Origin of the sequence: Streptomyces sp. ISL-43, from assembly GCF_018614195.1 — a bacterium.
In the GTDB taxonomy this organism is placed as follows: domain Bacteria; phylum Actinomycetota; class Actinomycetes; order Streptomycetales; family Streptomycetaceae; genus Streptomyces.
In genome coordinates, this window is record NZ_JAGGOT010000064.1 from 1 (window position 1) to 56,466 (window position 56,466).

General features: G+C 73.1%; 53 protein-coding genes and 1 riboswitch (1 of these 54 only partly in view). Of the genes, 31 read left to right on the plus strand and 22 right to left on the minus strand.

Features of this window, described 5'->3' with window-relative positions:
* Positions 1-129: 129 nt before the first annotated feature.
* Positions 130-1,659, minus strand: coding sequence for an aldehyde dehydrogenase family protein (locus tag J7F03_RS32555; protein ID WP_214955909.1), 1,530 nt, complete (start codon positions 1,657-1,659; stop codon positions 130-132).
* Positions 1,660-1,805: 146 nt separating this feature from the next.
* Here J7F03_RS32555 and J7F03_RS32560 point away from each other — a divergent pair, with 146 nt between their 5' ends.
* The 8 genes from J7F03_RS32560 (at position 1,806) to J7F03_RS32595 (ending at position 9,819) form a co-directional block, all read left to right on the plus strand.
* A complete protein-coding gene (locus J7F03_RS32560; RefSeq protein ID WP_214955911.1) occupies positions 1,806-2,588 on the plus strand; it encodes an IclR family transcriptional regulator in 783 nt (260 codons plus the stop codon).
* A gap of 250 nt (positions 2,589-2,838) precedes the next feature.
* Positions 2,839-3,732 carry a hypothetical protein gene (locus tag J7F03_RS32565; protein WP_374104422.1) on the plus strand — a complete coding sequence of 298 codons (894 nt, stop codon included), beginning with the start codon at positions 2,839-2,841 and terminating at the stop codon, positions 3,730-3,732.
* Positions 3,733-3,907: 175 nt separating this feature from the next.
* On the plus strand, positions 3,908-5,125 hold the full coding sequence (locus tag J7F03_RS32570; protein WP_214956047.1) for a sensor histidine kinase: 1,218 nt from the start codon (positions 3,908-3,910) through the stop codon (positions 5,123-5,125).
* Positions 5,122-5,799, plus strand: a complete 678-nt coding sequence (locus J7F03_RS32575; protein ID WP_214955915.1) for a response regulator transcription factor — start codon at positions 5,122-5,124, stop codon at positions 5,797-5,799. The genes J7F03_RS32570 and J7F03_RS32575 overlap by 4 nt, the downstream gene beginning before the upstream one ends.
* Before the next feature lie 62 nt (positions 5,800-5,861).
* Positions 5,862-7,316, plus strand: a complete 1,455-nt coding sequence (locus tag J7F03_RS32580; protein WP_214955917.1) for a penicillin-binding transpeptidase domain-containing protein — start codon at positions 5,862-5,864, stop codon at positions 7,314-7,316.
* 100 nt (positions 7,317-7,416) lie between these two features.
* Positions 7,417-7,908: a GNAT family N-acetyltransferase gene (locus J7F03_RS32585; protein WP_214955919.1), complete on the plus strand. Its 492-nt coding sequence runs from the start codon at positions 7,417-7,419 to the stop codon at positions 7,906-7,908.
* A gap of 58 nt (positions 7,909-7,966) precedes the next feature.
* Positions 7,967-8,677, plus strand: coding sequence for a DsbA family oxidoreductase (locus tag J7F03_RS32590; protein WP_214955921.1), 711 nt, complete (start codon positions 7,967-7,969; stop codon positions 8,675-8,677).
* A gap of 83 nt (positions 8,678-8,760) precedes the next feature.
* Complete coding sequence (locus J7F03_RS32595; RefSeq protein WP_214955923.1) at positions 8,761-9,819, plus strand: aminotransferase class V-fold PLP-dependent enzyme; 1,059 nt, start codon at positions 8,761-8,763, stop codon at positions 9,817-9,819.
* An 87-nt stretch (positions 9,820-9,906) separates the two neighbouring features.
* Here J7F03_RS32595 and J7F03_RS32600 read toward each other — a convergent pair whose 3' ends face one another.
* Positions 9,907-10,992: an aminotransferase class V-fold PLP-dependent enzyme gene (locus J7F03_RS32600; RefSeq protein WP_214955925.1), complete on the minus strand. Its 1,086-nt coding sequence runs from the start codon at positions 10,990-10,992 to the stop codon at positions 9,907-9,909.
* Positions 10,993-11,077: 85 nt separating this feature from the next.
* On the opposite strand from J7F03_RS32600, the gene J7F03_RS32605 reads away from it, so the two are divergent.
* Both J7F03_RS32605 and J7F03_RS32610 read left to right on the plus strand, forming a co-directional pair.
* A complete protein-coding gene (locus tag J7F03_RS32605; RefSeq protein ID WP_214955928.1) occupies positions 11,078-12,172 on the plus strand; it encodes an amidohydrolase family protein in 1,095 nt (364 codons plus the stop codon).
* A gap of 283 nt (positions 12,173-12,455) precedes the next feature.
* On the plus strand, positions 12,456-13,373 hold the full coding sequence (locus J7F03_RS32610; RefSeq protein WP_214955929.1) for an SCO1860 family LAETG-anchored protein: 918 nt from the start codon (positions 12,456-12,458) through the stop codon (positions 13,371-13,373).
* A gap of 96 nt (positions 13,374-13,469) precedes the next feature.
* On the opposite strand, the gene J7F03_RS32615 is transcribed toward J7F03_RS32610, so the two are convergent.
* Positions 13,470-14,699 carry a CapA family protein gene (locus tag J7F03_RS32615; protein ID WP_251072839.1) on the minus strand — a complete coding sequence of 410 codons (1,230 nt, stop codon included), beginning with the start codon at positions 14,697-14,699 and terminating at the stop codon, positions 13,470-13,472.
* A 229-nt stretch (positions 14,700-14,928) separates the two neighbouring features.
* Positions 14,929-16,344 carry an Rv2231c family pyridoxal phosphate-dependent protein CobC gene (gene cobC / locus J7F03_RS32620; RefSeq protein WP_308380050.1) on the minus strand — a complete coding sequence of 472 codons (1,416 nt, stop codon included), beginning with the start codon at positions 16,342-16,344 and terminating at the stop codon, positions 14,929-14,931.
* A 153-nt stretch (positions 16,345-16,497) separates the two neighbouring features.
* Here cobC and J7F03_RS32625 point away from each other — a divergent pair, with 153 nt between their 5' ends.
* Complete coding sequence (locus tag J7F03_RS32625) at positions 16,498-17,277, plus strand: ZIP family metal transporter (protein ID WP_214955930.1); 780 nt, start codon at positions 16,498-16,500, stop codon at positions 17,275-17,277.
* 110 nt (positions 17,278-17,387) lie between these two features.
* Here J7F03_RS32625 and J7F03_RS32630 read toward each other — a convergent pair whose 3' ends face one another.
* The 7 genes from J7F03_RS32630 to J7F03_RS32660 form a co-directional block, all read right to left on the minus strand.
* Positions 17,388-18,821, minus strand: a complete 1,434-nt coding sequence (locus J7F03_RS32630) for a cobyrinate a,c-diamide synthase (RefSeq protein WP_214955931.1) — start codon at positions 18,819-18,821, stop codon at positions 17,388-17,390.
* A complete protein-coding gene (gene cobO, locus J7F03_RS32635; protein WP_053678569.1) occupies positions 18,815-19,414 on the minus strand; it encodes a cob(I)yrinic acid a,c-diamide adenosyltransferase in 600 nt (199 codons plus the stop codon). The genes J7F03_RS32630 and cobO overlap by 7 nt, the downstream gene beginning before the upstream one ends.
* Positions 19,414-21,540, minus strand: a complete 2,127-nt coding sequence (locus J7F03_RS32640; protein WP_214955932.1) for a putative cobaltochelatase — start codon at positions 21,538-21,540, stop codon at positions 19,414-19,416. Before J7F03_RS32640 ends, cobO begins: the two co-directional genes overlap by 1 nt.
* A 115-nt stretch (positions 21,541-21,655) precedes the next feature.
* A complete protein-coding gene (locus tag J7F03_RS32645; RefSeq protein WP_214955933.1) occupies positions 21,656-23,191 on the minus strand; it encodes a cobyric acid synthase in 1,536 nt (511 codons plus the stop codon).
* A complete protein-coding gene (locus J7F03_RS32650; RefSeq protein WP_214955934.1) occupies positions 23,188-24,144 on the minus strand; it encodes a cobalamin biosynthesis protein in 957 nt (318 codons plus the stop codon). Before J7F03_RS32650 ends, J7F03_RS32645 begins: the two co-directional genes overlap by 4 nt.
* Positions 24,145-24,181: 37 nt before the next feature.
* Positions 24,182-24,325: riboswitch (cobalamin riboswitch) on the minus strand.
* Between the two features lie 122 nt (positions 24,326-24,447).
* A complete protein-coding gene (locus J7F03_RS32655; RefSeq protein WP_214955936.1) occupies positions 24,448-24,669 on the minus strand; it encodes a hypothetical protein in 222 nt (73 codons plus the stop codon).
* A 28-nt stretch (positions 24,670-24,697) separates the two neighbouring features.
* Entirely contained in the window at positions 24,698-25,966 is a 1,269-nt protein-coding gene (locus tag J7F03_RS32660) for an inorganic phosphate transporter (protein WP_214955938.1), read from the minus strand.
* Between the two features lie 388 nt (positions 25,967-26,354).
* Between J7F03_RS32660 and J7F03_RS32665 the strand changes: the two genes are divergently transcribed.
* Both J7F03_RS32665 and J7F03_RS32670 read left to right on the plus strand, forming a co-directional pair.
* Entirely contained in the window at positions 26,355-27,497 is a 1,143-nt protein-coding gene (locus J7F03_RS32665) for a S9 family peptidase (RefSeq protein WP_214955940.1), read from the plus strand.
* A gap of 299 nt (positions 27,498-27,796) precedes the next feature.
* Complete coding sequence (locus J7F03_RS32670; protein ID WP_214955942.1) at positions 27,797-29,134, plus strand: hypothetical protein; 1,338 nt, start codon at positions 27,797-27,799, stop codon at positions 29,132-29,134.
* A gap of 37 nt (positions 29,135-29,171) precedes the next feature.
* On the opposite strand, the gene J7F03_RS32675 is transcribed toward J7F03_RS32670, so the two are convergent.
* Both J7F03_RS32675 and J7F03_RS32680 read right to left on the minus strand, forming a co-directional pair.
* Entirely contained in the window at positions 29,172-29,567 is a 396-nt protein-coding gene (locus tag J7F03_RS32675) for a VOC family protein (protein WP_214955945.1), read from the minus strand.
* Positions 29,568-29,644: 77 nt separating this feature from the next.
* Entirely contained in the window at positions 29,645-30,535 is an 891-nt protein-coding gene (locus tag J7F03_RS32680) for a neutral zinc metallopeptidase (RefSeq protein WP_214955947.1), read from the minus strand.
* Between the two features lie 298 nt (positions 30,536-30,833).
* Between J7F03_RS32680 and J7F03_RS32685 the strand changes: the two genes are divergently transcribed.
* From J7F03_RS32685 to J7F03_RS32720, 8 genes are all read left to right on the plus strand, one after another.
* Positions 30,834-32,432, plus strand: coding sequence for an ABC-F family ATP-binding cassette domain-containing protein (locus J7F03_RS32685; protein WP_214955949.1), 1,599 nt, complete (start codon positions 30,834-30,836; stop codon positions 32,430-32,432).
* Between the two features lie 373 nt (positions 32,433-32,805).
* A complete protein-coding gene (locus J7F03_RS32690) occupies positions 32,806-33,027 on the plus strand; it encodes a helix-turn-helix domain-containing protein (RefSeq protein ID WP_018518904.1) in 222 nt (73 codons plus the stop codon).
* A gap of 170 nt (positions 33,028-33,197) precedes the next feature.
* Positions 33,198-33,977, plus strand: coding sequence for an enoyl-CoA hydratase/isomerase family protein (locus J7F03_RS32695; protein ID WP_214955951.1), 780 nt, complete (start codon positions 33,198-33,200; stop codon positions 33,975-33,977).
* A gap of 199 nt (positions 33,978-34,176) precedes the next feature.
* On the plus strand, positions 34,177-34,611 hold the full coding sequence (locus tag J7F03_RS32700) for an Asp23/Gls24 family envelope stress response protein (RefSeq protein WP_214955953.1): 435 nt from the start codon (positions 34,177-34,179) through the stop codon (positions 34,609-34,611).
* 10 nt (positions 34,612-34,621) lie between these two features.
* Positions 34,622-34,849, plus strand: coding sequence for a hypothetical protein (locus J7F03_RS32705; protein ID WP_214955955.1), 228 nt, complete (start codon positions 34,622-34,624; stop codon positions 34,847-34,849).
* Positions 34,846-35,208 (plus strand): hypothetical protein, encoded by a 363-nt coding sequence (locus tag J7F03_RS32710; RefSeq protein ID WP_214955957.1) that lies wholly within the window; start codon positions 34,846-34,848, stop codon positions 35,206-35,208. The genes J7F03_RS32705 and J7F03_RS32710 overlap by 4 nt, the downstream gene beginning before the upstream one ends.
* The gene (locus J7F03_RS32715) at positions 35,205-35,735 is read left to right on the plus strand and encodes a DUF6286 domain-containing protein (RefSeq protein WP_214955959.1); all 531 of its coding nucleotides are present in this window, start codon (positions 35,205-35,207) and stop codon (positions 35,733-35,735) included. Before J7F03_RS32710 ends, J7F03_RS32715 begins: the two co-directional genes overlap by 4 nt.
* A gap of 11 nt (positions 35,736-35,746) precedes the next feature.
* Complete coding sequence (locus tag J7F03_RS32720; protein WP_308380052.1) at positions 35,747-36,277, plus strand: alkaline shock response membrane anchor protein AmaP; 531 nt, start codon at positions 35,747-35,749, stop codon at positions 36,275-36,277.
* A gap of 35 nt (positions 36,278-36,312) precedes the next feature.
* Here the strand turns inward: J7F03_RS32720 and J7F03_RS32725 are convergent, their stop codons facing one another.
* The 6 genes from J7F03_RS32725 to J7F03_RS32750 form a co-directional block, all read right to left on the minus strand.
* On the minus strand, positions 36,313-37,068 hold the full coding sequence (locus J7F03_RS32725; protein ID WP_214955962.1) for an SDR family oxidoreductase: 756 nt from the start codon (positions 37,066-37,068) through the stop codon (positions 36,313-36,315).
* Between the two features lie 10 nt (positions 37,069-37,078).
* Positions 37,079-37,876: an SURF1 family protein gene (locus J7F03_RS32730; protein ID WP_214955964.1), complete on the minus strand. Its 798-nt coding sequence runs from the start codon at positions 37,874-37,876 to the stop codon at positions 37,079-37,081.
* 129 nt (positions 37,877-38,005) lie between these two features.
* Positions 38,006-38,239, minus strand: coding sequence for a hypothetical protein (locus J7F03_RS32735; protein WP_214955966.1), 234 nt, complete (start codon positions 38,237-38,239; stop codon positions 38,006-38,008).
* A 64-nt stretch (positions 38,240-38,303) separates the two neighbouring features.
* On the minus strand, positions 38,304-39,284 hold the full coding sequence (locus J7F03_RS32740) for a DEDDh family exonuclease (protein WP_214955968.1): 981 nt from the start codon (positions 39,282-39,284) through the stop codon (positions 38,304-38,306).
* Positions 39,285-39,327: 43 nt separating this feature from the next.
* Positions 39,328-39,627 (minus strand): hypothetical protein, encoded by a 300-nt coding sequence (locus J7F03_RS32745; protein WP_214955970.1) that lies wholly within the window; start codon positions 39,625-39,627, stop codon positions 39,328-39,330.
* Between the two features lie 453 nt (positions 39,628-40,080).
* Positions 40,081-40,704 (minus strand): TetR/AcrR family transcriptional regulator, encoded by a 624-nt coding sequence (locus J7F03_RS32750; protein WP_214955972.1) that lies wholly within the window; start codon positions 40,702-40,704, stop codon positions 40,081-40,083.
* Positions 40,705-40,844: 140 nt separating this feature from the next.
* Between J7F03_RS32750 and J7F03_RS32755 the strand changes: the two genes are divergently transcribed.
* Genes J7F03_RS32755 through J7F03_RS32770 form a run of 4 tightly spaced genes read left to right on the plus strand, consistent with a single transcriptional unit; the run spans position 40,845 to position 45,054 of the window.
* The gene (locus tag J7F03_RS32755; RefSeq protein WP_214955973.1) at positions 40,845-41,642 is read left to right on the plus strand and encodes an acetoacetate decarboxylase family protein; all 798 of its coding nucleotides are present in this window, start codon (positions 40,845-40,847) and stop codon (positions 41,640-41,642) included.
* A 1-nt stretch (position 41,643) separates the two neighbouring features.
* The gene (locus tag J7F03_RS32760; RefSeq protein ID WP_214955974.1) at positions 41,644-42,528 is read left to right on the plus strand and encodes an SDR family NAD(P)-dependent oxidoreductase; all 885 of its coding nucleotides are present in this window, start codon (positions 41,644-41,646) and stop codon (positions 42,526-42,528) included.
* A gap of 10 nt (positions 42,529-42,538) precedes the next feature.
* The gene (locus J7F03_RS32765; RefSeq protein ID WP_214955975.1) at positions 42,539-43,834 is read left to right on the plus strand and encodes an amidohydrolase family protein; all 1,296 of its coding nucleotides are present in this window, start codon (positions 42,539-42,541) and stop codon (positions 43,832-43,834) included.
* Positions 43,831-45,054: an amidohydrolase family protein gene (locus J7F03_RS32770; RefSeq protein ID WP_214955976.1), complete on the plus strand. Its 1,224-nt coding sequence runs from the start codon at positions 43,831-43,833 to the stop codon at positions 45,052-45,054. The genes J7F03_RS32765 and J7F03_RS32770 overlap by 4 nt, the downstream gene beginning before the upstream one ends.
* A 23-nt stretch (positions 45,055-45,077) precedes the next feature.
* On the opposite strand, the gene J7F03_RS32775 is transcribed toward J7F03_RS32770, so the two are convergent.
* Complete coding sequence (locus tag J7F03_RS32775) at positions 45,078-48,287, minus strand: NACHT domain-containing NTPase (protein ID WP_214955977.1); 3,210 nt, start codon at positions 48,285-48,287, stop codon at positions 45,078-45,080.
* A gap of 121 nt (positions 48,288-48,408) precedes the next feature.
* Here J7F03_RS32775 and J7F03_RS32780 point away from each other — a divergent pair, with 121 nt between their 5' ends.
* The 3 genes from J7F03_RS32780 to J7F03_RS32790 are packed head-to-tail and all read left to right on the plus strand — an operon-like array spanning position 48,409 to position 51,101.
* Complete coding sequence (locus J7F03_RS32780) at positions 48,409-49,299, plus strand: sterol desaturase family protein (protein ID WP_214955979.1); 891 nt, start codon at positions 48,409-48,411, stop codon at positions 49,297-49,299.
* Positions 49,296-50,039 (plus strand): lysoplasmalogenase, encoded by a 744-nt coding sequence (locus J7F03_RS32785; protein WP_214955980.1) that lies wholly within the window; start codon positions 49,296-49,298, stop codon positions 50,037-50,039. The genes J7F03_RS32780 and J7F03_RS32785 overlap by 4 nt, the downstream gene beginning before the upstream one ends.
* A gap of 18 nt (positions 50,040-50,057) precedes the next feature.
* On the plus strand, positions 50,058-51,101 hold the full coding sequence (locus tag J7F03_RS32790) for a zinc-dependent alcohol dehydrogenase family protein (RefSeq protein WP_214955982.1): 1,044 nt from the start codon (positions 50,058-50,060) through the stop codon (positions 51,099-51,101).
* A 58-nt stretch (positions 51,102-51,159) separates the two neighbouring features.
* Here J7F03_RS32790 and J7F03_RS32795 read toward each other — a convergent pair whose 3' ends face one another.
* A complete protein-coding gene (locus J7F03_RS32795; RefSeq protein ID WP_214955984.1) occupies positions 51,160-52,707 on the minus strand; it encodes a S8 family serine peptidase in 1,548 nt (515 codons plus the stop codon).
* A 256-nt stretch (positions 52,708-52,963) separates the two neighbouring features.
* On the opposite strand from J7F03_RS32795, the gene J7F03_RS32800 reads away from it, so the two are divergent.
* The 3 genes from J7F03_RS32800 (at position 52,964) to moaA (ending at position 56,166) form a co-directional block, all read left to right on the plus strand.
* Positions 52,964-53,329 (plus strand): DUF485 domain-containing protein, encoded by a 366-nt coding sequence (locus tag J7F03_RS32800; RefSeq protein WP_214955987.1) that lies wholly within the window; start codon positions 52,964-52,966, stop codon positions 53,327-53,329.
* Positions 53,326-54,981, plus strand: a complete 1,656-nt coding sequence (locus tag J7F03_RS32805; protein ID WP_251072843.1) for a cation acetate symporter — start codon at positions 53,326-53,328, stop codon at positions 54,979-54,981. Before J7F03_RS32800 ends, J7F03_RS32805 begins: the two co-directional genes overlap by 4 nt.
* Before the next feature lie 195 nt (positions 54,982-55,176).
* A complete protein-coding gene (moaA, locus tag J7F03_RS32810) occupies positions 55,177-56,166 on the plus strand; it encodes a GTP 3',8-cyclase MoaA (RefSeq protein WP_214955989.1) in 990 nt (329 codons plus the stop codon).
* Between the two features lie 39 nt (positions 56,167-56,205).
* Here the strand turns inward: moaA and J7F03_RS32815 are convergent, their stop codons facing one another.
* A protein-coding gene (locus tag J7F03_RS32815) for a hypothetical protein (protein WP_214955991.1) crosses the window boundary here: on the minus strand, positions 56,206-56,466 show its 3' portion. The gene runs 12 nt beyond the window's last position; the window shows 261 of its 273 coding nt (coding positions 13-273); its start codon lies beyond the right edge, outside the window; its stop codon occupies positions 56,206-56,208.

The window sequence follows — 56,466 nt, forward strand, 5'->3', positions numbered from 1 at the left end:
CGGCCTAAATCACCAGCATTGAGCCTAGGCCTGCGCCGTCCCGCTCGCGCGACGGGCGAGCGCGACGGGCGAGCGGGACGGGCGAGCGGGCAGGCGGGCGGGCGGGGCTACCGGGGCGGGCGGCCCGGACTAGGCCCTGTCACCCGTGACCCGGCGCGGGAGTCCCAGCGGGTTGGCCTCCCGCAGCTCCGGCGGGAGCAGGGCGTCCGGTACCGACTGGTAGGCCACCGGCCGCAGCCAGCGCTCGATCGCGGTCCCGCCGACCGAGGTGGAGTGGGAGGTCGCCGCCGGGTAGGGGCCGCCGTGGTGCTGGGCCGGGGCCACGGCCACGCCGGTCGGCCAGCTGTTCACCACGACCCGCCCGGCCAGCGTCGTGACCTGGGAGATCAGCTCCGCCGCGGGCCCCGGGCCGCCGTCGGCCTCGGCGGCCGACAGCTGGAGGGTCGCGGTGAGGTTCCCGGGGAGCCGGCCGAGGACGGCGGCGGCCTCGCCCTGGCCGGCGTACCGCGCGAGCACGGTGACGGGGCCGAAGCACTCCTCGAGGAGCAGCTCGTAGGGGCCGCCCTCGATCAGGGTCCGCGCCGGGACGCTCAGGTAGCCCGCGCCGACGGTGTGTTCGCCGCCGGAGCCGGGCGTGACGGGCGCGTCGACCCCGGGCAGCGCGGCGCGCTCGCGGACGCCGGCGACGAAGTTCTCCCGCATCCGGTGGTCGAGCAGCACCCCCGGACCGGTCTCCCCGAGCGCCTTGGCCAGCGCCCCGGCGAGCCGGTCGCCGGCCGCGCCCTCTGGTACGAGGACCAGGCCCGGCTTGACGCAGAACTGGCCGACGCCGAGCGTGACCGAGCCCGCCAGTCCGCCGCCGATCTCCTCGGCGCGCTCGGCGGCGGCCGCCTCGGTGACCACGACCGGGTTCAGGGAGCCCAGTTCCCCGTGGAAGGGGATCGGCACGGGCCGGGTGGAGGCGGCGTCGAACAGCGCCCGCCCGCCCCGGATGGAACCGGTGAACCCGGCGGCGGTGACCAGCGGGTGCCGGATCAGTTCCAGGCCGGAGTCGAACCCGTGCACCACCGAGACCACCTCGGCCGGCAGCCCCGTGGCCACGGCCGCGCGGCGCAGCAGCGCCGCGCACAGCTCGGAGGTGGCCGGGTGGTCGGGGTGCGCCTTGACCACGACGGGGCAGCCGGCGGCCAGCGCGCTGGCGGTGTCGCCGCCGGGTACGGAGAAGGCGAGCGGGAAGTTGGAGGCGGCGTAGACCGCGACCACGCCGAGCGGCACCTTGTAGCGGCGCAGTTCGGGGCGGGGCGGGGCGGTGGCGGGGTCGGCGCGGTCGATGCGGATGTCGAGGTAGGAGCCCTCGTCCACGGCGTCGGCGAAGGAGCGCAGCTGGCCGGTGGTGCGGGCGAGCTCGCCGGTGAGCCGGCCGGGGCCCAGCGCCGTCTCGGCGTCGGCGGCCTCCACGACCTGGGCGGCGGCCTCGTCGAGCAGGTCGGCGGCGGTACGCAGGAAGGCCGCGCGGGCCCCGGCGTCGGCGAGCGCGCCACGGGCCGCGTGGGCCGCGCGCACGGCTTCGTCCACCTCCTGGGGTGTGGCCTCCACCGCAACCTGCTCGCGCGGCTTCCCGGTGCGGGGGTCCACACTCCAGACTGGTCCTGCTGCCATGGCGAATTGCCTCCTGGATCTACGCTGACCCGCGCGGTTGCGTTCAGTATTGTGAACGCCGTTCCGGTGGATGAATGATCACATTCATCGTGGACTCTATTTCCGCGTCTTACGGGTTGACAAGAGACAAAGGGGCACGAAGGCGAATGACGACAGCTGAGTCGGGGGGCTCGGGCGCGCCGGGGGCCGTCAAGTCGGCGGTACGCACGGTCCAACTGCTGGAACACTTCGCGTCGCGGCCGGGGCTGCACAGCCTGGCCGACATCCAGAACGACCTCTCCCTGCCCAAGTCCAGCCTCTACATGCTGCTGCGCACTCTGGTGAACCTGGGCTGGGTGGAGACGGACGCGGCGGGTACGCGGTACGGCATCGGAGTGCGGGCGCTGCTCGTCGGCAGCTCGTACATCGACGGGGACGAGGTCGTCGCGGCGGCGCGGCCGACGCTGGACCGGCTCTCCGACGACACGACGGAGACGATCCACCTGGCCCGGATGGACGGGACGAGCGTCGTCTACCTGGCGACCCGGCAGTCCCAGCACTACCTGCGGCCCTTCACCCGCGTCGGGCGCCGGCTGCCCGTGCACTCGACGGCCCTCGGCAAGGCGCTGCTGGCCACGCACACGGACGAGGAGGTACGGGGACTGCTGCCGCGGCGGCTGGAAGCCGTCACCGAACACACCATCACCGACCGGGACCGGCTCATCGACGAGCTGGCGCTGGTGCGCGAGCAGGGGTACGCGGTCGACCGCGAGGAGAACACGCTCGGACTGCGGTGCTTCGGCGTGGCGGTGCCCTACCGGACGCCGGCGCGGGACGCGGTGAGCTGCTCGGTGCCGGTGGCGCGGCTGACGCCGGGGCACGAGCGCGCCATCAAGGCGGCGCTGTTCGAGGCGCGGGACCGGCTGTCGGTGGTGACACGGCGGATGTGACGCAGCGGGCGCGGGTCGCCCGGCGCGGGTCGTCCGGCGCAGGTGGTGCGGCGGAGGCCCTGCTTCCTCCCCCGGGCGGGGGAGGCGGTTCCCCATCAAGGGGGAGGTGGCGGGGGCGCGGAACCGGGACCGTTGAGTCATGACCACACGAGCCGTTCACACGACGCGATCACCGCGACCGACGCACGAGGAAACACAGCCGCGGACCCCCCGGGCGGGAGCCGGACGCACCACCCTGGCCGTGGTGGCCATGGCCGCCACCCTCCCGTATCTGACCCTGAAGACCGCCTGGCTGGCCGGGAGCCGCATCGGGATACCGGACGGCAGCGTGCTGCTGGAGCCCGGGCTCTTCATCACCGCGGCCAATGCCGTCACGGTGCTCATGGACGCCGCCGTGATCGTGCTCGCGCTGGTGCTCACCAGGCCCTGGGGCATGAGGGCGCCTTCCTGGCTGCTGACGGTCCCGGTCTTCGTCGCCACCGGCCTTCTCACGCCCATCGTGCTCGGGTTCCCCGGCCAACTCCTCCTGAGGGCGCTGGGGGCGGGGCCGGACGCGGTCGAGCAGGCGACCAGGACGCCCTTCCTCGATCCCTGGGTCTTCCACGTCGTCTACACGGGCTTCATCGTCCAGGCGATAGCCCTGGCCGGTCTGTTCGTGCCCTATGCGCGGGAGCGCTGGGGCCGGCGCTGGCAAGGCGTCCTCGGCGAAGGGCTCCCGTCGCCCACGGGGGTGGTGGCGGGGTCCGCGGCGGCGCTGTCCGTGGTGGTCGCGTTGACGCACTTCTACTGGGCCTTCGGCGGCACGGCCGGACACAACGCGTCGCAGATCGCGCAGTACTCCTCGGACACCGCCGTGGGCTCCGCCGTCCACGGGATATGCGCGCTGACCGCCGGGGCGGGGGCGGTGCTGCTCGCCAAGGGCGGGGCCCGGCGGGCGTGGTGGCCGCTGGCCGTCGCGTGGACCGGTTCGGCGGCGACCCTGTGCTGGGGGATGTGGCTGATGGTCGCCGCGACGGGCGGTGGCACCGGCCCGGACGAACGGACCACCACGGCGACCTACCTGATCTACGCTGGCCAGATGATCACCGCGCTCCTCGCCGCCTCCGTCATGGGACGTTTCCTCGCCGGCCGGCGCCCGGTCTGACGGGGCGGGCGTGGAGCGGAGACCGAAGGCGCGCGTCCGGCTGAGCCCGGGCCGGGAGGGTCTGGCCCCGGTGGGGCCGGGTCGGGGCCGGCTCGGGCGGGGCCGTCCCGGGCGGGAGTGGCGCAGCCGGGTCCGCCTCGGCTGGGTCCATCTCATACTCGGCGGGGCCCTGCTGATGCCGTACTTCCTGCTCGCGCAGGTGGCGGTCGGTGTGGTCGCCGGCGGCGGGTCCCCCGTGCTCGACTCCCTGCCGCTCAGCCTCGCCGCCTACGCCGTCAGCCTGCCGCTGGTCGCCGTGAGCGGGCTGTTCGGACTGGTCCGGCCGATGTCGGTGGCCGCGGTGCGGGCCATGTGCGCGGTGCCGGGGGAGCGGCTGGCCGAGGGGCGGGCCCGGAGCTGGGCGGCCCGGGGGCGGACCGCGGCCTGGTGGACCCTGCACCTGGGGGTCGGCGCGCTGGTCAGCGGGATGACCCTGGCGGTCCCGCCCATGGCGGTGGTGCTGATCGCCCTGCCGTTCGTGAGCGCGCTGCGCGAGATCCCGCTCGGGTTCGGCTGCCTGAGCACCCGGACCGAGTCGTATGTGGCCCCCCTGCTGGGGATCGGACTGCTGGCGGGACTCGTCCTGTGCGCCGCCGGGGCCACGGCGCTGCTGGCCCGGCTGGCGCCCGTGCTGCTCGGGCCGACGGCGGCGGACCGGCTGGCCGCGGCCGAGGAGCGGGCCGCCGACCTGGCGCTACGAGGCCGCCTGGCGCGGGAGCTGCACGACGCCGTAGGGCACGCGTTGAGCGCGGTCACCCTCCAGGCGAGCGCCGCCCGGCGGGTGCTCGACAGCGACCCCGGCTTCGTACGGGAGGCGCTGGCCGCGATCGAGGACACCACCCGGCGCACGGTGGGGGAGCTGGACGCGGTCCTCGGCCTGCTACGAGAGGGGGACGGCACGGAGGCCGGCCGAGCCGGGCCCGCGCCGACGCTCGCCGCCGACTTGGAGGGGCTGCTGGCCCGCAGCCGGGCCGCGGGGACCCCGATCAGCACGCACCAGGACCCGGGGCCGGCCGGGGACTGGGCGCGGCTCCCGGCACTCGCCTCGCGGGAGGCGTACCGCATCGTGCAGGAAGGGCTGAGCAACGCCCTGCGGCACGGGGCGGCCCCGGTCGACCTGCGGATCCTCGTAAGGGAACGGAACGGACACAGTGAAATGGAGATCACCATGACCAACGGACCGGCCGCCTCCCCCGAAGTGGGGGAGGCCCGGGAAGCGCGTACCACCGGGGGCCGGGGGCTGCGGGGCGCCGCCGAGCGGGCCGCGCTGCTCGGCGGGCACGTCGAAGCCGGGCGGCACGAGGGCGGATGGCGGCTGCGGGCCGTCCTGCCCCTCGGCGGAGCAGCCCGATGAGCACGGCGCCCCGGCCGCCGCTGCGCGTCGTACTGGCCGATGACGAGCGGATGGTCCGCACCGCCCTGCGGGTCATCCTCGAGGCCGAGCCCGACATGACGGTCGTCGGGGAGGCGGCCACCGGTACCGAGGCCGTGTCCGTGGTCCGCGCGCTCGCCCCGGACGTCGTGCTGATGGACGTCCGGATGCCCGAGATCGACGGCATCCGCGCCACCGAGCGGATCCTGGCCACCATGGCCGAGCCGCCCCGGATCGTGGTGGTCACCACCTTCGAGAACGACTCGTACGTCTACGACGCGCTGCGCGCGGGGGCCTCCGGGTTCCTCCTCAAGCGGGCCGACCCCGACGAGCTGACCGGCGCGGTCCGGCTGGTGGCGCTGGGCGACTCGCTGCTCTTCCCGGCGGCCGTCCGCTCCCTGGCCGCCACCCACACCCCGCCCGGAGGCGGAGCGGCCGCCGCGCCCTGGGTGGCCCGGCTCACCGACCGGGAGGCCGACGTACTGCGGCTGATGGCCACCGGGCTGTCCAACCACGAGGTGAGCGAGCGCCTGGGCGTCGGCCCGCAGACGGTCAAGACGCATGTCGCCTCGGTCCTGGCCAAGACCGGCTCCCGGGACCGCACGCAGGCGGTCATCGCGGCGTACGAGGGGGGCTTCCTCATGAGGAAGGGCTGAGAACTCCGCCACAATCGGGGCAGAGCGGAACGGCTGGGACGGCTGGGGCGTCCTTCTGGGGGATGAACAAGACGATCAGGCGTGCGTCGGTCTTCTGTCTGCTTCTGGTGCTGGCCCTTTTGGTGCGGGTCACCTGGGTGCAGGCGTATCAAGGCCAGGCCCTCGCAGACGACAAGAACAACAAGCGGAACCTCATCGGGCAGTACGAGAACCCGTTGGGGAACATCATCGTGGGCGGGGAGGCGATCACCGGCTCCACGAAGACGGACGGCAAGACCTACTCGTACAAGCGGACGTACACCGACGGAGCGCTGTACGCGCCGATCACCGGCTACAGCTCCCAGGCCTTCGGGGCGAGCATGCTGGAGGGCGTCTACAGGAACGTCCTCAACGGCTCCGACAACCGGCTCAAGACGATCATGGACACGCTCACCAACAAGCGCGCGGCCCCCGGCAACGTGCTGACCACGATCGACAGGGACGTCCAGAAGGCGGGCTGGGACGCGCTGCAGGACAAGCAGGGCTCCGCCGTGGCGATCGATCCGGCGACGGGCGAGGTCCTGGCCGTCGTGAACAATCCGACCTTCGACCCGGGCACCATCGCCGGCGCCACCGACGCGGACCAGAAGGCCTGGGACGCGCTCAACGCCGACAAGGGCAAGGCGATGGAGAACACGGCCCTGCGCAAGCCGCAGGCGCCCGGTTCCACCTTCAAGCTGGTCACGCTGGCGGCGGCCATCGAGAACGGCCTGGTCACGAACATCGACACGCCCACCGGGGTCCCCGGTGACTACACGATTCCCGGCACGAGGACCAAGCTGCCCAGCGAGGCGGGCGACGCGGCCTGCAACAACGTGTCCCCGCGGACCGCGCTGAAGCTGTCCTGCAACAACGTCTTCGCGGACCTGGCCCACAAGCTCGGCCAGGACAAGATGCGCGCGATGGCGGAGAAGCTCGGCTTCAACGTCGTGCAGAAGATCCCCGTCTGGACCAGCCCGGCCAGCAAGTACCCGACGAAGAAGATGTCGGTCGACCAGGTCGCGCAGACGGGTATCGGCCAGTTCGACGTCCAGGCCACCCCGCTCCAGATGGCGATGGTGACGGCCGCGATCGAGAACGGCGGCAAGCTGGTCTCCCCGCACGAGGTCTCCGAGGTCACCGACTCCAACGGCAACGTGCTGGAGAGCTTCAAGGACCCGAAGACCCAGCAGGTGATGAGCGAGAAGACCGCCTCGATGATCCGGGAGGCGATGCTCACGGTCGCCACCGAAGGCGGCGGCAAGAACGCCCTCGTCCAGGGCGCCGAGGTGGGGGCCAAGACAGGTACCGCCCAGCGCGGCGTGAACAACAGCCTGTCACCGCTCGCCTGGTTCACCTCGTACGGGAAGCTGAACGGCAAGCAGATCGTGGTCGCCGTGGTGATCGAGCGGTCGGACACCGACCGTTCCGAGATCGGCGGCGGCAAGCTGGCCGCCCCCGTCGCGCAGAAGATGATGGAGGCGTGGCTGAAGAAGTAGCCGCGCCGGCCGGCCCGTACGCGTGGCCGGATCGGGTGTGCGCCGGACGCGAAGGACGCGCGCCGGGAACCGGCAGGGTTCCCGGCGCGTTTCCTTTTCCATGATCCGCAGCGCGCAGCCCGCCGACCTCGACGCCATCGCCGCCCTCCACACCCGGGCCCGTGCCACCTACTACCGGGGCCGGATACCGCAGGAGGTCTACGGCGGCGCGGCCGAGCTGGCGCGCACCCGCGAGGGCTGGTCGCTGGCGGTGGCCCGCGCCGGAGCCGAGGGCGGGGTGCTCTGCGCCGAGCGCGACGGCGAGCTCACCGGGGTCGCCGCCTTCCGCACCGCCGACGGCGAGACCACCCTCACCCAGCTGCACGTGGACCCCGGGCACTGGCGCCGGGGGACCGGGGCCGCCCTGCACGCCGCCTGCCTGGACGCCTGGCGCCGGGCGGGCGTCCGCAGGGTCCGGCTGGAGGTCTACGAGCACAACCTGCGCGCCCAGGCGTTCTACGCCACCCACGGCTGGCTCCCGGACCCCGACGGAGCCCAGGCCGGCTCCCACCGCACGCTCTGGCTCGCGGTGGGGGAGCCGTCCGGGGAATGAGACCGGAGGGCGATTGGTTGAAGCCGGAACAGTTGATTCCGTGGAGAGAAGAAGGAAAATGCGCGTCGAGATCTGGAGCGACATCGCTTGCCCGTGGTGCTACATCGGCAAGGCCCGGTTCACTCGGGGACTGGCCGACTTCGCCCACCGTGACGAGGTCGAGGTCGTCTTCCGCTCCTTCGAGCTCGACCCGAACGGCGCCAAGGGGCAGGTGGCGCCCGTCGTGGAGATGCTGGCCAAGAAGTACGGCCGCACCCTCGAGGAGGCGCGCGGCATGGAGGAGCACGTCGCCGCGAGCGCCCGCGCCGAGGGGCTGACGTACCGCACCGAGGGCCGCGACCACGGCAACACCTTCGACATCCACCGCCTGCTGCACCTGGCCGCCGCCCGCGGCCGCCAGGAGGAGCTGCTCGACCTCGCCTACCGCGCCAACTTCGGCGAGGAGCGCTCCGTCTTCGACCCCGAGGTGCTGGTCGCGCTCGCCGTCGAGGCCGGGCTGGAGGAGGCCGAGACCCGCGCCGTGCTGGCCGACGAGTCCGCCTACGCCGCCGAGGTCCGGGCCGACGAGCGCGAGGCGGCCGAACTGGGCGCCAACGCTGTGCCGTTCTTCGTGCTCGACCGCCGTTACGGGATTTCGGGCGGCCAGCCCGCCGAGGTGTTCACGCGGGCGCTGGAGCAGGCGTGGGCCGGGCGCGAGGTGTCGGCGCCCGCCGCGCCCGAGGGTGAGGCGTGCGAGCCCGACGGCGCGTGCGCGGTGCCGCAGCCGTAAGTCGGATTCATAAGTAAATCTTTGGGGTAATGCGCAAAACCCGCCAATGGACTTTGGGTTCCTCCTGGCGCAGAGTGGGTGGTATGGACCTTCTTCCGCCCGAAGCCGTCCGCGGCGAGTTCGCGCACTCCACCACCTATCTCAACACCGCCACCTGCGGCGTCCTCCCGCGCGGAGCCGTCACCGAGGTGCGGCGGCTGGCCGAGGCGGCCGGGGCCGGAATCCCGGCCGGCTTCGGCGACTTCGACCGCGTGAACCGGGTCCGGGAGGCCTTCGCCCGCCTCGTGGCGGTCGCCCCGGAGCGGGTGGCCGTCGGCTCGGCCGTCGCCACCCACGTCGGCCTGATCTCCGCCTCGCTCCCCGCCGGAGCGGAAGTCCTGTGCCCCGAGGGCGACTTCGCCTCCGTCATCAACCCCTTCGTGGTGCGCGACGACCTCAAGGTCCGCTTCGCCCCGCTGGAATCCCTCGCCGAGGCCGTCGGCCCCGGCACCGCGCTGGTCGCGCTGAGCGCCGTACAGTCCGCCGACGGGCGTACGGCGGACCTGGCGGCGATCCGCGCCGCGACCGCCGCGCACGGGGCGCGGATGCTGGTCGACGCCACGCAGGCGGCGGGCTGGCTGCCCTTCGACGCGGCCCCGTACGAGTACACGGTCACCGCCGGCTACAAGTGGCTGCTGGCCTCGCGCGGGGTCTCCTACCTCACCGTCTCGGAGGAGGCCCAGCACAGCCTGACCCCGCTGCACGCCGGCTGGGTGGCGGCCGAGTCGATGTGGGACGCCACCTACGGCCCGATGCCGCAACTGGCCCATGGGGCCCGGCGCTTCGACGAGTCCCCGGCCTTCCTCGGCTACCACGCCGCCGAGCCCTCGCTCGCCCTGCTCGAACGGATCGGCGTCGCCGCCGTCCACGCCCACGACTCCGCCCTGGCCGCCCGCTACCGCGCAGGCCTCGCCCGGCTCGGGCACGAGCCCGTCCCCGGTGCGTCCCCGATCGTCTCGGTCCCGGGCCTGGCCGACCGTCAGAGCGGGCTGCTCGCCGCGGGAATCGTCACCGCCGCCCGCGCCGGCAACCTGCGGGCCTCCTTCCACCTCTACAACACCGAGGCGGACGTGGACCGGCTGTTGAACGCCCTGGAAGGCTGACCCGACGCGGGCCCGGCCGGACACCGCACCCCACGCCTCACCGACACCCGGCCCGGCGCCCCGGCCGGGCCGCGGGAGCCGTCGCCGTCAGGCGGTCGGGGCCGCCGACCAGGCCGAGGCCGCCGCCGCGAGGGCCCCGGCCGCGGGCAGGGAGAGGGCCGACGCGAGGGCCGTCAGACAGGAGCCGACCGTCTCCAGGGAGGCCGCCGTTCCGTAGTGGTTGACCCGGACCATCTGATGGGCCAGTGCGCCGCCGCCCGCCGCGAGGGGCGCCGCCGGATCGGCCGCCAGGGCCTTCGCCACCACCAGCGAGGCCTCCGGCACCCGGAGCGTGGTCGCCACCGGAGCGGCCGCCGCGTCCCGGCCGACGTACGGGGCGATGCCCAGCGCCACCGCGCCGGCGCGGGTCGCCGCGGCCGCGGCCGCGTGGCGGGCCGTCACCGCGGGCAGGCCCTCGGCCGCGATCCGGTCCAGGCACGCCTCCAGCGCCAGCATCTCCAGCTGCGCCGGCGCGTGCGGCAGCGCCTTGCGCCCGCCGTCGATCCAGCGCTCCTTCCAGTCGAGGAGCGAGAGGTACGAGCGGCGGGGCGCCGATCCGTTCGCGGCGAAGCGGGCCCACGCCCGGTCGGACACCGACACGGCCGAGACGCCCGCCGGGCCGCCCATCGCCTTCTGCGCGCCGATCACGCACAGGTCCACGCCCCACTCGTCCGGCAGCAGCGGCTCCGCGCCGACCGAGGCCACGGCGTCCAGCATGAACAGCGCCCCGTGGGCCCGTACGGCCTCGCCGATCTCCGCGACCGGGTTGGTGTTCCCGGTGGCCGCCTCCGCGTGGACCAGCGAGACGAAGTCGATCTCAGGGTGCGCGTCCAGGGCGGCGGCGACCTGCGCGCCGGTGACGGCGGTGTCGAAGGGGACCTCCAGGTCCACCACGCTCGCCCCGCAGTCGCGCAGCCAGTTGCCGAAGGTGGTCCCGTAGGGGCCGGTGACGACATTCAGCGCCGTGGAGCCGGGGCGCGCACCCGACCGGATACAGCCCTCCAGCGGCAGCAGCGCCTCGCCCTGTGTGATCACCACGTCGGCCCGCGTCCCGAGCAGCTCCGCTACGCCCCGCTCGATCGACCCGAACCGCGCGGCGGTGAGGGGCCGAAGGTCCAGGAGGGGGTGGTTCACGGGGGGTGCTCTCTTCGTCCGGGGTCGTCCGGGATCGTCCGGAGTGACCTGGAGAGCCTACCGAGCGCCGCCGTACAGTGCCGATATGAGCGACGACAGCGGTGTGCTGCATGTGAAGGGGCGGGTGCTGGTCGGGCCCGAGGAAGTGCGTGACGAACTCTGGGTGGTCGGCGGCCGCGTCTCGTACGAGCGCCCGCGCGGGGCCCGTGAGGTCACCGAGGTCACGGGCTGGGTCCTGCCCGGGCTGGTCGACGCGCACTGTCACGTGGGACTCGACGCCCACGGCCCCGTCGACGCGGACACCGCCGAACGCCAGGCGCTGACCGACCGCGACGCCGGCACCCTCCTCATCCGCGACGCCGGATCCCCGTCCGACACCCGCTGGATCGACGACCGCGAAGACCTGCCGAAGATCATCCGGGCCGGCCGGCACATCGCCCGTACCCGCCGCTACATCCGCAACTTCGCCCACGAGATCGAGCCCGCCGACCTCGTCGAGTACGTGGCGCGGGAGGCGCGCCGCGGGGACGGCTGGGTCAAGCTGGTCGGCGACTGGATCGACCGTGAGGCCGGCGACCTGACCGCCTGCTGGCCGCGCGCCGAGGTCGAGGCCGCCATCGCCGAAGCACACCGCCTCGGCGCCCGCGTCACCGCGCACTGCTTCGCCGAGGACTCCCTGCGCGACCTGGTCGAGGCGGGCATCGACTGCGTCGAGCACGCCACCGGACTCACCGAGGACACCATCCCGCTGTTCGCGGAGCGCGGCGTCGCGATCGTCCCCACCCTCGTGAACATCGCGACCTTCCCGAAGATGGCGGCCGGCGGCGAGGCCAAGTTCCCCGCTTGGTCGGCGCACATGCGCAGACTGCACGAGGGGCGCTACGACACCGTCCGGGCCGCCTACGACGCGGGCATCGGGGTCTACGTGGGCACGGACGCGGGCGGTTCCCTGCCGCACGGCCTGGTCGCCGCCGAGGTCGGCGAGCTCGTCAAAGCCGGCATCCCGCCGCTGGAGGCCCTGTCGGCGACCGCGTGGGCGGCGCGCGAATGGCTCGGCAGGCCGGGCCTGACCGAGGGTGCGCCGGCCGACCTGGTGGTCTACGCGACCGATCCGCGGGCCGACGTACGGGCGCTCGCGCGGCCGGCGCGGGTGGTGGTGAACGGCAACGTCGTGGCCTGAGCGCCGGGTTGACGGCGCGTGACGTCGGCAGCCGCGCGGTCGTTGTGTACGCCTTCGCGCGGGAGAGGTGTCCGCAATGTCTGAGGTCGGAGGGAACTCCCGTTCTGCAAGGGGCCGATTAATTCGAACCTATGCGTGGAAACCATCCTTTGGGGTGAACTCACGCCGGGTTGGCACCCGTTCACTCTCAGTGCGTAAAGATTCCGGAGTCGAGGCCGTCGGCGCGCGCAATGTCCCCCATTGGCGGCGCGACGGCTCCCATCTCCCTGGGGGTTCCACCAACTTGAACAGCAACACCTTCCGCATGCCCGTGGCCGCGCTGTTCGCCACGGGAGCGGTTGCCCTGCTCGCCGCTCCGCCCGCCTCCGCCACCGGTTCCCACCCGGGCGAAGGGAAGGCCGGCGCCGTCGTCCTGCGCACCGGACTGGACGTGGGCCTGCTCAGCAAGACCGTGCACATCCCGCTGAAGGCGACCCTCAACGAGGTCAGCGCCCCGGCGGACGCGGCGAAGACGGCGCTGACCGTCACTCTCGACGGGGTCGACAACGGGCAGCCGGTGAGCGTCCTGCGTGCCGACGTCGCCACCTCCAAGGCCACCGCCGACAAGAACCGCGCCGAGGCGGAGGCGAACCTCGTCAAGGCCCGGGTGCACGTACCGGGCCTGCCCGGGCTCTCCCTGATCGAGGTGGAGAAGGTCACCTCCAAGGCCGTCTGCGCGGCGGGCGAGAAGCCGGTCGCCACCTCGAACGTCCTCGGCACGGTGACCGTCCTCGGCAAGAAGGTCACCCTGTCGGCCGGCGGACCCACCAAGGTCGAGGTGCCGGGGGTCGGGCTGGTCAGCCTGGAGCTCTCCGCCACCGAGACCACCTCCACCACGGCCGCGGCGGCCGCGCTGCGGCTCAGGGTGTCGCTGAACCCGCTCAATTTGAACGTCGCGCAGGTGGAGGGCGAGGTCGTGCTCGCCGAGGCCCGCTGCGAGTCCCCGGCCGGGCCCGCCCCCAGCCCGTCGGCGAAGCCCGACATCAAGCCCCAGACGGTGGGCACGGGCACGGGTACGGGTACGGGCACCTCGGGGACCGAGGCCGGCCTCGCCGAGACCGGCGGCGGTTCGCTCACCCCGTACGTGACGGGCGGCGCGCTGATCCTGCTCGGCTTCGGCGCGGCGGCGCTGGTCGTGACCCGGCGCGGCAGGGCCTCGTAGCCGGTCCGCGAGGCCGCGAGGCCATGAGGCCATGAGTCCGCGAGGCCATGAGCCGGTGAGCTGTCGCCGGCGCCGCGCGGGGCGGTGCGCCGCGGGCTACCGCGTGGCGCGCGTCAGCCCCTGCTCCCCGGCGCCGCGCGACATCACGGCCTTCGTGACCTCGCGGTCGACGGCGGCGTACATGCTGTCGGAGGAGTCGCACGAGGCGCAGACGACGCGGAACGGCGGCCGCATGTCCGAGTACTGCGTGAGGTATTCGGCCTTCACCACCTCCCAGCGGCCCGGATGGGCGGCCGCCGGGGCGAAGGTGAAGCGCGGGATCGAGGACATGTTGCCTCGGGCCTTGTCGGCCTCGTAGAAGCTGGCCACCTGGTCGCCCATGCCGTACACCACCCAGGTGCCGTTGACCTTCTCGTAGGGCTGCGGCACGTGGTTGTGCGTGCCGAGGATCAGGTCGATGTCGGGGAGGCCGTCCGCCCCGCGCGAGGCGGTCAGCGCCCCGGCCAGGTCCAGCTGTTGCCGGTCGGGCGCCGTCTGCCACTCGGAGCCCCAGTGGACGCTGAGGACGACGACGTTCGCGCCGGCCGCGCGCGCGGCGCGGGCGTCGGCGACGATCCGGTCCTGGTCGATCAGGTTCACGGCCCAGGGCTTGCCGGAGGGGAGCGGGATGCCGTTCGTCCCGTACGTGTAGTCCAGCTGGGCGACCTTGGCGCCGCCGGCTTCGAGCAGCGCCGGGGCCTTCGCCTCCTCGGAGCTGCGGGCCGACCCCACGTGCTTGATCCCGACGCGGTCGAGGTTGTCGAGGACGCGGACGAGGCCGTCGTAGCCGTCGTCCAGGGTGTGGTTCGAGGCGGTGGAGCAGCTGTCGTACCCGGTGTCCTTGAGGCCGTCGGCCAGTTGGTGCGGGGCTTTGAAGAGGGGATATCCGGTGTAGGGGCCGCCGGGCCGGCCGTACGGTATCTCGTGGTGGCACACGGCCAGGTCAGCGGCGGAGACGATCGGCTCGACCCCGGCGAGGATCTTCCGGAAGTCGTGGCCGCCCTGCTCCGCGGAGTCGGCGGCGGCCCGCTGGACGATGGACGGGTACGGGATGATGTCGCCGGTCCCGACGAGCGTGAACGGCTTCCCGGGGGCGGGGGCGGGGGCGGTGCCGGTGGCCGGCGGCGTGGTGGTGGCGGCGTCGCTCGGGCGCGGTACGGGTCCCGGTTTCGCCCGCAGACGCTGCTCGGTGGCCGCGCCGCCCGCGTCGCCGGTGAGGTGCGGTATGCCGTACGCCGCTCCCCCGACGACCGCCAGGCCGGCCGCGGCCGCGGCTATCTTGCCCATAGTGCCGAGCTTCTTCATCCCCGTACCCCCGGTGTCGCATGGTGGCCGATGCCTGTGGTGATCCTCGCGCAGCGCCGCGGACACCGCCATGCTCACCCGTGCGGAGTAGGGCCGTTCGGGTGAGGCCCGCGGCGTGGCACCGGGCAGCGGGCTCGGCCGGGGGCCGGGGGCCGGGGGCCGGGGCGGGGGCCGAGGGCCAGGGCCCAGGGTCCGGGCTTCGGGCTTCGGGTCAGCGGGCGGCGAGGGCCAGGTCGAGTGCCTGGAGGAGGCGGCCCGTGGTCGCGCGGTCGCGGACGGCCAGGCGCAGCCAGGAACGGTCCAGGCCCGGGAAGGTGTCGCCGCGCCGGACGGCGAAGCCCAGCGCGCGCAGGCGGGTGCGGATCTGCGCCGCGCCCTCGATCCGGATCAGCACGAACGGCCCGGCCGCCGTGCCCGCCACCGAGATCTCCTCGAACTCCGCGAGCCCGGCGAGGAGGTGCTCCCGGTCCACCGCGATCTGCCGGGCCGCGGCCTCCGCCTCCGCCAGCGCGGCCGGGGCCACGCACGCCTCGGCCGCCACCAGCGCCGGCGTGGACACCGGCCACAGCGGCTGCGCGGCCGACAGCTTCGCGATCACCTGCGGCTCGGCCAGCACGTAGCCGATGCGCAGCCCGGCCAGCCCCCACGTCTTGGTCAGGCTCCGCAGCACCACCAGGCCGGGTATGTCCGTCCGCCCGGCCAGCGCCTCGCGTTCGCCCGGGACCGCGTCCATGAACGCCTCGTCGACGACCAGGATCCGCCCGGGCCGTGCCAGCGCGGCCAGCGTGGCCGCCGGGTGCAGGACCGAGGTCGGGTTGGTCGGGTTGCCGACCACCACGAGGTCGGCGTCCTGCGGCACGGCCGCCGGGTCCAGGCGGAAGCCGTCCGCCGCGCGCAGCACCACCCGTTCCACCCGGTGGCCCGCGTCGCGCAGGGCCGCCTCCGGCTCGGTGAACTGCGGATGCACCACGACGGGTCTCGTGGCGCCCAGCGCCCGCGCGATCAGTACGAACGCCTCCGCGGCCCCCGCCGTCAGCAGGACCCGCTCGACCGGCAGCCCGTGGCGCAGGGCCACCGCGGCGCGGGCCGACCGGCCGTCGGGATACGCGGACAGGACGTCGAGCGAAGCCGCGATCCGGTCCTTCAGCCACTGCGGCGGCGTGTGCGCCCGTACGTTCACCGCGAGATCGACCAGCGCCGCGCCGGTGTCCGCCACCTCCGCGTCCCCGTGGTGGCGCAGGTCGTGCGTGTGGGCCGTCGCGACCGCGCAGGTCGCCGCCACCGACCGCCGTTTGGGTACGAGGAGTTCCCCGCCCCCGGCGAGCGCGGCGGCCTCCGCCACCGACGGGGTGCCCGCGGCGTCGCGCGCCGCGTCCGAGGGGTGGGGGACCGGGATCGCGGCCAGCCGGTCGGCGGGGTAGCTCAGCAGCGGCACGCCGAAACGTTCCGCCGCGCCCGCGATCCCCGCCTCCACCGCCTTCGTCTCCACCGTGGCCAGGGCCGTCACCGCCCCTGCCGATAGCCCGGCACCGTGCAGGGTCTCCTCCACCAGAGCGCAGACCTCCGCCACGGACACCCCCGCGCGGCCACCGACCCCGACCACCAGCTGCGTCGCGTACTCGCCCACCAGGTTCACCTGTTCTCAGTCGTTCTCGGCCGTCGTGGTCGTGGTCGTGGTGCTCGTCGTGTTCGTCGTGTTCGCCGTGTTCGTCAACCGTCCGTGTTCCGCTACCCGTGCGCGGAAGTGCGTGGACGGCCGACAGTCGGTATGCAAGGGCACATGGCCGTGATCGTGGCGTTGGGCGCGTTCCTGATGACCCTGGCGGGCGGATGGACGGCGCAGCGCGTCACCGACCGCCGCCACCTCGTGCTGGGCCTGGCCGGCGGGCTGATGCTCGGCGTCGTGGGCCTCGACCTGCTCCCGGAGGCCATGCACGCGGCCGGCGATGAGGTCTTCGGCGTCCCACTGGCCCTGCTGCTCTTCGTCGGCGGGTTCCTCGTCGCGCACTGCGTGGAACGCCTGCTGGCGGTCCGCCAGGCATCCCACGGGGGTCGCAACGGGGACGGGGGCGACAGCCACGGGTACGTTCACGGGGGCGCGCCCGACGATCACGGAGGCAGGGTCCCCCAGGTCGGCCTGACGGCGGCCGCCGCCATGGTCGGCCACAGCCTCGCCGACGGAGTGGCCCTCGGCGCCGCGTTCCAGGTCGGCGGCGGGATGGGCGTGGCCGTCGCGCTGGCCGTGATCACCCACGACTTCGCCGACGGGTTCAACACGTACACCCTGACCCGGCTGTACGGGAACGCCCGCCGCAAGGCGCTGATGATGCTCTTCGCGGACGCCGTGGCCCCCGTGGTGGGCGCCGCGTCCACTCTGCTGTTCACCCTTCCGGAGGAACCGCTCGGGGCGTACCTGGGCTTCTTCGGAGGCGTCCTGCTGTACCTGGCCGCCGCCGAGATCCTGCCCGAGGCGCACCACAAGCACCCCGCGCTGTCCACGCTGATGTGCACGGTGGGCGGCGTGGCCGGGATCTGGCTGGTGGTGGGCCTCGCGGACTGACCCGTCCGGCCGGCCCGGCCCGACCGACAGGCCGGACCGGGCCGACGGGACCGGCCGGACGGCCCGGCCCGGCCGTACCGTCCGGTCCTGCCGGTCCGAGTGCCCGAGGTTCACCGATGCGCCGCCGCGGCCTCGGCGAACCGCACGGCCACGGACGGCTCCGCCGCCCAGTGCGTGTGCAGGTAGCTGGCGTGCACCCCGCGCTCCACGAAGCCCTCGACCCGGCGCTCCGGACGCGTGAACCCCCACGCGGGCGCGGCGCCCGCGCCGGGCTCGATCACCGTCCTGTGGAACTCGTGCCCGCGCAGCCGGGTTCCGGCCGGCGCGAGGACGCTGTCCGACACGGCGACCGCCTCGCGGTAGCCGAGTGTGAGCCGCTCCGACATCCGCGCGTCGGCGTCGAGCACCCCGCACATGGGCTTCCCGTCCAGCGAACGGGCCAGGTACAGCAGCCCCGCGCACTCGGCGGCCACCGGGCCGCCGGCCGCGGCGAAGCCGGCGACGGCCTTGCGGAGCGGCTCGTTGGCGGACAGCTCGGGGGCGTAGACCTCGGGGAACCCGCCGCCTATCACCAGGCCGGCGGTCCCCTCGGGCAGCGCCTCGTCGCGCAGCGGGTCGAAGGTGACGACCTCCGCGCCGGCCGCGCGCAGCAGCTCCGCGTGCTCGGCGTAGGAGAACGTGAACGCGGCCCCGCCCGCGACGGCGACCACCGGTCGTTGCGGCCCCGCCGGCCTTCGAGGCGCGGGGTTCCGGGCGAAGCCCGCGGTGCCCGCGAAGCCCGCAGTGCCCGCGGTGCCCGCCAGGGCGTCCTCCGGCGACCACGCGACGCAGTCCAGCGGCGGGGCCGTCCGAGCCAGGGCCATCAGGGCCTCCAGGTCGCAGCCGGCCCGGACCTGGTCGGCCAGCGCGGCGACGGAGGACACCGCGTCCGCGCGCCGCTCGGCCACCGGCACCAGTCCCAAGTGCCGTGAGGGCGCGGCCACCTGGGGCGCCCGCCGCAGCACTCCGAGCACCGGCATCCCGGCCTCTTCCAGCGCGTCGCGCAGCATCTCCTCGTGCCGGTCGGAGCCGACCTTGTTCAGGATCACGCCGCCGAGGCGCACCTGCGGGTCGAACGAGGCGAAGCCGTGCACGAGTGCCGCCACCGACCGGGACTGCGAGGACGCGTCGACGACGAGCACCACCGGCGCCCGCAGCAGCTTCGCGACCTGGGCCGTCGAGGCCAGCTCGCCGCGCCCCGCGGCTCCGTCGTAGAGACCCATCACGCCTTCGACGACGGCCAGGTCGCATCCGGCGGCCCCGTGCGCGAACAGCGGAGCCACCAGCTCCGGCCCGCACATGAAGGCGTCCAGGTTGCGCCCGGGCCGGCCCGTGGCCAGCGCGTGGTACCCGGGATCGATGTAGTCGGGCCCGGCCTTGTGCGGGGACACGGCGAGGCCGCGCTCCGAGAAGGCCGCCATCAGGCCCGTCGCGACGGTGGTCTTGCCGCTGCCGGACGACGGCGCGGCGATGACCAGCCGCGGAACGTTGAGCGAGGTCACCACTCGATGCCCTTCTGGCCCTTCTGGCCGGCGTCCATCGGGTGCTTGACCTTGGTCATCTCGGTGACGAGGTCCGCGAACTCCACCAGCTTCTCCGGCGCGTTGCGCCCGGTGATCACCACGTGCTGCGTACCGGGACGGTTCCGCAGCACCTCGATGACCTCGTCCACGTCGATCCAGCCCCAGTGCATGGGGTACGCGAACTCGTCCAGCACGTACAGCCTGTGCGTCTCGGCGGCCAGGTCGCGCTTGACCTGCTCCCAGCCCTCCTTGGCGGCCTGCTCGTTGTCGAGCTGCGCGTCGCGCTGGACCCAGGACCAGCCCTCGCCCATCTTGTGCCAGACGACGGAGCCGCCCTCGCCCGAGGCGCCGAGCACCTTCAGCGCGTTCTCCTCGCCGACCTTCCACTTCGCCGACTTGACGAACTGGAACACCCCGATCGGCCAGCCCTGGTTCCAGGCGCGCAGCGCCAGCCCGAAGGCAGCCGTCGACTTGCCCTTGCCGGGGCCGGTGTGGACGAAGACGAGCGGGCGGTTGCGGCGCTGACGCGTCGTGAGTCCGTCGTCCGGAACGACGGACGGCTGTCCCTGCGGCATTACGCGGCCCTCCTGAGGGTCGGGGATGGGGTACGTACGTTCTTCACGAGCCCGGCCAGCGAGTCGGCCCGCAGCCCGTCGAGGGTGACGGCCGGGCCGCCCAGGTCGGCGGCCAGCACTCCGGCCAGCCCCAGCCGGACCGGTCCCGACTCGCAGTCCACGACCACGGAGGCGACCCCTCCGGCCGCCAGCAGCCGGGCGCTGCGCCCGGCGAGCTCCCGCGGCGTGCCGTCCGGCCGGCCGCCGGCGGCGGTGCCGGCCGAGGTGGCCCGCCCGTCGGTGACGACCACGAGGAGCGGCCGCCGGCTCGGGTCCCGCAGCCGTTCGATCCGCAGCACCTCGTGGGCCTTGAGCAGCCCGGCGGCGAGCGGGGTGCGCCCACCCGTCGGCAGTTTCTCCAGCCGGGCCGCGGCGGCGTCGACGGAGGAGGTGGGAGGCAGGGCCAGTTCGGCCGTGGCGCCGCGGAAGGTGATGAGGCCGACCTTGTCCCGGCGCTGGTAGGCGTCGAGGAGCAGGGACAGCACCGCTCCCTTGACCGCGCTCATGCGCTGCCGGGCGGCCATGGAGCCGGAGGCGTCGACGACGAACAGCACGAGGTTGCCCTCGCGGCCCTCGCGCGTCGCCTGCCGCAGGTCGTCCTTGCGGATCACCAGGCCGCGCCCGGTGCGCCCGCGCGCCTTCTGGTGCGGTGCGGCCGCGTGGACGGTCGCGGCCAGGTGCAGCTTCGTCAGCTGGCCGCGGGGGCGCTGCGCGCCGGTGGTGCGGCCGTGGGCCGTGCGGGCGCGCGAACGCCGCCCGGAGGCCCCCTCGCCGAGTCCCGGGACGCTCAGCATCTTGGTGCGGAACGGCTCGGCGGCCCGCACGGCGGCCTGCTCGGCCGCGTCGGCGCCCTGGGCGGAGGGCTGCGGCTCGGATACCTCCGGGGCCTCGGGCTCCGGCTGCTGCTCGGCCTGCGCCTCGGGGGTGTCGGGGCCGGGCCCCTGCGGGGGTACGCCGCCTCCGCCGTCACCGTCGCCGCCGCCGTCGGGACCGGCGTCGTCCGGGCCGCCGTCGTCCGGGCCGCCGTCCGGACCCTGCGGATCCGGCTCGGGCTCGGGCTCGTGTTCCGGCTCGTCGTCGGGGAACTCGTCCAGGATCCGGTCGAGCTTCTCCTCGTCCAGGCCCGGCGCGTCGAAGGGGTTGCGGCGGCGCCGGTGGGGGAGAGCGAGCAGGGCGGCCTGGCGCACGTCCTCCTTGCGCACCTCGGTCCGCCCGGCCCAGGCGGCCAGCGCGGTCGCGGTCCGGGCCATCACGATGTCGGCGCGCATTCCGTCGACCTCGAAGGCGGCGCAGGTCGCGGCGATCTGCAGCAGCGCGGTGTCGCCGAGGCCGACCTTCGGGAGCAGGGCCCGGGCGGCCACCACACGGGCGCGCACGTCGTGTTCGTCGGCGGCCCAGCGGCCGGCGAAGGCGGCGGGGTCGTCCTCGTAGGCGAGCCGGCGGCGGACGACCTCGACCCGCTGGACGGGCTCGCGGGAGGCGGCGACCTCGACGGTCAGCCCGAACCGGTCGAGGAGCTGCGGGCGGAGCTCGCCCTCCTCGGGGTTCATCGTGCCGACGAGGAGGAAGCGCGCCGCGTGCCGCACGGAGACGCCCTCGCGCTCCACGTAGGAGGCGCCCATCGCGGCGGCGTCGAGGAGGAGGTCGATGAGGTGGTCGTGGAGGAGGTTGACCTCGTCGACGTAGAGGATGCCCCGGTGCGCGTCGGCCAGCAGGCCCGGCTCGAAGGCCTTCACACCGTCGGCGAGGGCGCGTTCGATGTCGAGGGCGCCGACGAGGCGGTCCTCGGAGGCGCCGACGGGCAGCTCCACCATGCGGGCGGGTCGCGCGGAGCCCGCACCGGGCTCGTGCGGGCCGTCGGGGCAGCCGGGGTCCGGGGCGGCGGGCGCGCAGCTGAACCGGCAGCCGGGCACGACGTCCACCTGCGGCAGCAGGGCGGACAGGGCGCGGACGGCGGTGGACTTGGCCGTCCCCTTCTCGCCGCGCACGAGTACGCCGCCGACCGCGGGGCTGACCGCGTTGAGCAGCAGCGCGAGGCGCAGGTCGGTCTGGCCGACCAGTGCGGTGAACGGGTAGGGCGTACTCATGCGGTGGCCCCTCCTTCTATGCGTGTACGGATGCGCGTGCTCGGGCGGTTGCGGGCGGCGGGGCCGTGCTGCGGGCAAGGGCGGGTAGGGGACGGTCCTCGCAGGGCCGCGGCCCTCACGGCGCGCCCGGCGGCAGGAAGGGGAGGCCCGACGGGGCTCCGCCGTCGATGAGCCGCAGCAGGGCATCGGTATCCGCGTGCTCCTCGATCAGGTCGCCGAGCAGGTCGAGCTGTTCCTCCCGCAGGGAGGAGAACGACGTGTCCGGGGCCGGCACGAACCGGCGGCCGGCCGCAGCCGCGACCTCGCGCAGGAACGCCCGGCGGAAGCCGTCGGACTCCAGCGAGCCGTGCCAGTGAGTGCCCCACACCGACCCGACGCGGCATCCGTCCAGGAAGGGGGTCCCGCCCAGGACTTCGGCCACCCCGTGGTGGATCTCGTAGCCCTCGACGGGCTCGCCCAGCGCCGAGCCCACGGGCCGCGCGAGGGTCTTCTCCCGCTCGAAGCGCACCCGTACCGGCAGCAGGCCGAGCCCCGGCACGGAGCCGGCCTTCGACTCGACCTCGTCCTCGATGTGTGCGCCCAGGACCTGGAAGCCGCCGCAGATCCCCAGGACCGGCCGCCCCTCGGCGGCCCGCCGTGCCAGCGCGTCCGCGAGCCCGCGCTCGCGCAGCCAGGCGAGGGCCTTCACCGTGCCGCGGGTGCCCGGTACGACGACCAGGTCCGCGTCGGCCAGCTCCTCGGCCCGGTCCACGAACCGCACGACCACCCCCGGCTCCGCCGCGAGCGCGTCGACGTCCGTGAAGTTCGACATCAGCGGCACCGCGCAGACCGCGACCCGCAGCACGTCCTCGCCGACGGGCGGGGCGACCACGGATTCCCGTACCGCGCCCCGCAGGGCTGTGTTTTTGAAGAGGGGCCGCAGGCCGTCCTCCTCGTCGATGCCCAGCCCGTGCTGGAAGGGGAGCACGCCGTACGTCGCCCGCCCGGTCAGGCCGCGCAGCATCTCCATGCCCGGTTCGAGCAGGGTGACGTCGCCGCGGAACTTGTTGACCAGGTAGCCCGCGATCAGCGACTGGTCCTCGGGGGACAGCAGCGCCGTCGTACCGAAGAACGACGCGAAGACCCCGCCGCGGTCGATGTCGCCGACCACGACCACCGGGAACCGCGCGGCGCGCGCGATGCCCATGTTCACGATGTCGGTCCGGCGCAGGTTGATCTCGGCCGGGCTGCCCGCCCCCTCGCAGATCACGGCGTCATACGTGCCCCGCAACTGCTCCAGGCAGTCCGTGACGATGCCGAGCAACTGCTCCTGCCTGCCCCCGTGGTAGCCCCGCGCGCTCATCTCGCCCACCGGCTTGCCCAGCAGCACCACCTGGCTGCTCCGGTCGCTGCCGGGCTTGAGCAGCACCGGGTTCATGAGCGCGGTCGGCTCCACCCGGGCCGCCTGGGCCTGCATGGCCTGCGCACGCCCGATCTCGGCGCCCTCGCGGGTCACGAAGGAGTTCAGCGACATGTTCTGCGCCTTGAACGGGGCCACCTTCACGCCGCTGCGGGCCAGCCAGCGGCAGATGCCCGCCGTGACCACGCTCTTGCCCGCGTCCGATGTCGTACCGGCGACGAGGAGTCCCCCGCCGCGCTTCGCGCCGCTCATGCGCGTCCCTTCCTCATCCGGGAGACCAGCGTCCGGGCAGCCACACAGGCCCCCAGCGCCACCCACGTCACTTGCCGCGACAGCCGTACCGCCCGCTCGATGTCCGCGACCTCCACGGGCCGCCCCGACTCCCCGTTCAGCACGGCCCGGTGCTCGACCCGCCCCCCGTACGCCAGGGTCCCGCCCAGCCGTACGCCGAGCGCCCCGGCGAACGAGGACTCCACCGGCCCGGCGTTCGGGCTCGGGTGCTTGGCGGCATCCGCGCGCCAGGCCCGTACGGCTCCCCGCCGGTCGGGGCCGGCCAGTACGGCGGCCAGTGCGGTCAGCCGCGCGCCCGGCCAGCCCGCGACGTCGTCGAGCCGGGCCGAGGCCCAGCCGTAGCGCAGGTGTCGGGGGGATCTGTGGCCGACCATCGCGTCCAGGGTGTTGACGGCGCGGAAGGCGAGCAGCCCGGGGACGCCGGCGACGGCGCCCCACACCAGGGCGCCGACCACCGCGTCGGAGGTGTTCTCGGCGACCGACTCCACCACCGCGCGGGCCATCTGCTGTTCGTCCAGGGCCTGAGGATCGCGTCCGCACAGGTGCGGGAGCCGCTCGCGGGCCACCTCGGCGTCCCCGGCGGCGAGCGCTCCGCCGATGGCTCGGGCCTCGCGGCCCAGCGAGGTGCCGCCCACGACGGCCCAGGTGGCCGCGGCGGTCAGGGCGATGCGGGCGGCGGCGGGGCGGGAGCGCACGGCGCGGGCGCCCAGGACGCCGATCGCGGCCGCGCCCCCGGCGCACACCAGGGTGTGCACGGCGCCCCGCGCGCGGTCGTCGCGCCACAGGGCGCGTTCGACGGCGGCGGCGGCTCGTCCGAAGGCGGCCACGGGATGCCCTCGGCGCGGATCCCCGAGGATCCGGTCGCCGATCAGGCCGGCCGTGGCGCCGTACGCGAAGACGCGGTCGGCACGCATGGTGGCAGGTATGTCCTCACTCAGGGTCCGCGCCCTGGGTCGACGTGTCCGGTGGCGAGAGTTCCTGGCTCCCGGTCGCACTCGGCCCGAGTGCTCCGGTGACAGTGGCGGGACCGCGCCGGATTCGCACCGGACTTCCTCTCCATGCCGCCGTATTGGCTCGCGCAGTCCACCACGCACCGCGAATGCCCGTCAACTCGCCGTTGACCTGCGGTGGGGTGGCGTGCGGGGGCGGCCCCGGGCACACGAAAGCTCCCCCCGGGACAAACCCGGAGGGAGCCTTCACGGATGGTGCCCGGCGCCCTAGGAAACGATCAGGTAGATGCCGTAGGCCACGGCCGCGGCGCAGAGCGCGAAGCAGGCGTACGCACCGCTGCGGGCCAGGGTGGCGGCGCCGCCCTGCTCGGTGGCGGCCTCGTGCTTGGACAGGCCCACCAGGCCCAGGGTGAACAGGGCCACGAGGGCGACGGTGGCGGAGAGGCTGACCCCGAAGACGGAGCCGAGTGCTTCCCAGTCGATCTTCATACCGCTGATTCCTCTGTCGTTCTCGGGGTCAGACCGCGGCGGCCGGAGCCGCGGGGGTCGCCGTCGCGGCCAGGATGGTGGCCTTGAGTTCCTCGTCCGTCACCGCGGCGGTGCTGCCGGCGGCGGCGACGGTCGGCGGGACGGTGACGGCCGCGATCGCCGTGGTGACGACACCCGGCTCCTCGGCGTCGGCCGGCGGCACCTCGTTGACGTTGTGGTGATCGACGACCTGGCGGCGGGAGATGAGCCAGATGGCGACGCAGGAGGCGACCAGGAAGACCGCGACGGCGGCGACGCCGATGTCACCGGTGCGCATGACCAGCTCGGCGCCGGCGGCGACCAGGGCGGCGGCCGGCAGGGTCAGGCCCCACGCGATGAACATGCGGGAGGCGGTGGACCAGCGGACCACGCCGCCCTTGCGTCCCAGACCCGAACCCATGACCGCGCCGGAGCACGCGTGGGTGGTGGAGAGGGAGAAGCCGAGGGAGGAGGAGGCCAGGATGACGCTGGCGGCCGAGGTCTGGGCGGCGAAGCCCTGCTGCGGCTGCAGGTCGGTCAGGCCCTTGCCCATGGTGCGGATGATGCGCCAGCCGCCCAGGTAGGTGCCCATCGCGATGGCCATGCCGGCGGAGACGATGACCCAGACCGGCGGGTTGGAGCCGGGGGCGAGCGCACCGCCGGCGACCAGCGCCAGGGTGATGATGCCCATCGTCTTCTGCGCGTCGTTGGTGCCGTGCGCGAGAGAGACGAGACCGGCGGAAGCGATCTGGCCGGTGCGGTAGCCCTTGGCCGAGGTCTTCTCGCCCATGCCGCGACCGACCTTGTACGTGACCTTCGTGGCCAGGTACGCGGCGATGCCGGCGACCAGCGGCGCGGCGATCGCGGGGATCAGCACCTTGGTGACGACGACGCTGCCGTTGACCGCGCCCATGCCCGCGGAGGCCACTGCGGCGCCGATCAGGCCGCCCATCAGGGCGTGGGAGGAACTGGAGGGCAGTCCGACCAGCCAGGTGACGAGGTTCCAGAGGATCGCGCCGACCAGAGCGGCGAAGATGACCTCCGGCTGGATGCCTTCCTCGTTGACCAGGCCCTTGGAGATCGTCTTGGCGACCTCCACGGACATGAAAGCGCCGACGAGGTTGAGCACGGCGGACATGGCCACCGCGGTCTTGGGCTTGAGGGCGCCGGTCGAGATGGTGGTGGCCATCGCGTTGGCCGTGTCGTGAAAACCGTTCGTGAAATCGAACACGAGAGCGGTGATGATCACGATCCCGAGGAGAAGCGTTATGTGCTCCATTTACCCAGGCTTCTGTTTGATGTCAGTGGTTCGTGGACCGTAGGCAATCTGGATGAACGGAAGGTGAACTGGCAGGGGCGGCGCGGTGTCTCATCCCGGCGCCGGATGGGGACCTCTGCCCCGATATCGGTATGGATCTATCGATCAATGCACGTCAAGGCGGCGTGTCCGCACCCCCGCGGGCGGGACTTCCGGTACGCCGCCCCGCGCGGCCGTGGCTCCGAAGAGACCCAGATCACCCTCCCGGACAGCCCTCCGGGCCACCGGCCGGTCCGGTTCCGGAAGGTCGTGTACGGACCGCGGGGGAGCGGTGGGGATCTCCGGGGACCCCCGGCCGGAATGCGCTCCTCCGGTGGCCCGCCGCCGTATACGCCCCGACACTGGAGCGGTGCGCACCGCTACAGCGACGGCAGCGGCCGTCACCACGACCTTGCTCGGCGCCGGCGCGGCCGCCGTCACCGCGGCCGCCCTGGCGGGCCGGTACGCCGCCGACGCCGCCCTGCGGACCGAGCCCGGCCGCCCGCTCCCCGGGGGCGCCCGGCTCAGCGTCCACTCCACGGCCGCCGGCCGGGTCGAACTGACCCGCTCGCTGGCCTCCCTGCGCCCCGGTACGTACGGGCTCACCGCCCCCGGGGTGCACGCCGTGGTCGGGCCCGTCCTCGCCGACGCCCCGCACGGACCCGACACCGTGGTCCGCCGGCTCGTCGCCGTCACCCACGGCAGCCTCGAACCCGGCACCCGCGTCACCCTCACCCCCCAGATCCACCTGGGGAACCCCGCCTCCGCCCTCGGGCTGGACCACGCCGACGTGGACGTCCCCGGCGAGCTCGGCGCGCTGCCCGCCTGGTTCCTGCCCGCGGCCCGGGACACCTGGGTGATCACCGTCCACGGGCTCGGCGCCACCCGCGAGCACCCGATGGTGGTCATGCCCTTCCTCCACCGCCAGCGGCTGCCCGTCCTGGACCTCGGGTACCGGGGAGACCTCGGCGCCCCCGCCTCCCCGGACGGCCTCGGCCACCTCGGCGAGTCCGAATGGCGCGACCTCGACGCCGCCATCCGCTACGCCCTGCGCTACGGCGCCCGCCGCGTCGTCCTGCACGGCTGGTCCACCGGCGCCACCATGGCCCTGTACGCGGCCGAACGCTCGGCGCTGGCCGACCGGATCTCCGGGCTGGTGCTCGACTCGCCCGTCCTGGACTGGCACGCCACCCTGCGCGCCCTCGTCGCCGCGCGCCGCACCCCGGCCCCGCTGCTCCCGCTCGCCGTCAGGGCCGCCGAGGGCCGCGCGGGCCTGCGCGCCGACCGCCGGGCCCCGGGCGCGGATCCGGCCGCGCTGAAGATCCCCGTCCTGATCTTCCACGGCCCCGACGACGCGCTCGCCCCCTGGGAGCCCTCCCGCCGGCTCGCCGCCGCCCGCCCCGACCTGGTCACCCTGCGCACCGTCCCCGGGGCCGCCCACGGGGCGATGTGGAACGCCGACCCGGCCGGCTACGAGGAAGCCCTGCGCCGGTTCCTGACCCCTCTCATGTAAGGCACCCGCCGGGCTTCGCCGAGGCGCCGTCACGGCGTCGCCAGGGCTTCGCGCGGCGCGCCATGTGACGTTCCGTCGGGTCCGAAGTCCGAAGCGTGTGGGTCGCGGGGGGCGGGCTGGGCGGATCATCCCGGTCTGTCCCTCCGGTGCCCGGTGGCAATGGCTGGTTCCGTTTGGGCTTTCGGCCGGTGACGGGCGAGACTGCTCACGTGACGTCCCGAAAGCCTGATGAGCAGTTGGCTCGCGACTCCAGACTCCGACTCGTCTACCCGCGGTCCGCGGGTACGGTCCGCAAAGCGGTGGCCGACCGGCGAACCCGGACCACCCCCAGGCCTCCGGCGGGCACCCCCGCCACGGCCGACCTCGCGAACAGGGCCCGCGCCTCGCTCGCCGACGCCGTGAGACTCGCCCGCTGGGCCGAGCTCAACCTCGGTGCCGGAGACGGCGGCAGGCCCGCACCGACGGGCGCCCTGCCCGCCGACGACGTCGAACGCGCCGCCGCCGAGCTGCGCCTGACGCCGGGCCAGATCCGGGTCGGCTGGGACCGTGCCCGGCTCTCCGGCCTGGTCGAGGTGCACGGCGGCCATGCCCGCCCCGGCTGGCGCCTGCGCGCCTGGGACCGGGACGACGCCGCCGTACTGCGCGGCTGGGTGGCCCTCTTCGACGCCTGGTCACTGGTCCACCCCGCCCCCGCCGACATCGCCCCCGCGGCCGTCGCCGAGGTCGTCGAGGCCATGCCCCAGCTGCTCTCCCTGCTCCAGCTCTCCGCCGGTCCCGTGACCGTCCCCGACCTGCTGGACCTGCTCGGGCAGCGCGTCGACGAACTGCGCGACGAGCGGTGCGAGGTCCCCTACGAGGCCACCGCGCACGCGGGCGCCCCCGCGCCGGCCGATCCCGCGCCGGCCGCGCCCCCCGTACCGCTCGCCCGGCTGCTGCGCTGGGCGCTCGGCGGACTCGCCGCCGTCGACGCCGTCACCCTCGGCCCCGCCCGGGCCACCCTCACCCCGCTCGGGAGCTGGGCCGTCTGGGTCAAGCTGGAGCAGATCTGCGTCGCCGCGCAGAGCCCGGCCGGGAACATCGAGCAGTCCGCGGCCGCGATGCTCCACGGCTGCGCCCGGCTCACCCCGGGCCCGGCCCGCGCCGAATACCAGGCCTGGCTGGCCGCCCGGCCCGTCGGCCACGCCGTCTCCGAACTGCTGCACGCGGCCCGCGGCGAGGACGCCCTGCTGCGCGGGCTCGCCTTCGAGGCGCTGCGCGTGGTGGGAGCCCCCGCCGAGCCCGAGGTCCGCGCGGCCTCCCGCGAGGCGACGCTGCGCCCCTACGCCCTGCTCTGGCTCGCCGTGCACGACGGGGTCGACCCCGACGAGGCGCAGGACGTGCTCACCGCCGAGGAGCAGACCTGGCTCTGGGTGGACACCGCCGCGGCCATCGCCGACCACGGCGAGGCCGACCTGCTCGCCCGCCACCTCGACTCGGCCGTGCGGACCACGGTCCCGCGGCTGCTGGACGAGGTCCGCGCGGTCGGCCATCCCCGCACGGTGCAGGTGCTGGTCGCGCTGGCTGCCGCGCACCCCGACCCGGCCCTGGCCAAGGCGGTCCGCCGGGCGGCCTTCCAGGTGCACACCGGCGGCGCGTAGCGCCCCGCGGGACATCAAGGGGCGTACGCGCCGCGGCTCAGGCCTGCGGCGCGTACGTCCCGAAGCTCCACACGTTGCCCTCGGCGTCGCGGGCCATGTAGTCCCGCGAGCCGTACTCCTGGTCGGCCGGCTCCATCAGGATCTCCACGCCGTGCTCGGCGGCCCGGCGGTGGTGGGCGTCCACGTCGTCGACGACCACGTAGACCCCGGCCGGGCCCGCGGCCTCCATGGCCTTGTCGAAGGCGCCGCCGCGGCCCTTGCTGCCGAGCATCACCATGCCGTTCCCGTAGGACAGCTCCGCGTGCATCACGGCCCCGTCCTCCCCTTCGTACGCCGCGACCTGGGTGAATCCGAACGCCTCCGTCAGCTGCTGGATGGCGGCTTTGGCGTCGGTGTAGAGCAGTGTCGGATAGATGGACGGAACGCCTGCCATGGCGATCACTTCCTCATGTGCCGTGTGCGGACGGTGGACGGTGACCCGCGTCACAGCATGGCAGGCGCCACCGGCAGTCAGCGGAAGGTGTTGCACTGGGCCATGTCGCCCGTCCGGTAGCCCTGGTAGAACCACTGCTGGCGCTGCTCGGCGCTGCCGTGCGTCCAGGACTCCGGGGACACCCGGCCCTGGAACTTCTCCTGGATCCGGTCGTCGCCGACCGCGGCGGCCGCGTCCAGGCCGTCCTTGATGTCCTGGTCGGTCAGGCTGGTGATCAGCGGCTTGCCGGTGGACTCGTCCGGGGTCTTCGTCGCGTTGTGCGCCCACACCCCGGCGTAGCAGTCGGCCTGCAGCTCGACCCGTACGGCGTTGCTGTTCGCACCCTGCCGGCCGTCCTGGGCCTTCTGCAGGGTGCCCGTCAGGTTCTGGATGTGGTGCCCGTACTCGTGGGCGACCACGTAGGCCTGGGCGAAGGGGCCGCCGCTCGCGCCGAACTTGGTGCGCAGCTCGTCGAAGAAGCCGAGGTCCAGGTAGACCTGCCGGTCACCGGGGCAGTAGAACGGGCCGACCGCCGAGGTGGCCGCCCCGCAGGCGGTGCCCACCTTCCCGGTGAAGAACACCGTCTGCGCCGGGCTGTACTGGCCGCTCCGCTTGGTGAACTCCTGCCGCCAGAAGTCCTGGGTGCTGTTGACCACGGCCACCAGCCGGCAGTCCTCGCGCTCGTTCGCGTCCTGCCCGGTCTTGCAGGTCTGCTGCACCTGGGCCGCCGAGGACGAGGTCGCCGCCGGCTCCGGGCTCCCGTCGGACAGGCCCAGCTGCTCCGGACCGACCCCGAAGAGCAGGCCCATGACGAGTGCGATGAGACCCACGATGCCGCCGCCGATGGTGGCCTTCCCGCCGGGGACGCGGCTGCCGCGCACGTCTTTGACCTCGGAAGTGTCCAGATTGGCGTTGTCGTCGAACTGCATCCCGCACCGCCCTGCATCGTGAACAAGAGGGGCCCGTCTCCACCCCTGCGGCGAGTATCAACCGGTTCGTCCTGATGCGCCCCTCCGCCGGGCGGTGTGATCCTTGGGCCGAACGGGGGATACGGGCAAGGGGGCGCGGCCGGTCCGGTGGCGGAGCGGGGTGGAGCGGACGGCCCCGAAAGTAGTTGCGCACCCCCGGTAGAATGACTCCCATGGCAAATCTCCTCGCGGATTAGCGGCGTCGAAGCATCGCGTCCTGCCCCCTTTCCGCCGTCCCGACCCGCCCTGGAGTATTTCCGTGATCACCGCCACCGGCATCGAGCTGCGCGCCGGCGCCCGCATCCTCATCGAGAACGCTTCCTTCCGCATCGCCAAGGGTGACCGCATCGGCCTCGTCGGCCGCAACGGAGCCGGCAAGACCACCCTCACCAAGTGCCTCGCGGGCGAGGGCCAGCCGGCCGCCGGCAGCATCGCCCGCTCGGGCGAGGTCGGCTACCTCCCGCAGGACCCGCGCACCGGCGACCTCGACGTGCTGGCCAGCGACCGGATCCTGTCCGCGCGCGGTCTCGACGTGCTGCTCAAGAAGATGCGGATGAACGAGGAGCGCATCTCCTCCGGCTCCGGCGCCACCCGCGAGAAGGCGATGCGCCAGTACGAGCGCCAGGAGACCGAGTTCCTCACCAAGGGCGGATACGCCGCCGAGTCCGAGGCCGCGACCATCTCGGCCGCCCTCGGCCTGCCCGACCGGGTCCTCGGCCAGCCGCTGCACACCCTCTCCGGCGGTCAGCGCCGTCGTGTCGAGCTCGCCCGGATCCTCTTCTCGGACGCCGACACCCTGCTCCTCGACGAGCCGACCAACCACCTCGACGCCGACTCGATCGTGTGGCTGCGCGACTACCTGAAGACCTACCGCGGCGGCTTCATCGTGATCTCGCACGACGTCGACCTGGTCGAGACGGTCGTCAACAAGGTCTTCTACCTGGACGCCAACCGCTCCCAGATCGACGTCTACAACATGGGCTGGAAGCTCTACCAGCAGCAGCGCGAGGCCGACGAGAAGCGCCGCAAGCGCGAGCGCCAGAACGCCGAGAAGAAGGCCGCGGCCCTGAACTCGCAGGCCGACAAGATGCGCGCCAAGGCCACCAAGACGGTCGCCGCGCAGAACATGGCCAAGCGCGCCGAGCGGCTGCTCTCCGGCCTGGAGGCCGTCCGCGTCTCCGACAAGGTCGCCAAGCTGCGCTTCCCGGACCCGGCGCCCTGCGGCAAGACCCCGCTGACCGCCGAGGGCCTGTCGAAGTCCTACGGCTCGCTGGAGATCTTCACCGACGTCGACCTGGCCATCGACAAGGGCTCCCGCGTCGTCATCCTCGGCCTCAACGGTGCCGGCAAGACCACGCTGCTGCGCCTGCTCTCGGGCACCGAGAAGCCGGACACCGGCACCGTCGTCCCCGGCCACGGCCTCAAGCTCGGCTACTACGCCCAGGAGCACGAGACCCTGGACCCGGAGCGCAGCGTCCTGGAGAACATGCGCTCCTCGGCGCCGGACCTGGACCTGGTCGCCGTACGCAAGACGCTCGGCTCGTTCCTCTTCTCCGGTGACGACGTGGACAAGCCGGCGGGCGTCCTGTCCGGCGGTGAGAAGACCCGGCTGGCCCTGGCGACCCTGGTCGTCTCCTCGGCGAACGTGCTGCTGCTCGACGAGCCCACGAACAACCTCGACCCGGCCAGCCGCGAGGAGATCCTGGGCGCGCTGCGCACGTACAAGGGCGCGGTCATCCTCGTCACGCACGACGAGGGCGCCGTCGAGGCGCTGGAGCCGGAGCGGATCATCCTGCTCCCGGACGGCGTCGAGGACCTGTGGGGCCCGGACTACCGGGACCTCGTGTCGCTCGCCTGAGCCGCTTCCGCTTCCGCTTCACCGTCCGCGCGGGGGTGATCCAGTTCCTTATGGATCATTCGGCTCAGGCGTGATCCATCATCTGAGTGAGACGGTCTCGTACCGTGCCGCGCTCGACAACGGCCCCGGCCGCATCCCTACGGATGCGCGACCGGGGTCGCCGGTTTTCCCGATTCGGCCCCTGACCTGGTGATTCACCCCCGGGTTGCGGGAATGTGACGGAGGTCATGCAGCGGAAGAGGAGATTCCGTTCTGCTCGGGTGTCCACTCCGCGAGAAATGCCGTCGTACCGACCTTGCTGAATGGGTGGCCAGGAAGGCGGGGAGGGGTGATCATGAGAAGTCCAGAGCGCACTTCCCATGAGGAGGCACGGGTGGCCGAAACTCTGAAGAAGGGCAGCCGGGTAACCGGCGCCGCGCGCGACAAGCTCGCGGCAGACCTGAAGAAGAAGTACGACTCCGGTGCGAGTATCCGGGCGCTGGCCGAAGAGACCGGCCGGTCCTACGGATTCGTCCATCGGATGCTCAGCGAGTCCGGAGTCACGTTGCGTGGTCGCGGAGGCGCGACGCGCGGCAAGAAGGCGGCTACGGCCTGACCATAGGTTCCGTTTGGTTCCGAAGGTTTTTCCGTACTCAGCTTCATCGGTTCCAGCTCAACCGTCTTCGGTGACCCCCGGTCGGCTACACGGCCGGCTGGGTGGTTACTGTGCAGTCACTTAGGCCGAGATCGCGGCCGACCGACCGCACAACCCACCGGAGGCATCAGATGGCTCTGCTCGACAAGGACGGCGTACGGCTCACCGTCGACGAGACGGTCGCCACGGTGACATTGACCAATCCGGCCAAGCGAAACGCTCAATCCCCCGCGCTCTGGCGGGCGTTGACGGAGGCTGGACGGTCGTTGCCGGGCACCGTCCGGGTCGTCGTGCTGCGCGGCGAAGGCAAGTCCTTCTCCGCAGGGCTCGACCGGCAGGCATTCGCCCCCGAAGGCTTCGAGGGCGAGCCGTCCTTCCTTGATCTGGCGCGCGGTTCGGAGGAACTGCTCGACTCCACCATCGCCGAGTACCAGGAAGCGTTCACCTGGTGGCGGCGCAACGACATCATCTCCGTGGCCGCCGTTCAGGGGCACGCGATCGGTGCCGGTTTCCAGCTTGCCCTCGCGTGCGATCTGCGCGTCGTCGCGGACGACGTGCAGTTCGCCATGCGCGAGACCGGGCTGGGCCTGGTCCCCGACCTCGGCGGCACCCAGCCGCTGACCTCACTGGTCGGCTACGCCCGCGCGCTCGAAATCTGCGCGACGGGCCGCTTCGTGCACGCGGAGGAGGCCGAACGGGTCGGCCTCGCGAACCTGGTCGTCCCGGCCGGCGAACTCGACGCGGCGGTCCAGGACCTCACCACGGCGCTACTGGCTCCGCCGCGGGACGCCGTGGTCGAGACGAAGGCGCTGCTGCGGGGTGCGGGGTCGCGTACGTACGACGACCAGCGCACGGCGGAACGCGCGGCCCAGGCCCGCCGCCTCCGCGACCTGGCGGGCGTCTCGGACTGACCGAGGCCCCGGAGGGCCGGCCGCGGTCGTCCGCGGCGCCGCGGACGAGCCTGCCCGGGTCCGCGTAGCGGGAGCGGGCCCCGTGGGGCGTGCGTGCGGCGGGTGGGGGAATGGAAGGGGCCGATCGGGGTAGTCCCGCGCGGTGAGGTGACGGGCGACTTACTGTGGTCGGGAGCCCAACCGCGCGAAGGGACCCGATATGACCGAATCCGCCACAGGCGGCAGCGCCGCCAAGCCCGCCGCCGACCGGGGCCGCACGAGCATCGCCGACGGGGTGGTCGAGAAGATCGCCGGCCTGGCCGCCCGCGAGGTGGTCGGCGTCCACGCCATGGGCAGCGGCAGCGGCCTGTCCCGTACCTTCGGCGCCGTCCGCGACCGCGTCCCCGGCGGGGCCAAGTCCTCCGTCAGCCGGGGCGTGAAGGCCGAGGTCGGCGAGGTGCAGACCGCCCTCGATCTGGAGATCGTCGTCGAATACGGCGTGTCGATCCGCGACGTGGCCCGGGCCGTTCGTGAGAACGTCGTCTCCGCGGTGGAGCGGATGACCGGCCTGGAGGTCGTCGAGGTCAACATCGCGGTCAGCGACGTCAAGCTGCCCGACGAGGACGACGAGGAGCCGGAGTCCCGACTGCAGTAGAGGAGCCCGCATGAGCATGGCGGTCGTCGGCCTGGTGGCCGGCATGGCACTGGGGTTCGCCGGCTACTTCGGCGGCTTCGGGGCCTTCCTGCTGGTGGCGGCGCTCGGCGCCATCGGCTTCGTCGTCGGGCGGTTCCTCGACGGGGACCTGGAACCCGGCGACTTCTTCCGTCCCCGAGACCGGAACCGTGACCGCGACCGCGATCGCGACCACCGCGGCCGGGACCGGGACCGATGAACACGCCCAGGCCCGCCCCGCCCCGGGTGGCCGCCGCCGAGCGGGGTGCCACCCGTATCGTCGACCGGGTCGTGGCGAAGATCGCCGCCCAGGCAGCGCGCGAGGCGCTCGCCGGACAGGGCGCCGCCCCGCCGCACGCCACGGTCACCGTGCACCACGACATCGCCCGCGTCCGGGTGGTCCTGGAGCTGGCCTACCCCGCAGACCTCGCCGCCCAGTGCGCGGCCGTACGCCGCCAGGTCGCCCAGCGCGTCGAGGAGTACGCGGCGATGACCGTGCCCGAGGTCGACATCGACATCGAGCGGCTGCGCCCCGAGCGGGCCCGGCCCGCCGCCGGGCGGGACCGGCGGCTGCGGTGACCGCCCGGTTCCGCTCGCCCCGCCGGATCCCGGCCGCGGTGGCGGCGTTCGCCCTTCTGGCCGTTGCCGGGCTGTTCCTGTACGACCTGGCGGCGGTACGGGCCCACCGGCCCGGCATGGGCTGGCGACGCGAACTCGGCCGCGAACTGGAACGGCACACCCCGGCGGACCTCGGCGTCCTGATCGGCGGCGGCGTCCTCGCCGCGGCCGGGGCGGTGCTGCTGCTGTACGCCCTCACACCGGGCCTGCGCGGGATCCTGCCTATGCGCGCCGAACACCCCGAGGTCCGGGCCGGACTGGAACGCAAGGCCGCCGCGCAGGTGCTGCGCGACCGGGCGATGGAGGTGTCCGGGGTGCGGTCGGTGCGGGTCACGGTGGGCCGGACCCACATCGGGGTCCGGGCCGTGTCCCACTTCCGCGAACTGGACGAGGTACGGGCCGACCTGGACGCGGTGCTGGCCGTCGGGACCGAGGAGCTGGGCCTGGCGCACGAGCTGCGGCCGAGGGTACGGGTGAACCGGCGGTGAACCTGGCCGTGGTGAACAGGATCCTGCTCGCGCTGCTCGGAGCGGCGCTGCTGGCGGCGGGGGCGCTGCTGCTGACCTCGTCCTGGCCGCTCGCGGGCCGACACGAGCCGCTGCTGACGGCACAGGAGCGCCGGGGCCTGCCGTGGTGGGCGGTGCTCGCCGTACTCGGCGTGTGCGTACTGCTGGCGCTGTGGTGGCTGCTGGCCCAACTGCGGCGCGCACGGCTGGCGGCGGTGCTGGTGGACACCGGCGACGGGGCCTTCGCGGTGCTGCGGGGCCGCGCCCTGGAGGAGGCCGTCGCGGCCGACGTACTGGACACCCTGGAGGGCGTGGCCCACTGCCGGGTCGCGCTGTGCGGGCGGCGCGGGGCCCCGGCCCTGCGGCTCGCGCTGGAACTGGAGCCGCACGCGGTGCCGGCCGACGCGCTGGCGGCGCTGGCGGGTCCGGTCCTGGGCCGCGCCCGCGCCTCGGCGGGGCTCTCCGCCCTGCCGACGGAGGCCCGCTTCCACGTCACCCCTCACCGGGCGCGGCGGGTGACGTAGACGGGCGACCCGGAAAGGGAGTACGGGCCGCCCGGTCAGAAGCCGTGGCGGAAGCCGCCGTCCACCGGGAGCATGATCCCGGTCAGGTACGAGGCCGCGGGGGAGAGCAGGAACGCAGCCGTGCGGCCGAACTCCTCCGGGGTGCCGTAACGCCCCAGCGGGATCCGGGACTCGTGGCCGGTGCGGGCGGCGGCCGCGTCCCCGGACAGGGAGTCGAGCTCGCGGACCCGGTCGGTGTCGATGCGGGCGGGGAGCAGGCCGACCACGCGGATGCCGCGCGGCCCCAGTTCCACCGAGAGGGACTTCGCGAAGCCGGCGAGGCCCGGGCGCAGGCCGTTGGAGATGGTGAGACCGGGGATCGGCTCGTGCACGGAGCCCGAGAGGACGAAGCCGACGACCCCGCCGTCGGAGAGCTCGGCGGCGGCCGCCCGCGCGAGGCGCACCGCGCCCAGGAAGACCGACTCGAACGCCGCCGTCCACTGCTCGTCGGTGCTGCCCGCCGCCGAGCCGGGAGCCGGGCCGCCCACGCTGATGAGGATGCCGTCGAAGCGGCCGAAGTGCTCGCGTGCCGCCTCGATGAGGCGGGAGGGTGCCTCGGGGTCGGAGTTGTCCGCGGCCACGCCGACCGCGTTCGGGCCCAGCGTCGCCGCCGCGGCCTCGGCGCGCGCCGCGTCCCGGCCGGTCAGCACCACCTTCGCGCCGTCGGTGGCCAGTTCGCGGGCGGAGGCGTAACCCAGGCCCCTGGTGGCGCCGGTGACGACGTAGACACGGTCCTTCAGTCCAAGATCCATGCCCGACACGCTACGCCGTCGGTGCGGGCTCCCGCTCCGAGGCGGCGGCCGCGGCGGCCGAGGCCGCCTCGCGGTCGCGCTTCTCGCGCCGCACGAGGACGATCCAGCCCACCGGCACCGCGAAGGTGAAGAGCCACCACTGCACGGCGTACGCCATGTGCGGCCCGATCGAGTCGTGGTCGGGTTCGGCGACCGGCTCCGGCTCGCCGTCGGCCGGGACGGGGGCGGTGAGTTCCAGGTACCCGCCGAGGACCGGCCTGCCCACGTACTCCGCCTGCTGCGCGCTGTTGATCAGCATCACCTGGCGGTCCGGCAGGCCCTTGCGGTCCTTGATGCCGCTGCCGCCGCTGGTCTCGTCGGCCTTCAGCCGCCCGGTCACCGTCACCTCGCCCGTGGGCGCGGCCGGCACGGGCGGGTAGGCGCGCGGGTCGTCGCCGCCCGCCACCCAGCCGCGGTTGACGAGCACCACCCGGCCGTCGGCCTGCACCAGCGGGGTCACGACGTGGACGCCGACCCTGTCGTCGTTCGAGGTGCGCATCCGTACGACGACCTCGTGCGCGGAGTCGTAGGTGCCGATGGCGGTCACGGCGCGCCAGTAGTCGGCGCGCGGGACGACGTGCCCGGGAGAGGTGACCTCGGTCATCGGGACCGCCTTCGCGCCCAGGTTGGCCGCGATCAGCTCGTTCTGCGCGACCCGGTGCTCGTGGCGGTGGAACTGCCAGAACCCCAGCTTGATCATCGCGGGGATGAGGACGAGGCCGATGAGGGTGAGGCACACCCACTGCCGGGTCAGTACAAAGCGGTACACGCCCACGACGGTACCCCCAGCGGCGAGGACCCCGGCGGCCGGGTGGCCGTCCGGGGCCGTGGAGGAGGCGGGGCGCGGTCCGGGGCGCGGTCCCGGAGCGGGTTCCCGCAGGGGTCCCCGGGAGTGCGGTCAGACGCGGTCGGTGATGCCCACCTTCCCTTCCGCGCGGGCGCAGTGCGCGCCACAGAACCACTGCCCCTCCACCTCGATGCCCTGGCCGATGATCTGGACCCGGCAGTGCTCACAGATGGGCGCCATGCGGTGAATGGCGCAGGAGAAGCAGTCGAAGACGTGCACGGCGCCTTGCGCGTGCACCTCGAAGGACATGCCGTAATCATTTCCGCAGACTTCACAACGTGCCATGCGCCACAGGGTGGGACCGGACCGGCCGGCCGGGAAAGCGGGCGCCGGGCGAGTCGCCCGAGGCTCACCCGTCTGCCGCAGCCACGTCCCGCAGAAGCTGGGTGAAGGCCGCCTCGTCGACGACCGGGGTTCCGAAGGTCTTCGCCTTGACCGTCTTGGAGGTCGCCGAGTCGGGGTCGTTCGTCACGAGCAGGCTCGTGAGCCGCGACAAGCTCGTCGCGATGTGCAGGCCCGCCTCGACCGCGCGGTCCTCCAGCAGCTCCCGGTCCACCGAGGTGTCGCCGGAGAACGCGATCCGCATGCCCTGCTTGAGCGGCTTGCCGTCCGCGTACCGCCCCGGGTTCGGGTACGGGCACAGCGGCCGCTTGCGCGAAGGCCGCCAGCTCGAACCGGCACCGTAGGAGGCCTGGTACCCGACGCGCGGGACGGCGGGGGAGTCCGACCACTCCGTCAGTGGCCGGCATTCCAGCAGGGGCAGCCGTACGTTGTCCCGCGCGGCGTGGTGCAGGGACGGACGGAACGCCTCCGCGAGGACGCGGGCGTCGTCGAGCGCGTGGTGCGCGCGCTGCTGGACCACGCCGAAGTGCGCGGCGAGCGACTCCAGCTTGTGGTTGGGCAGCGGGAGGTTCAGCTCCTTGGACAGGGCGATGGTGCACAGCCGCTGACGGACCGGCGCGGTCGCGGCGGCCCGGGCGTACTCGCGGGCGATCATCTGCCAGTCGAAGATCGCGTTGTGCGCGACCAGCACCCGGTCGGCGAGCCGGGCGGCGAACTCCTCGGCGATGTCCTTGAAGAGCGGCGCGTCCTGGAGCATGTCGCTGGTCAGACCGTGGATCCACACGGGTCCGGGGTCCCGGAGCGGGTTGACCAGTGTGTACCAGTGGTCCTCGACGTTGCCCTGAGCGTCGAGCCGGTAGACGGCGGCGGAGATTATCCGGTCGTCGCGAGCGAGCCCGGTGGTCTCCACGTCGACGACCGCGTACCCCTGTGGGTACGCGGTCGGCCACATCGTCTCTGCGGTCGTACGGTCGGCGAGCATGGTCACAGAGGATATCGGCCCGCGCCGACACCCGGTGCCCGATGTCCTCTCAGCCCAGCTCGGCCACGAGGTCCCCGGCGCTCGGCCGGACGAAGGCCCCGGGCGCTTCGCCTGCTCCGGGGAAGAGCCGGTAGGCCGTCCCCGAACCGCCCTCGGGGGCCACGCTCGCGCAGGTCAGCGCCAGGAACGCGCGCTTCCCGGCGGCCAGTTCGGCGGTATGCGCGTCCGCGTCCTCGCGGGGCCGGCGCTCCTCGGGCGGCTCCAGGGCCGCGATCCGGGAGGCGAAGGAGGCCGGTTCCTCGCCGGCGGAGGCCCGGTACAGCCACAGCTCGTCGAGCTGACCGGGCACGGCGTCCGCCGCAGGACGGCCACCTCCCGGGTGCGGACCGCCGCCCGCCACACCGCGAGGTCCCACAGGGTCGTACGGGAGCCGGAGGCGAAGTGCGTCCACACGTCCGCGGCGACGACTCCGAGCCGGTCGCCGTGTGTGGATCGTAGGAGGAGTCGCGCGGGCCGTCCGCCGGCAGGGTCATGAACCCGGCGAAGGCGTCGCTCAGCTCCTCGAACGGCACGTTGTCGCAGCTGAACACCAGCGGGACCGCGTACGCGTCCCCGTGTCCGGAGTCCAGGACGGCCGGCTCGTACGGATCCCCCTCGGCCAGGGCGAACCGGCGCAGCACCTCCGCCTCCAGCAGGGACACGGCCGCCCGGGCGAGCGGCACGGGCAGCGGCGGCCAGGGCGCCGTACAGCTCCCGGCTCATGGCATGGCCGCGTTCCAGCGGCCGTGCGGCGGCAAGCCGGTTACCTGCCTGGTGACAGCAGGGCCTGCACCAGCGAGCGGACGGACAGCAGGAACAGCCGCTCAGGGTCCACCGGCCGGGCCAGCGCGCGGGCGAGCGGCGGGTCGTGCGGGGCGCCGGAGGGGTCCCAGAGCTCGCTCTCGGCGGGGGACTGGGCGGGGGAGCGTTCGCGATTGCGCTCGACCAGGACGAAGCCGATGATCTGGAACTGGATCGCGCGCACCGCGTCGGCGGCCCGGGCCCCGCGCAGGCCGGCGGCGTGCACCTCGTGGACCAGGGCCTGCTGGGCGGGCAGGAACATCCGGTCGGTGAGGCCGCGCTCGTGGACCATCGCGATCAGGTGCGGGCGCTCGCGCAGTTCGCGGCGCAGGATCCGGGCGACCGAGAGGATCCGGTCGCCGGGGTTGCGGCCGACGGGCAGGATCGCGCCCATGTCCTGCACGGTCCGCTCCACGAGGGCGTCCAGCAGGGACTCGCGGTTGCCGACGTGCCAGTAGATGGAGGTCACCGCCGTGCCCAGCTCGGCGGCGAGCTTGCGCATGGTGAGGGCGGCCGGGCCGTGCTGTTTGACGAGCGAGGCGGCCGCGTCCAGGACCTCGTCGCGCGTCAGCGTGGTTCTGGCCATGTCAGCCGTCCCAACTTTCTGTCGATCCGTCAGTTCAGTTACGTGCAGGGGTCTTTACCCTTCATCGGTGGCGGTGTAACTGTGTTACAGAACCGCCCCAGCTACCGCTGGGAGGGGCCCCCGGAAGGGTGATGCGAGAGATGACACGCGTACGGTACGGAGCGCGGACCGAAGCTGAGATCGCGGCGTCGCGCGAGAAGAGTTCCAAGCTCCCCGACATCTGGTCAACCGGTGTGGTGGCCGTCTGGGAGAGCGACCCGGACGTGGTGGCGGCGGTCCTCCCGCCGCCGCTGAAGCCCGCCGACCGGCCCCTGGTACGGGCCAACATCAGCAAGGTCGACCTGCCCGGCTATCCGCTCGGCGCCGGCTCCGTGGCCGTCGCGGCCCAGCACGGCGGGGTCGAGGGCTGGTATCCGCTGGTCATGCCGATGACCCACGAGCGCGCCCTGATCGGCGGCCGCGAGGTCTTCGGCGAGCCGAAGAAGCTCGGCGAGGTCACCGTCGAGCGCGAGGGCCTGGTCGTACGGGCCTCCCTCGCCCGGCACGGGATCGCCTTCGTGGAGGTGCGCGGGGCGGTGGACCGCGAGCTGCCGCTCCCCGAGCCCACCACGAAGACCGACTTCTACTTCAAGTTCCTTCCGGCGGTGGACGGTTCGGGCTTCGACGCCGACCCGGTGCTCGTGCACTGCACCCGCAACGAGAAGGTCCGCAAGCTGGAGCACATCACCGGCGACGTCGTGCTCCGGGAGTCGATGTTCGACCCCATCGCCGACCTCCCCGTCCGCCGCCTCGTCGAACTCACCATCGGCGAGAAGACCACCGACCAGAAGGGCAAGGTCGTCGAGCGGGTCAGCGCCCAGGCCCTGCTCCCCTACATCCACCAGCGCTACGACGACCCCATGCAGATCCTGGACGGCCCCCCGGAAGGCAGCGTCTGACATGCGACTCGAACCAGGACAGGTGGCCGTCGTCACCGGAGCGGCCGGCGGCATCGGCCTCGCCATGGCCCGCCGCTTCGCCGCCGAGGGGCTGAAGGTCGTCCTCGCCGACGTGGAGGAGGGCGCCCTGCGCAAGGCCGCCGGCGAACTCGCGGCGGACGGCGCCGAAGTGCTCGCCGAGACCGTCGACGTCAGCGACCGCGACTCGGTGCTCTCGCTGGCCGACGCCGCGTACGAGGCCTTCGGCGCCGTGCACGTGCTCTGCAACAACGCGGGAGTCGGCTCCGGCGCCGAGGGCCGCATGTGGGAGCACGAGCCCAACGACTGGAAGTGGGCCTTCTCCGTCAACGTCTGGGGCGTCTTCCACGGCATCCAGGCCTTCGTCCCCCGCATGATCGCGGCCGGCGACCCCGGCCACATCGTCAACACCTCCTCCGGCGACGGCGGCATCGCCCCGCTGCCCACCGCCTCCGTGTACGCGGTCACCAAGGCGGCCGTCGTCACCATGACCGAGTCGCTCTACGCCCACCTGAAGGCGGAGGGCGCCGCCATCGGCGCCTCCGTCCTCTTCCCCGGACCGCACATGCTGCGCACCGGGCTGTGGGAGTCGCACCGCAACCGGCCCGACCGGTACGCGAAGGAGCGCCCGCGCAAGTCCCCGTACCGCAGCCTCGACCAGTACGAGGCCGCGATGAAGCAGGCCGGCCACGAGGTGAACTTCACCCCCGTCGAGGACGTCGCCGACCACGTCGTGGACGGCATCCGCGCCGACCGCTTCTGGATGCTCCCCGACAGCGAGCACAGCGACCGGCAGATCCGCGCCCGGTCGCAGTCGATGCTCGACCGCGCCAACCCCGCCTACCTGGAAAGCTTCATCCTTGACTGAGGGTGCCCACATGAACGCTGAGAGCGCGTACGAAGACCCGTATCTGATCATCTCCTCCGACTGCCACGCGGGGCTGCCGACCGAGCAGTACCGCCCCTACCTGGACAGCGCGTTCCACGCGCAGTTCGACGAATTCCTCGGTGAGCGCGACGCCCGCCGCGCCGAGGCCACCCGCCTCGGCGTCCGCAACGAGGCCTTCGCCGAGAAGTGGTTCCACGACCACGAGGAAGGCCTCAAGGGCGGCTGGGACGTCGCCCAGCGGCTGAAGGAGCTCGACGGCGACGGCGTGGCCGCCGAGGTCGTCTTCCCCGACGCCGACGCCGTGGACAGCCAGACCGCCGCCCCTTTCGGGGTGGGCCTCGGACTCTCCGGCGACCAGGACCCCGAACTCGGCATGGCCGGCGCCCAGGCGCACAACCGGTGGCTGGCCGAGTTCGTCTCCGAGAACCCCGAACGGCACTGCGGGGTCGCGCTGCTGCCCATCACCGGCGATCCGGACAAGGTCGTCGCCGAGATCCACCGCGCCAAGGCATCCGGGCTCGGCGCCCTGATGATCCCCGCGATGTGGGTGGACAAGGCGCCCTACCACGACCGCCGTTACGACCCGGTGTGGGCGGCCGCGGCCGAGACCCGGATGCCGATCGTCACCCACTCCGGATCCTCGCCGCGCCACGAGTACGGGGACCATCTGGGCATCTTCGTCTCCGAGGTCACCTGGTGGCCGGCCCGCCCGCTGTGGTTCCTGCTGTGGTCCGGGGTCTTCGAGCGCCACCCGGGGCTGAAGTTCGGCGTCGCCGAGTCGGGCTGCTGGTGGCTGCCGAACCAGCTGTGGTTCATGGACCGGCTCTACCTCGGCGCGCACGGCGGCAAGAAGCTCTCGCCGTTCGAGGAGCTGAAGCGGCCACCGAGCGAGTACCTGGACCGGCAGGTGTTCATCTGCGCCACCAACACCAAGCGGCGCGAGCTCGCCCAGCGCTACGAGATCGGCGTGGACAACATCCTGTGGGGCTCGGACTTCCCGCACCCCGAGGGGACCTGGCCGAACACCCGGAACTGGCTGAAGAAGACCTTCCACGACATCCCGGTCGAGGAGACCCGCCGGATGCTCGGCCTGGCCGCGGCGGACGTCTTCGGCTTCGACACCGAGAAGCTGGCGCCGATCGCCCGCCGCATCGGCCCCACCCCGGCGGAGCTCGGGCAGAGCGCGGACCAGGCGGCCGTCGAAGCCTCCTGGGCGCGCTCGCGCGAGGTGGGCCGGCACTGGCTGACCGACAACGACTTCCCGGTCCTGGGGGTGGACTCATGACCACCGAGGACCGGTACACGGTCATCTCGGCCGACTGCCACGCGGGCGCCGACCTGCTGGACTACAAGCCGTACCTGGAGAAGCGCCACCACGCCGACTTCGACGCCTGGGCCGCCACCTACGTGAACCCGTACGAGGACCTCCTCGCGGACACGGCGGACCGCAACTGGAACTCGCAGCGCCGGGTGACGGAGCTGGAAGCCGACGGGATCGTCGCGGAAGTCCTCTTCCCGAACACCATCCCGCCGTTCTTCCCCAAGGCCTCCCTGATGGCGCAGCCCCCGACGGCGGCCGAGTACGAGATGCGCTGGGCCGGGCTCCAGGCCCACAACCGGTGGCTGGCGGACTTCTGCGCGGACGCGCCGGGCCGCCGCGCGGGCGTGGTCCAGATCCTGCTGAACGACGTGGACGCGGCGGTCAAGGAGATCCGCCGCACCCGGAAGGCGGGTCTGACCGGCGGCATCCTGCTGCCCGGCGTCCCGCCCGGCTCCACCGTTCCGGAGCTCTACTCGGCCGTCTACGACCCGATCTGGGCGGTCTGCGACGAGCTGGACGTCCCGGTCAACCACCACGGCGGCTCGGCCTCGCCGCCGCTGGGCGACGAACCGGCGGCGCGGGCCGTCTTCATGGTGGAGACCACCTGGTTCTCGCACCGGGCCCTGTGGCACCTCATCTTCGGCGGGGCCTTCCGCCGCAACCCCGGGCTGAAACTGGTCCTGACGGAGCAGGGCTCCGGCTGGATCCCCGGCGTGGTCGAGATGCTGGACTACTACCACGGCCGCCTGGTCGCGGCGTCGGCCACCGCCGAGGCCAAGTTCGGGGCGGGCCTGGCGGAGTCGATGGGCAAGGGCCCCAGCGAGGTCTGGCGGGACAACTGCTTCGTGGGAGCGAGCTTCATGCGCCCCCACGAGGTCCCGCTGCGGGACCGGATCGGCCTCGACAAGATCATGTGGGGCAGCGACTACCCCCACGACGAGGGCACCACCCCCTTCTCCCGCGAGGGCCTGCGCATCGCCTACGCGGGCCTGCCGCGCGAGGAGGTCGCCGCCATGGTCGGCGGCAACGCGGCCCGTGTGTACGGCTTCGACCTCGCCCTCCTCGACGCGGTGGCCGCCAAGCACGGCCCCCTCGTCTCGGAGATCGCGCAGCCCCTGACGGAGGTCCCGGCGGCCGCCACCAGCCCGGCCTTCGCCCGAGGGGGCTCGGTCCGGGTCTGGTAGACGCTGTGGCCCGCCGGAGCGGCTCAGTCCTTGCGGACGAGCCGTTCCGGCGGGATCAGCTCCGTCCCGCTCACGTGGGTGCCCCGGCGCACCTCGATGACGAGCTCGTCCAGGGGTGCGAGCGGCGAGAGGTCCACGGTCCCCAGGCACTCGCTCAGCACCAACCGGCGCAGCTCCCGGAACTCGCGGAGCGCCTCCAGCGTCCCCTCGAGGGCGCACCGGATCAGCACGAGCCGGCCCAGGCGCTCGTACGGCAGGAGCGCCGCGGCCGACACCGGCGCGGCATGCCGGATCTGCAGGCCTGCCAGGGCCGTGAGCGGCAGCTCGCGCACCAGCTGCCGGTACTGGGCGCTCCCGGCGACCGTCAGCGTCCGAACCCCCGGCCACCGCTCGATCCCGTCGAGCGTCATCCGGCGGGCCCCCTGCCACAGGTGCAGCGCGGTCAGCGACTGGGCCGCCGGGACGTCCCCGATCCGCCGCTGCTCCGGCTCGAAGCCGATGACCAGGGAGCGCAGCCCCGCCGCTCCCGCCAGCGGGGCGAGCGAGAGCTCGTCCCGCAGGTAGCCGAAGGCGAGGCTGTCGGTCTCCAGCTCGGTCACCACCTCGATCCCGGTGACCTTCGGGCAGTCCAGCACGCCCAGATGCCGCAGCAGCGGCTGTCCGGCCAGCGGGGACAGATCTTCCAGCCGTGGATTGCGGTGCATGGTCAGCGACTCCAGGTCCCGCCGCAGCGCGATCTCCGGTGGGACCGGCCCGTCCCAGGTGACGTGCAGCCGGCGGACGTGCGGAAGCCGGTCCAGGGCCCGCAACTGGCCGGCCGTTCGCACGTGCAGGTGGGCCGTGCTCATGGGGGCGTCCGCGAGCACCGTGTCCGCGTACACGTCCACGGGAAACCGCCCCCAGGCATCGGACAGTTCGCGGGCGGCCTCGTAGCGGTCGTCCCTCCGGAAGCCCGCGATCACCTGGAGCGCCCGGTCGCCGCCGACCAGTGCGGCCGTACGGATCGTCGCGGCCGCCTCGCCCTCGATGAGCCCGGCCGGCTCCGGCAGCAGCTCCAGCACCAGTTCACCCGCCTTGGCCAGTTCCTCGGCCTGGCCCGGGGAGCGCGGGGGCAGCAGGAGCGCCGTTCGGGCCGTCACCTCGCGCCGGACCTCCGGCTCCAGCTCCGGCGCGTGCTCCAGGCAGGCCGCCGCGAGCAGCACGAGCCGACTGCGGTCGAGCTCGGAGCGATCGGCTCGCGCCAGCAACTGCCGGAGCAGATAGGCGCGTTCGTCGGGCCGTGCGTGCCCCACGGCCATCCGGACCACGTTGTCCCAGGTGTACTCGTGCGCGTTGCGCACCAGTACGCCGAAATCCCGTGCCTCCACTGCCGCCTTGGCGCCGAGATAGTCCTGGAAGGTCTGGTGGACGAACAGGACCGAGCCCGGTACCGGCTCGCGGAGCAGCCCGCTGCGGATCAGCAGGTGCCTGAACACCGTTTCCGCGCCGGCCTGAGCCTTGACCTGGGGCATGGAGTCGAGCGATTCGGCGATCATCCCGATCGCCTCCTCGGCGGACGCCTCCACCTGTCCGTTGCGGATCAGCCAGTAGGCGAGCCGCTGGAGCAGCAGGGTCTGCTCGTCGCGGCTGAGGTAGACGCCCTCGATCCCGGAGATGTCCCGTTCGCTGTCGCGGCGTATCAGCAGCATGTCCAGGGCAGTGTCGTAGAGCTCCTTGCGGGCCCGGGGCAGATGCATCCGGCGGTCCCGGTTCAGTGCGCACAGCAGGGCACACATCAGCGGGTTCGTCGCGAGCCTGCCCAGATCCCGGCGCGATCCCACGGCCTCCAGGAGCGCCTTCTCGTACCGGTCGAGCAGTTCCCGCTCCGGCCCCGCGCCCTCGCCGTCCGCCTCGGCCCGGGCGGAGGCGTGCCAGTGCGTGATGAAGGCGCCGACGTCGTCGCGGTCCATCGGCAACAGGGCGAGGGAGGAGAAGCCGTGGGCGGTCAGCCAGTCCTCCGGTACGGCCGAGTGGCGGGTGGTGACCACGAAGCGGGCGGCCGGGTACTCGGTGAGCAGGGCCCGCAGCCAGGATTCGGTCCTGTCGCGCAGCCGCGGAGATACCTCGTCCACTCCGTCGACCAGCACCAGCGCCCGCCCGGCGGAGAGGAGCCCGGTGACCCAGTCCTCCGGAGGCGACAGCGGGACTCCGGTCGCGTTGAGCCAGTCCTGCGGCCGGGGCAGTCCGACGGGGGAGTTGAAGGAGCGCAGCGGCAGGACGAAGGGCACCAGGCCGTTCCAGTCCCGCAGCTGGGGTCCGAAGCTGCTCCGGGCGGCGTTCAGGGCCAGCCACTTGACGAGGGTGCTCTTGCCCGAGCCGGCCGGGCCGCGCAGCAGTACCCGCTCCGTCGCGTTCAGGGCCACTTCGGCCTTCACCGACGTCTGCAGGCCGGGTTCTTCGAGGAGCTCCCCGCCGCTGACCGCGAGGCTGATGTAGGCGAGGTCCAGTGACCAGTCCTGGCGGGCCTGGCTGAGGGTCAGGCCGTACAGCTGGACCCGCCCCTGGGTTTTGGCCACGTGGTGCGCGTACCGCTCCTCGAAGGCCGCGGCCCCGCCGGTCCCGGCGCCTCCGCCCGGCGGATCCTGAGGCCCGCCTCCGCCCGGCGGATCCTGAGGCCCGCCTCCGCCCGGCGGATCCTGAGGCCCGCCTCCGCCCGGCGGATCCTGAGACCCGCCCCCGCCCGGCGGATCCTGAGACCCGCCTCCGCCCGGCGGATCCTGAGACCCGCCCCCTGCCTCGCCCGTCGTGTCCCGCGCCGGCCCGGCCGGCGACCCGGGCGGCCCCGCCACGGCGTGCGCGCGGCACAGCGCGAGCAGTTCCCGGTAGGCGCCCTCTGCCGCCGGGCTCAGGGCCGCGCCCGGCGGGGGCGCCGGGTCGGCCGCCGCGCCCGCCCGGGCGGGGTCCGCCGCGAAGAGGGCCCGGGCCTCCTTCGCTCCCAGCGCGGCGAACGCCTCGCCGACCGCGGCCACCGCCGCCCGCCGGTCGGACTCCGGGAGCCCGGCGCCCGCCCCGGCCAGCAGGGCCGCCTGCTCGCGCGCGAGCTGCCGTACGCCCGGGTCGCCCGGCTTCGGCGGCCTGAGCCGGCGAGCCCCCGGCCGGGACCTCGCCAGTGCCAGCGCCACCGCGTCCGCCGCCCGTAAGACGATCGTCTCGAAACCCGCCTCGAAACCCGCCTCGAAGTCCGCCATCCCCATGCCCTCCCCTTGGCCTGGACACCCTCGTCCGAAGCATCTCGTGAACCGTCGGTAACACCGATGGATACCGATCGGTAACAACCCCTAGCCGAGCCCCGGAACCCGCCTCTATGGTGCGGACATGCCGAACCTGCCCGATGTCGTGCTGTGGTCCATACCCGCCTTCGTACTGCTCACCGTCATCGAGATCGTGAGCTACCGCATCCATCCCGACGAGGACGCCGCCGGGTACGAGACCAAGGACGCCGTCACCAGCCTCGGCATGGGGATCGGCAGCCTCGTCTTCGACTTCCTCTGGAAGATCCCGATCGTCGCGATCTACACCGCGGTCTACGAGCTCACCCCGCTCCGCGTCCCCGTCCTGTGGTGGACCGTCCTGCTGATGCTGCTCGCCCAGGACTTCCTCTACTACTGGCAGCACCGCGGCCACCACGTCATCCGCATCCTGTGGGCCTGCCACGTGGTCCACCACAGCAGCCGCAAGTTCAACCTCACCACCGCCCTGCGCCAGCCCTGGACCAGCGCCACCTCCTGGCCCTTCTACCTGCCGATGATCGCGCTGGGCGTGCACCCGGCCGCCATCGCGTTCTGCTACTCCGTCAACCTCGTCTACCAGTTCTGGATCCACACCGAGCGCATCGACAAGCTGCCCCGCCCCGTGGAGTTCGTCTTCAACTCGCCCTCCCACCACCGCGTCCACCACGCCTCCCAGGGCGGCTACCTGGACCGCAACTTCGGCGGGATCCTGATCGTCTGGGACCGGATGTTCGGGTCCTGGGTGGGGGAGACCGACAAGCCGGTCTTCGGCCTCACCAAGAACATCGGCACCTACAACCCGCTGCGCGTCGCCACCCACGAGTACGCCTCCATCGCCCGGGACGTGCGAAAGGCCGCCACCTGGCGCGAGCGTGCCGGACGCGTCTTCCGCGGCCCCGGCTGGCAGCCCGCGCCGGCCGCCGAGGGCGCCCCGGTCACGCAGGCCGGGGCACCCGCCCCGGAGCACGCCGCGTGAGCGCCGCCGGATCCACCGGGCACGCGGAGCGCGCCGAGCGCCCGCAGTCCCGTACGCCGTCCTGGGCGCGCCCCACCGCACCCGCCGGGGCCGGCGGCGCCGGCCGGCTGCTGCTCGCCGCCTTCGCCCTCGCCGCCGCCCTCGACCTCGGCTCGCTGCTCGCCGACTGGCACACGGGGCACGTCCTCGCCAAGCCGCTGCTCATGCCCCTGCTCGTCGGCTACGTGATCACCCGCCGGGCCCCCCGGCTGCTCGTGGCCGCCCTGCTGTTCGGCTGGGGCGGGGACCTGGCCCTGCTCTTCGACGCCGATCCCGCCTTCCTGATCGGCATGGGCTCCTTCGCCGCCGGGCACGTCTGCTACCTCGTGCTCTTCGGCCGCCGTCGCACGGGTCCGGCGCTCGGGGCCGCGTACGCCGCCGCGCTGCTGTCCACCGTCACGCTGCTCTGGAGCGACCTGCCCGAGGAGCTGCGGATCCCCGTCGCCGGCTACAGCCTGCTGCTCACCGCCATGGCGTACCGCTCCAGTGCCCTCGGGTGGAGGGCCGGGCTCGGCGGGGCGCTGTTCCTGCTCTCCGACACGCTCATCGCCACCGGAGTCGCCGAATGGCCGCAGCTGCCCCGCCCGGACTTCTGGATCATGGCCACCTACCTGGCGGCCCAGTACCTGCTGGCCACGGGAGCACTGGCTCCGGCGCAGGCGTACGGTAAGGAGGCCATACAAGGCTCAACCATTCCCTAGCCGGAGGACTGCACCACCATGCGCGCCACCGTCATCCACGCCCCGCACGACATCCGCGTGGAGGAGGTGCCCGACGCTGCGATCCAGCGCCCCGAGGACGCCGTCGTCCGCGTCCTGCGTGCCTGCATCTGCGGCAGCGACCTCTGGGCCTACCGCGGCGAGGCGGCCCGCCAGCCCGGCCAGCGGATCGGCCACGAGTTCCTCGGCGTCGTCGAGGAGACCGGCTCCGCCGTGTCCGGCCTGCGCGCCGGCGACCTCGTCGTCGCCCCCTTCATGTGGTCCGACGGCACCTGCGACTACTGCGCCGAAGGCCTGTACACCTCCTGCCCGCACGGCGGCTTCTGGGGCTCCGTCGGCCACGACGGCGGCCAGGGCGAGGCCGTCCGCGTCCCGCACGCCGACGGCACCCTGGTGAAGCTGCCCGCCGACGCCGCCTCCGACGACCACCTGCTGACCGCGCTGCTCGCGCTGTCCGACGTCATGGGCACCGGCCACCACGCCGCGCTGGGCGCGGGCGTGCGCAAGGGCTCCACGGTCGCCGTCGTCGGCGACGGCGCGGTCGGCCTGTGCGGCGTCCTCGCCGCCAAGCGCCTCGGCGCCGAGCGGATCATCGCACTGGGCCGCCACACCGCCCGTACGGACATCGCGAAGCTCTTCGGAGCCACCGACGTCGTCGCCGAGCGCGGCGAGGCGGCCGAGGCGGCCGTCCGCGAGCTCACCGGCGGCCAGGGCGCGCACGGCGTCATCGAGGCGGTCGGCACGGAGCAGTCCATGCGCACCGCCGTGAACATCGTCCGCGACGGCGGGGCCGTCGGCTACGTCGGCGTCCCGCACGGCAGCGGCACCGGCCTCGACCTGGGCGTCATGTTCGACCGCAACATCACCCTGCGCGGCGGCGTCGCGCCGGTCCGCGCGTACATCCCGGAGCTGCTGGCGGACGTGCTCAGCGGTGCGATCGACCCGGCGCCCGTCTTCGACCGGGCCATCTCCCTCGACGAGGTCCCGGACGGCTACCGCGCGATGGACGACCGCAGCGCGCTCAAGGTGATGATCACGCCCTGATCCCCAGCGCGAAAGGGCCGGGCGGGGTGATCCCCGCCCGGCCCCTTCGTTCCCTCTGCTACTCGACGGCCTTCAGCGCGTCGACCACGCCGTAGCCGTAGTAGCCGGTCTGGCCCCACTTGCTGTTGCAGGTGGTGGCGTCGACCAGCGCGCCCGTGGCGTCGTAGACCTTCTCGGGGCAGGCCGCCTTCGTGGCCTGGCCCTTGAGCATCGCCTGGAGCTGCGACGGGCTCGCCCACGGGTGGCGGCTCTTGAGGAGCGCCGCGACGCCGGCCACGTGCGGGCCGGCCATCGAGGTGCCCTGCTTGTAGCCGTAGCCGCCGCCCGGGAGGGTGGACAGCACGCGGCCGTTGGCGTCCGGGGTGGCGGGGACCTGCCACTTGTCGCCGCCGGGGGCCGCGACGTCGACGACACCCAGCCCGTAGCTGGAGTAGTACGACTTGAAGCCCTGGTCGCCGGTCGCGCTCACCGTGACCACGCCCGGCAGCTGGGTGGGCAGGTCCAGGCAGACCTTGGGGTCGATGGTGCGCGGCACCGGGGTGGTGTCGTTCGGGCTGGTGTCGTCCACGATCGCGCTGGACGCGAGGTCGTGGTTCGAGTTGCCGGCCGAGGCCACGCTGAGCACGCCCTTGCGCTCGGCGTACTTCGTCGCCCGGGCGAGGGCCTCCACCAGCGCCTTCTGGTCGTCGTCCGACTTGCAGTTGTAGAGCCATGGGTCGACGTAGTAGCTGTTGTTGGTCACCTCGATCCCCTTCTCGGCGGCGAACATGAAGCCGCAGACGACCGCTTCGGTGTAGAAGAGGCTGGTCGCGGGCTCGCTCACCTTGATCGCGGCGACCTGGACGCCGGGCGCCACACCGCTGATGCCGAGGCCGTTGCGCGCGGCCGCGATGGTGCCCGCCACGTGGGTGCCGTGGTCGCTGCCGTCCGCGTACGGACGCCAGGCGCCCTCGGTGGTGTCGGCGACGCCGCCGACGCAGTTCGCGGACTGGCCCTTGGAGAAGTTCGGGGCGAGATCCGGGTGGGTGTCGTCGACACCCGTGTCGATGACGCCCACCGTGACGTTCCGGCTGCCATCGTTGATCTTGTGAGCCTGATCGGCCTTGATCGCCCGCAGGTCCCACTGGTTGGACTCCAGGGGCTCCTGCCCCGGCTCGGCCTGCGCCGCCGCCTTGGCGGCGTCCGCGTCGCTCAGCCGCTGCGTCGTGCCCTCCTCGGTGGTCTGCACCACCGACAGGGGAGCCGTACGGGTGGCGCCGACCGACACGAACAGGCTTCGCTGCCCACGGAGCTGCTTGGCGAACTCCGGGTTCTGGGAGTGTGCGACCACCACTCCTATCTGCTCATATGCGATCACCACCGTGCCACCGGCTCGCTCGATGGCCTTCCTCGCTTGCTTCACCGTGCCGTACGCGGTCAGGTTCGCGACGTACGACAGCTTGGGGCCGGAGGTGTCGGGCTTGGCGGCGGCCACCGTTTCGGCCCCGCTGCCGAGGGGTGCGGCACTGGCCGTCACCGCCGGCAGGAAGGCGAGCGAGGCGGTGAGTGCCAGTCCGACCGGAAGGGCGAGGGTGCGCCGCCGGTGACCGGTTCCCAGATGAGCCATGGGTTCTCCACATCATCATGAAAAAGCCGCGCGGGCGCGGTCGCGCCCGACGGGTTCATGTCACGTGAACCTAGTGCCGCCGTTCGGCTTTGCGCCATCAGTTCGAGAAATCAGTTCCCAGAGAAACCGCGGGTGTTGAACCGTCCCGACGCACCGGCCGTGCCGTTGACAGGGGGGATCAGCGCCACCGTCCCCCTGCACGGAGGTTGTTTTGTCCGTCGTCCCCACCGCACCCGCGTCACAAGGAGAGTCCCCCGTGACCACCGAAGCAGCGCCGCCCCCGAGCAGCGCGGGAACGCCGCCGGCGAGCCCCGCGGCCGAAGAGTTCGTACGCGTCCAGCAGAGCGCGGAGTTCGCCGGACTGCGCCGCGCGCACCGTTCCTTCGCCTTCCCGCTCACCGTGGCGTTCATCGCCTGGTACCTGCTCTACGTCCTGCTCTCCAACTACGCGGGCGGCTTCATGGGGACGAAGCTCTTCGGCAACATCAACGTCGCCCTCGTCCTCGGCCTCGCCCAGTTCGCGACGACCTTCCTCATCGCCTGGCTGTACTCGCGCCACGCGGCGGCCCAGCTCGACCCGAAGGCCTCGGCCATCAAGGCACGGATGGAGGCCGGAGAATGAGCGCCCCGCTCCTGGTGGCCGCGGGCACGGCGGCCACGGCGGGCACGACCGTCGCCGCCGGCGCCTCCGAGCACCGCCCGCTGATCATCACCCTGTTCGGACTGTTCGTCGTCGCCACCCTGGGCATCACGATCTGGGCCGGCCGCCAGACCAAGGACGCCGCCGACTTCTACGCGGGCGGCCGCCAGTTCACCGGTTTCCAGAACGGCCTGGCCATCTCCGGCGACTACATGTCCGCCGCGTCCTTCCTCGGCATCGCGGGCGCCATCGCGCTCTTCGGCTACGACGGCTTCCTCTACTCCATCGGCTTCCTCGTCGCCTGGCTGGTCGCTCTGCTCCTCGTCGCCGAGCCGCTGCGCAACTCCGGCCGCTACACGATGGGCGACGTGCTCGCGTACCGGATGCGCCAGCGCCCCGTGAGGACCGCCGCCGGCACCTCCACCATCGTCGTGTCGATCTTCTACCTGCTCGCCCAGATGGCCGGCGCCGGCGTGCTCGTCTCGCTGCTCCTGGGCATCACCAGCGACCTCGGCAAGGTCGTGATCGTCTCGCTGGTCGGCGTCCTGATGATCCTCTACGTCACCATCGGCGGGATGAAGGGCACCACCTGGGTCCAGATGATCAAGGCCGTGCTGCTCATCGCGGGCACCCTGCTGATCACCTTCCTGGTGCTGGTCAAGTTCAACTTCAACATCTCCGACCTGCTCGGCAAGGCCGCCGACAACAGCGAGCAGGGCGTGAAGTTCCTGGAGCCGGGTCTGAAGTACGGCAAGGACTCGATCACGAAGCTGGACTTCATCTCGCTGGGCCTCGCCCTGGTCCTGGGCACCGCCGGACTGCCGCACATCCTGATCCGCTTCTACACGGTGCCCACGGCGAAGGCCGCCCGTAAGTCCGTGAACTGGGCCATCGGCATCATCGGCGCCTTCTACCTGATGACGATCGTCCTCGGCTTCGGCGCCGCGGCCCTGCTCAAGCGGGCCGACATCATCGCCTCCAACAAGGCCGGCACCACCGCGGCCCCGCTGCTCGCCCAGGAGATCGGCGGCGGCGCGGGCTCCACCGGCGGCGCGATCCTGCTCGCCGTGATCTCGGCGGTGGCCTTCGCCACCATCCTCGCGGTCGTCGCGGGTCTGACGCTGGCCTCCTCCTCGTCCTTCGCCCACGACATCTACGTGAACGTGATCCGCAAGGGCAAGGCCACCGAGAAGGAAGAGGTACGGGCGGCCCGCTGGTCCACCGTGGTCATCGGCGCCGCCGCCATCGGCCTCGGCGCCCTGGCCCGCGACCTCAACGTGGCGGGCCTCGTCGCCCTCGCCTTCGCGGTCGCCGCCTCCGCCAACCTGCCGACGATCCTCTACAGCCTCTTCTGGAAGCGCTTCACCACCCAGGGAGCGCTGTGGTCCATCTACGGCGGCCTGGTCTCCTCGGTCGTCCTGGTGCTCTTCTCCCCGGTCGTGTCCGGGAAGCCCACCTCGATGTTCAAGGGCGCCGACTTCTACTGGTTCCCCCTGGAGAACCCCGGCATCATCTCCATCCCGCTCGGCTTCCTGCTGGGGTGGCTGGGAACCGTCCTCTCCAAGGAGAAGGCCGACCCGCAGAAGTTCGCGGAGCTCGAGGTCCGGTCACTCACCGGAACCGGCGCCCACTGATACCCAGCGCCCGAGCGAATTGATCCGAGTACCGTCCGTGGCCGTGTCGTATTTCCCTACGACACGGCCACGCCGCGTCTCGTTCTTTCGGGCGCCCCTACGCGCCACACCCGTCGCGTAGGCTCGGATACGGCGCGAGCGCTCTATCCATGGCTCGGCAAACCTCTACGAACCGGACAGGGGAGGGGGCCCACAGTGCTTCTCGACACCTACGGCCGCGTGGCCACTGACCTGCGCGTCTCGCTCACCGACCGGTGCAATCTGCGCTGCACGTACTGCATGCCCGAGGAGGGCCTGCAGTGGCTCGGCAAGTCCGATCTGCTGACCGACGACGAGATCGTCCGGCTGATCGACATCGCCGTCACCCGGCTCGGCATCAAAGAGGTCCGCTTCACCGGCGGCGAGCCCCTCCTGCGCCCCGGCCTCGTCGGAATCGTGGAGCGGTGCGCGGCCCTGGAGCCCCGCCCCAAGATGTCGCTGACCACCAACGGCATCGGCCTCAAGCGCACCGCGCAGGCCCTCAAGGCCGCCGGCCTGGACCGGGTGAACGTTTCTCTGGACACCCTGCGTCCCGAGGTCTTCAAGACCCTCACCCGGCGCGACCGCCACCACGACGTCATCGACGGCATGGCCGCCGCCCGCGAGGCCGGCCTCACCCCCGTCAAGGTCAACGCCGTGCTCATGCCCGGGCTGAACGACGACGAGGCCCCCGACCTGCTCGCCTGGGCCGTGGAGAACGAGTACGAGCTCCGCTTCATCGAGCAGATGCCCCTCGACGCCCAGCACGGCTGGAAGCGCGACGGCATGATCACCGCCGGGGACATCCTGGAATCCCTGCGCACCCGCTTCACGCTCACCGAGGAAGGCTCCGAGGAGCGCGGCTCCGCCCCGGCCGAGCGCTGGGTCGTCGACGGCGGCACGGCCACCGTCGGAGTCATCGCGTCCGTCACCCGTCCGTTCTGCGGCGCCTGCGACCGTACGCGCCTGACGGCCGACGGCCAGATCCGCACGTGCCTCTTCGCCACCGAGGAGTCGGACCTGCGCGCGGCCCTGCGCTCGGACGCCCCGGACGAGGAGATCGCCCGCCTGTGGAAGGTGGCGATGTGGGGCAAGAAGGCCGGGTCCGGCCTCGACGACCCGACCTTCCTGCAGCCCGACCGCCCGATGTCGGCGATCGGCGGCTGACGCCCCGCCCCGAAGGACGGTCCGGAGGGCTCGCGGCGGCTACGGCCGCTGCGAGCCCTCGGGCTGTACCCACTCGTCGAGCTTCACGACGTCCTTGAGGAAACCGCGCACCCCCAGGAACTGGGAGAGCTGCTCGCGGTGTTCCTCGCACGCCAGCCACGTCTTGCGGCGCTCGGGGGTGTGCAGCTTGGGGTTGTTCCACGCCAGGACCCAGGCGGCCGCGTCGCGGCAGCCCTTGGCGGAACAGGTGGGTGCGTCGTTCCCGGCGGCAGGCGTGCGGGGCGTGTCGAATGCGTCGTC

Coding starts and splice junctions, on each gene's coding strand:
- J7F03_RS32555 (WP_214955909.1), bottom strand. CDS start 1,659: ATGGCAGCAGGACCAGTCTGGAGTGTGGACCCCCGCACCGGGAAGCCG.
- J7F03_RS32560 (WP_214955911.1), top strand. CDS start 1,806: ATGACGACAGCTGAGTCGGGGGGCTCGGGCGCGCCGGGGGCCGTCAAG.
- J7F03_RS32565 (WP_374104422.1), top strand. CDS start 2,839: ATGGCCGCCACCCTCCCGTATCTGACCCTGAAGACCGCCTGGCTGGCC.
- J7F03_RS32570 (WP_214956047.1), top strand. CDS start 3,908: ATGCCGTACTTCCTGCTCGCGCAGGTGGCGGTCGGTGTGGTCGCCGGC.
- J7F03_RS32575 (WP_214955915.1), top strand. CDS start 5,122: ATGAGCACGGCGCCCCGGCCGCCGCTGCGCGTCGTACTGGCCGATGAC.
- J7F03_RS32580 (WP_214955917.1), top strand. CDS start 5,862: ATGAACAAGACGATCAGGCGTGCGTCGGTCTTCTGTCTGCTTCTGGTG.
- J7F03_RS32585 (WP_214955919.1), top strand. CDS start 7,417: ATGATCCGCAGCGCGCAGCCCGCCGACCTCGACGCCATCGCCGCCCTC.
- J7F03_RS32590 (WP_214955921.1), top strand. CDS start 7,967: ATGCGCGTCGAGATCTGGAGCGACATCGCTTGCCCGTGGTGCTACATC.
- J7F03_RS32595 (WP_214955923.1), top strand. CDS start 8,761: ATGGACCTTCTTCCGCCCGAAGCCGTCCGCGGCGAGTTCGCGCACTCC.
- J7F03_RS32605 (WP_214955928.1), top strand. CDS start 11,078: ATGAGCGACGACAGCGGTGTGCTGCATGTGAAGGGGCGGGTGCTGGTC.
- J7F03_RS32615 (WP_251072839.1), bottom strand. CDS start 14,699: ATGGGCAAGATAGCCGCGGCCGCGGCCGGCCTGGCGGTCGTCGGGGGA.
- J7F03_RS32625 (WP_214955930.1), top strand. CDS start 16,498: ATGGCCGTGATCGTGGCGTTGGGCGCGTTCCTGATGACCCTGGCGGGC.
- cobO (WP_053678569.1), bottom strand. CDS start 19,414: ATGCCGCAGGGACAGCCGTCCGTCGTTCCGGACGACGGACTCACGACG.
- J7F03_RS32640 (WP_214955932.1), bottom strand. CDS start 21,540: ATGAGTACGCCCTACCCGTTCACCGCACTGGTCGGCCAGACCGACCTG.
- J7F03_RS32645 (WP_214955933.1), bottom strand. CDS start 23,191: ATGAGCGGCGCGAAGCGCGGCGGGGGACTCCTCGTCGCCGGTACGACA.
- J7F03_RS32650 (WP_214955934.1), bottom strand. CDS start 24,144: ATGCGTGCCGACCGCGTCTTCGCGTACGGCGCCACGGCCGGCCTGATC.
- J7F03_RS32655 (WP_214955936.1), bottom strand. CDS start 24,669: ATGAAGATCGACTGGGAAGCACTCGGCTCCGTCTTCGGGGTCAGCCTC.
- J7F03_RS32660 (WP_214955938.1), bottom strand. CDS start 25,966: ATGGAGCACATAACGCTTCTCCTCGGGATCGTGATCATCACCGCTCTC.
- J7F03_RS32675 (WP_214955945.1), bottom strand. CDS start 29,567: ATGGCAGGCGTTCCGTCCATCTATCCGACACTGCTCTACACCGACGCC.
- J7F03_RS32680 (WP_214955947.1), bottom strand. CDS start 30,535: ATGCAGTTCGACGACAACGCCAATCTGGACACTTCCGAGGTCAAAGAC.
- J7F03_RS32695 (WP_214955951.1), top strand. CDS start 33,198: ATGGCTCTGCTCGACAAGGACGGCGTACGGCTCACCGTCGACGAGACG.
- J7F03_RS32700 (WP_214955953.1), top strand. CDS start 34,177: ATGACCGAATCCGCCACAGGCGGCAGCGCCGCCAAGCCCGCCGCCGAC.
- J7F03_RS32705 (WP_214955955.1), top strand. CDS start 34,622: ATGAGCATGGCGGTCGTCGGCCTGGTGGCCGGCATGGCACTGGGGTTC.
- J7F03_RS32710 (WP_214955957.1), top strand. CDS start 34,846: ATGAACACGCCCAGGCCCGCCCCGCCCCGGGTGGCCGCCGCCGAGCGG.
- J7F03_RS32725 (WP_214955962.1), bottom strand. CDS start 37,068: ATGGATCTTGGACTGAAGGACCGTGTCTACGTCGTCACCGGCGCCACC.
- J7F03_RS32735 (WP_214955966.1), bottom strand. CDS start 38,239: ATGGCACGTTGTGAAGTCTGCGGAAATGATTACGGCATGTCCTTCGAG.
- J7F03_RS32750 (WP_214955972.1), bottom strand. CDS start 40,704: ATGGCCAGAACCACGCTGACGCGCGACGAGGTCCTGGACGCGGCCGCC.
- J7F03_RS32755 (WP_214955973.1), top strand. CDS start 40,845: ATGACACGCGTACGGTACGGAGCGCGGACCGAAGCTGAGATCGCGGCG.
- J7F03_RS32760 (WP_214955974.1), top strand. CDS start 41,644: ATGCGACTCGAACCAGGACAGGTGGCCGTCGTCACCGGAGCGGCCGGC.
- J7F03_RS32765 (WP_214955975.1), top strand. CDS start 42,539: ATGAACGCTGAGAGCGCGTACGAAGACCCGTATCTGATCATCTCCTCC.
- J7F03_RS32770 (WP_214955976.1), top strand. CDS start 43,831: ATGACCACCGAGGACCGGTACACGGTCATCTCGGCCGACTGCCACGCG.
- J7F03_RS32775 (WP_214955977.1), bottom strand. CDS start 48,287: ATGGGGATGGCGGACTTCGAGGCGGGTTTCGAGGCGGGTTTCGAGACG.
- J7F03_RS32780 (WP_214955979.1), top strand. CDS start 48,409: ATGCCGAACCTGCCCGATGTCGTGCTGTGGTCCATACCCGCCTTCGTA.
- J7F03_RS32790 (WP_214955982.1), top strand. CDS start 50,058: ATGCGCGCCACCGTCATCCACGCCCCGCACGACATCCGCGTGGAGGAG.
- J7F03_RS32795 (WP_214955984.1), bottom strand. CDS start 52,707: ATGGCTCATCTGGGAACCGGTCACCGGCGGCGCACCCTCGCCCTTCCG.
- J7F03_RS32805 (WP_251072843.1), top strand. CDS start 53,326: ATGAGCGCCCCGCTCCTGGTGGCCGCGGGCACGGCGGCCACGGCGGGC.